Annotated in this window: 44 protein-coding genes, 2 tRNA genes and 2 pseudogenes; 27 read left to right on the forward strand and 21 right to left on the reverse strand. The window is 36.2% G+C overall.

Features of this window, described 5'->3' with window-relative positions:
• Positions 1–483 precede the first annotated feature (483 nt).
• Positions 484–1,401: a serine aminopeptidase domain-containing protein gene (locus ACMFKV_RS05840; protein WP_413154722.1), complete on the reverse strand. Its 918-nt coding sequence runs from the start codon at positions 1,399–1,401 to the stop codon at positions 484–486.
• 271 nt (positions 1,402–1,672) lie between these two features.
• On the opposite strand from ACMFKV_RS05840, the gene ACMFKV_RS05845 reads away from it, so the two are divergent.
• Positions 1,673–2,170, forward strand: coding sequence for an Hsp20 family protein (locus tag ACMFKV_RS05845; RefSeq protein WP_413154723.1), 498 nt, complete (start codon positions 1,673–1,675; stop codon positions 2,168–2,170).
• 241 nt (positions 2,171–2,411) lie between these two features.
• Here the strand turns inward: ACMFKV_RS05845 and ACMFKV_RS05850 are convergent.
• A tRNA-Pro gene (locus tag ACMFKV_RS05850) sits at positions 2,412–2,488 on the reverse strand.
• A gap of 658 nt (positions 2,489–3,146) precedes the next feature.
• On the opposite strand from ACMFKV_RS05850, the gene ACMFKV_RS05855 reads away from it, so the two are divergent.
• Positions 3,147–3,524, forward strand: a complete 378-nt coding sequence (locus ACMFKV_RS05855) for an iron-sulfur cluster assembly accessory protein (protein ID WP_336288442.1) — start codon at positions 3,147–3,149, stop codon at positions 3,522–3,524.
• A gap of 76 nt (positions 3,525–3,600) precedes the next feature.
• Here the strand turns inward: ACMFKV_RS05855 and mazG are convergent.
• The 8 genes and pseudogenes from mazG to ACMFKV_RS05895 all read right to left on the reverse strand — a co-directional run bounded on the left by mazG (position 3,601) and on the right by ACMFKV_RS05895 (position 17,353).
• A pseudogene (gene mazG / locus ACMFKV_RS05860) lies at positions 3,601–4,423 on the reverse strand (nucleoside triphosphate pyrophosphohydrolase).
• A gap of 38 nt (positions 4,424–4,461) precedes the next feature.
• On the reverse strand, positions 4,462–5,394 hold the full coding sequence (locus tag ACMFKV_RS05865; protein WP_413154724.1) for a lipid A biosynthesis lauroyl acyltransferase: 933 nt from the start codon (positions 5,392–5,394) through the stop codon (positions 4,462–4,464).
• A gap of 3 nt (positions 5,395–5,397) precedes the next feature.
• Entirely contained in the window at positions 5,398–6,426 is a 1,029-nt protein-coding gene (locus ACMFKV_RS05870; protein WP_336288441.1) for a zinc-binding dehydrogenase, read from the reverse strand.
• A 64-nt stretch (positions 6,427–6,490) separates the two neighbouring features.
• Positions 6,491–7,765 (reverse strand): beta-ketoacyl-ACP synthase, encoded by a 1,275-nt coding sequence (locus ACMFKV_RS05875; protein WP_413154725.1) that lies wholly within the window; start codon positions 7,763–7,765, stop codon positions 6,491–6,493.
• Positions 7,766–7,779: 14 nt separating this feature from the next.
• Complete coding sequence (locus tag ACMFKV_RS05880) at positions 7,780–8,955, reverse strand: beta-ketoacyl-ACP synthase (RefSeq protein WP_413154726.1); 1,176 nt, start codon at positions 8,953–8,955, stop codon at positions 7,780–7,782.
• 20 nt (positions 8,956–8,975) lie between these two features.
• The gene (locus ACMFKV_RS05885; RefSeq protein WP_332060905.1) at positions 8,976–9,251 is read right to left on the reverse strand and encodes an acyl carrier protein; all 276 of its coding nucleotides are present in this window, start codon (positions 9,249–9,251) and stop codon (positions 8,976–8,978) included.
• Positions 9,252–9,439: 188 nt separating this feature from the next.
• The gene (locus ACMFKV_RS05890) at positions 9,440–11,773 is read right to left on the reverse strand and encodes an NADP-dependent malic enzyme (protein WP_413154727.1); all 2,334 of its coding nucleotides are present in this window, start codon (positions 11,771–11,773) and stop codon (positions 9,440–9,442) included.
• A gap of 1,017 nt (positions 11,774–12,790) precedes the next feature.
• Positions 12,791–17,353: a hypothetical protein gene (locus tag ACMFKV_RS05895; RefSeq protein WP_413154728.1), complete on the reverse strand. Its 4,563-nt coding sequence runs from the start codon at positions 17,351–17,353 to the stop codon at positions 12,791–12,793.
• A gap of 684 nt (positions 17,354–18,037) precedes the next feature.
• Between ACMFKV_RS05895 and hfq the strand changes: the two genes are divergently transcribed.
• From hfq to ACMFKV_RS05915, 4 genes are all read left to right on the forward strand, one after another.
• Complete coding sequence (gene hfq, locus ACMFKV_RS05900) at positions 18,038–18,277, forward strand: RNA chaperone Hfq (protein ID WP_332060908.1); 240 nt, start codon at positions 18,038–18,040, stop codon at positions 18,275–18,277.
• Positions 18,278–18,386: 109 nt separating this feature from the next.
• The gene (hflX, locus tag ACMFKV_RS05905; protein WP_413154729.1) at positions 18,387–19,676 is read left to right on the forward strand and encodes a GTPase HflX; all 1,290 of its coding nucleotides are present in this window, start codon (positions 18,387–18,389) and stop codon (positions 19,674–19,676) included.
• Between the two features lie 144 nt (positions 19,677–19,820).
• Positions 19,821–21,584, forward strand: a complete 1,764-nt coding sequence (locus tag ACMFKV_RS05910) for a hypothetical protein (RefSeq protein ID WP_413154730.1) — start codon at positions 19,821–19,823, stop codon at positions 21,582–21,584.
• 172 nt (positions 21,585–21,756) lie between these two features.
• Positions 21,757–22,833, forward strand: coding sequence for a COX15/CtaA family protein (locus ACMFKV_RS05915; RefSeq protein ID WP_413154731.1), 1,077 nt, complete (start codon positions 21,757–21,759; stop codon positions 22,831–22,833).
• A 21-nt stretch (positions 22,834–22,854) separates the two neighbouring features.
• Here ACMFKV_RS05915 and argC read toward each other — a convergent pair whose 3' ends face one another.
• Entirely contained in the window at positions 22,855–23,787 is a 933-nt protein-coding gene (argC, locus tag ACMFKV_RS05920) for an N-acetyl-gamma-glutamyl-phosphate reductase (protein WP_413154732.1), read from the reverse strand.
• Between the two features lie 252 nt (positions 23,788–24,039).
• On the opposite strand from argC, the gene glyA reads away from it, so the two are divergent.
• The 6 genes from glyA (at position 24,040) to nusB (ending at position 28,588) form a co-directional block, all read left to right on the forward strand.
• On the forward strand, positions 24,040–25,344 hold the full coding sequence (gene glyA / locus ACMFKV_RS05925; RefSeq protein ID WP_336288432.1) for a serine hydroxymethyltransferase: 1,305 nt from the start codon (positions 24,040–24,042) through the stop codon (positions 25,342–25,344).
• Between the two features lie 21 nt (positions 25,345–25,365).
• Positions 25,366–25,848, forward strand: coding sequence for a transcriptional regulator NrdR (gene nrdR, locus ACMFKV_RS05930; RefSeq protein WP_336288431.1), 483 nt, complete (start codon positions 25,366–25,368; stop codon positions 25,846–25,848).
• Positions 25,841–26,968, forward strand: a complete 1,128-nt coding sequence (gene ribD / locus ACMFKV_RS05935; RefSeq protein WP_336288430.1) for a bifunctional diaminohydroxyphosphoribosylaminopyrimidine deaminase/5-amino-6-(5-phosphoribosylamino)uracil reductase RibD — start codon at positions 25,841–25,843, stop codon at positions 26,966–26,968. Before nrdR ends, ribD begins: the two co-directional genes overlap by 8 nt.
• On the forward strand, positions 26,950–27,567 hold the full coding sequence (locus tag ACMFKV_RS05940) for a riboflavin synthase (RefSeq protein ID WP_413154733.1): 618 nt from the start codon (positions 26,950–26,952) through the stop codon (positions 27,565–27,567). The genes ribD and ACMFKV_RS05940 overlap by 19 nt, the downstream gene beginning before the upstream one ends.
• Positions 27,568–27,650: 83 nt before the next feature.
• Positions 27,651–28,109 carry a 6,7-dimethyl-8-ribityllumazine synthase gene (locus ACMFKV_RS05945; protein ID WP_336288428.1) on the forward strand — a complete coding sequence of 153 codons (459 nt, stop codon included), beginning with the start codon at positions 27,651–27,653 and terminating at the stop codon, positions 28,107–28,109.
• Between the two features lie 2 nt (positions 28,110–28,111).
• A complete protein-coding gene (gene nusB / locus ACMFKV_RS05950; RefSeq protein ID WP_413154734.1) occupies positions 28,112–28,588 on the forward strand; it encodes a transcription antitermination factor NusB in 477 nt (158 codons plus the stop codon).
• Between the two features lie 51 nt (positions 28,589–28,639).
• On the opposite strand, the gene ACMFKV_RS05955 is transcribed toward nusB, so the two are convergent.
• Positions 28,640–29,119, reverse strand: a complete 480-nt coding sequence (locus ACMFKV_RS05955; RefSeq protein ID WP_336288426.1) for an outer membrane protein assembly factor BamE — start codon at positions 29,117–29,119, stop codon at positions 28,640–28,642.
• 226 nt (positions 29,120–29,345) lie between these two features.
• Here ACMFKV_RS05955 and ACMFKV_RS05960 point away from each other — a divergent pair, with 226 nt between their 5' ends.
• From ACMFKV_RS05960 to ACMFKV_RS05980, 5 genes are all read left to right on the forward strand, one after another.
• Positions 29,346–29,903, forward strand: coding sequence for a YceD family protein (locus ACMFKV_RS05960; protein WP_336288425.1), 558 nt, complete (start codon positions 29,346–29,348; stop codon positions 29,901–29,903).
• Positions 29,904–30,040: 137 nt separating this feature from the next.
• Entirely contained in the window at positions 30,041–31,111 is a 1,071-nt protein-coding gene (gene plsX, locus ACMFKV_RS05965) for a phosphate acyltransferase PlsX (RefSeq protein ID WP_336288424.1), read from the forward strand.
• Positions 31,112–31,160: 49 nt separating this feature from the next.
• Positions 31,161–32,135, forward strand: coding sequence for a beta-ketoacyl-ACP synthase III (locus ACMFKV_RS05970; protein WP_336288423.1), 975 nt, complete (start codon positions 31,161–31,163; stop codon positions 32,133–32,135).
• Between the two features lie 76 nt (positions 32,136–32,211).
• Complete coding sequence (locus ACMFKV_RS05975; protein WP_336288422.1) at positions 32,212–32,535, forward strand: integration host factor subunit alpha; 324 nt, start codon at positions 32,212–32,214, stop codon at positions 32,533–32,535.
• A gap of 160 nt (positions 32,536–32,695) precedes the next feature.
• Positions 32,696–33,199, forward strand: coding sequence for a MerR family transcriptional regulator (locus ACMFKV_RS05980; protein ID WP_336288421.1), 504 nt, complete (start codon positions 32,696–32,698; stop codon positions 33,197–33,199).
• A gap of 45 nt (positions 33,200–33,244) precedes the next feature.
• Here the strand turns inward: ACMFKV_RS05980 and thrS are convergent, their stop codons facing one another.
• The 3 genes from thrS to ACMFKV_RS05995 all read right to left on the reverse strand — a co-directional run bounded on the left by thrS (position 33,245) and on the right by ACMFKV_RS05995 (position 36,120).
• Positions 33,245–35,221: a threonine--tRNA ligase gene (thrS, locus tag ACMFKV_RS05985; protein WP_413154735.1), complete on the reverse strand. Its 1,977-nt coding sequence runs from the start codon at positions 35,219–35,221 to the stop codon at positions 33,245–33,247.
• Positions 35,222–35,340: 119 nt separating this feature from the next.
• Positions 35,341–35,691, reverse strand: a complete 351-nt coding sequence (yidD, locus tag ACMFKV_RS05990) for a membrane protein insertion efficiency factor YidD (RefSeq protein ID WP_336288419.1) — start codon at positions 35,689–35,691, stop codon at positions 35,341–35,343.
• On the reverse strand, positions 35,692–36,120 hold the full coding sequence (locus tag ACMFKV_RS05995; RefSeq protein WP_336288418.1) for an iron-sulfur cluster assembly scaffold protein: 429 nt from the start codon (positions 36,118–36,120) through the stop codon (positions 35,692–35,694).
• A 125-nt stretch (positions 36,121–36,245) separates the two neighbouring features.
• Here ACMFKV_RS05995 and folE point away from each other — a divergent pair, with 125 nt between their 5' ends.
• The 5 genes from folE to ACMFKV_RS06020 all read left to right on the forward strand — a co-directional run bounded on the left by folE (position 36,246) and on the right by ACMFKV_RS06020 (position 39,892).
• Entirely contained in the window at positions 36,246–36,863 is a 618-nt protein-coding gene (gene folE, locus ACMFKV_RS06000; RefSeq protein WP_336288417.1) for a GTP cyclohydrolase I FolE, read from the forward strand.
• Positions 36,864–36,975: 112 nt separating this feature from the next.
• A tRNA-Leu gene (locus ACMFKV_RS06005) sits at positions 36,976–37,060 on the forward strand.
• Positions 37,061–37,259: 199 nt separating this feature from the next.
• Positions 37,260–38,432 (forward strand): alpha/beta hydrolase, encoded by a 1,173-nt coding sequence (locus tag ACMFKV_RS06010; RefSeq protein WP_413154736.1) that lies wholly within the window; start codon positions 37,260–37,262, stop codon positions 38,430–38,432.
• A gap of 131 nt (positions 38,433–38,563) precedes the next feature.
• Positions 38,564–39,052, forward strand: a complete 489-nt coding sequence (locus tag ACMFKV_RS06015; protein ID WP_336288415.1) for a hypothetical protein — start codon at positions 38,564–38,566, stop codon at positions 39,050–39,052.
• Positions 39,053–39,526: 474 nt separating this feature from the next.
• Positions 39,527–39,892: a response regulator gene (locus tag ACMFKV_RS06020; RefSeq protein WP_336288414.1), complete on the forward strand. Its 366-nt coding sequence runs from the start codon at positions 39,527–39,529 to the stop codon at positions 39,890–39,892.
• A 132-nt stretch (positions 39,893–40,024) separates the two neighbouring features.
• Here the strand turns inward: ACMFKV_RS06020 and rpsI are convergent, their stop codons facing one another.
• Together rpsI and rplM are read right to left on the reverse strand one after the other, a co-directional pair.
• Positions 40,025–40,510: a 30S ribosomal protein S9 gene (rpsI, locus tag ACMFKV_RS06025; RefSeq protein ID WP_413154737.1), complete on the reverse strand. Its 486-nt coding sequence runs from the start codon at positions 40,508–40,510 to the stop codon at positions 40,025–40,027.
• 2 nt (positions 40,511–40,512) lie between these two features.
• Complete coding sequence (gene rplM / locus ACMFKV_RS06030) at positions 40,513–40,977, reverse strand: 50S ribosomal protein L13 (RefSeq protein ID WP_336288412.1); 465 nt, start codon at positions 40,975–40,977, stop codon at positions 40,513–40,515.
• A gap of 293 nt (positions 40,978–41,270) precedes the next feature.
• Here rplM and recJ point away from each other — a divergent pair, with 293 nt between their 5' ends.
• Positions 41,271–43,055: a single-stranded-DNA-specific exonuclease RecJ gene (gene recJ, locus ACMFKV_RS06035; protein WP_413154739.1), complete on the forward strand. Its 1,785-nt coding sequence runs from the start codon at positions 41,271–41,273 to the stop codon at positions 43,053–43,055.
• 18 nt (positions 43,056–43,073) lie between these two features.
• Here the strand turns inward: recJ and parE are convergent, their stop codons facing one another.
• The 4 genes from parE to ACMFKV_RS06055 all read right to left on the reverse strand — a co-directional run bounded on the left by parE (position 43,074) and on the right by ACMFKV_RS06055 (position 47,596).
• Entirely contained in the window at positions 43,074–45,131 is a 2,058-nt protein-coding gene (gene parE, locus ACMFKV_RS06040; RefSeq protein WP_413154740.1) for a DNA topoisomerase IV subunit B, read from the reverse strand.
• Positions 45,132–45,214: 83 nt separating this feature from the next.
• Positions 45,215–45,952 (reverse strand): lipoyl(octanoyl) transferase LipB, encoded by a 738-nt coding sequence (gene lipB / locus ACMFKV_RS06045; protein WP_336288409.1) that lies wholly within the window; start codon positions 45,950–45,952, stop codon positions 45,215–45,217.
• Between the two features lie 148 nt (positions 45,953–46,100).
• Complete coding sequence (locus ACMFKV_RS06050) at positions 46,101–46,952, reverse strand: TPM domain-containing protein (RefSeq protein ID WP_413154741.1); 852 nt, start codon at positions 46,950–46,952, stop codon at positions 46,101–46,103.
• Positions 46,952–47,596, reverse strand: a complete 645-nt coding sequence (locus tag ACMFKV_RS06055; protein ID WP_336288407.1) for a LemA family protein — start codon at positions 47,594–47,596, stop codon at positions 46,952–46,954. The genes ACMFKV_RS06050 and ACMFKV_RS06055 overlap by 1 nt, the downstream gene beginning before the upstream one ends.
• A 440-nt stretch (positions 47,597–48,036) precedes the next feature.
• Between ACMFKV_RS06055 and ACMFKV_RS06060 the strand changes: the two genes are divergently transcribed.
• The 4 genes and pseudogenes from ACMFKV_RS06060 to ACMFKV_RS06075 form a co-directional block, all read left to right on the forward strand.
• Positions 48,037–48,501, forward strand: a complete 465-nt coding sequence (locus tag ACMFKV_RS06060; RefSeq protein ID WP_413154742.1) for a hypothetical protein — start codon at positions 48,037–48,039, stop codon at positions 48,499–48,501.
• Positions 48,498–48,929: a phage tail protein gene (locus ACMFKV_RS06065; protein WP_413154743.1), complete on the forward strand. Its 432-nt coding sequence runs from the start codon at positions 48,498–48,500 to the stop codon at positions 48,927–48,929. The genes ACMFKV_RS06060 and ACMFKV_RS06065 overlap by 4 nt, the downstream gene beginning before the upstream one ends.
• Positions 48,926–49,180 carry a tail protein X gene (locus ACMFKV_RS06070; protein ID WP_413154744.1) on the forward strand — a complete coding sequence of 85 codons (255 nt, stop codon included), beginning with the start codon at positions 48,926–48,928 and terminating at the stop codon, positions 49,178–49,180. Before ACMFKV_RS06065 ends, ACMFKV_RS06070 begins: the two co-directional genes overlap by 4 nt.
• A pseudogene (locus ACMFKV_RS06075) lies at positions 49,171–49,426 on the forward strand (late control protein); the annotation flags it as partial. The gene ACMFKV_RS06070 and the pseudogene ACMFKV_RS06075, both read left to right, overlap by 10 nt.

Here is a 49,426-nt window from a genome sequence, read left to right on the forward strand (position 1 = left end):
GGTATTAATTTGCTTTTTTTGAAAAATTGTATAGCAGGATGAAATTTTACAGCTCTCTGTTTTTTTGTGTGCTTTTATAAGTGCGCACTGTAAGCACAGTGAATTTGTTTCAGAAATGTTTTATTTTTCTTAAATAAATAATAATTATCATTTTTTACAATATAATTTTTTTATTAATAATAAAATATAGTTTTAAACTTTAGATAAATTTTAAATATTATTTGTAATTTATTTTTAATGACAATTTATAATATTAATTTTTACAGTATTTAAGTAATATTATATTATAAATAACAAGCTTTTCTAATTTAAAAGTAATTTATTCTTAAATTTTTGATAACGTGGAACAAATTTTATCGAAAATAAAATTTACGTACATAAAAGTTGCTATAAAAAAATGATTATATGTGTATTTTTATTGGTCAGTGAGATAATTTAAAGTTTTTTATAATTATAATTAAATTACAAATTTTTTAAAAGATGTTACGTGATAGACATGTCATTAAGAATAAAGGCATCAAATGCAGCTTCAAATTGTTTTCTGTAATCTTCTTTGTGCATAATTGTATCGAGTTCTGCGCCCGTAATTGTAATACTCTCTGTTAGATGTGTACGTTGACATAGTTGCCGCACCTCAATGTTGTCTGCAATGTTGTTTTGATTGGCAAGAATAAATAATGTTGGGATTTTTAAATATCCACTAAGTATATTTTTTTTCATGACATCAATTGCATTGAGTACTGATGCCATCCATCGGGATGTGGGAGGAGGGATGGAAAGAGCTGAAGGTAAAGCTGTGTTATTCTTGCACTCAAATTGCATATTTTTTTGTTTTAATTTTTTCCTACCTCTAGCTGGTAAAAATCCAAGACCTATATCGGAAAGAAGTTGTGTTAATTTATGCTGAAAGCCATTTGTTTTATTGCCGAATGGAGCAAAAGGAGGAGAAACGCAGAGCATTTTATTAAATTGATGATTGATGATATCCAGTCCGCTAAGTGCTATCAAACCACCCGTACCGTAAGTGAGCATATAGTAAGGTGGTGGGCAATCAGGATAAACGACATTTTTAAGAAATTCATTTAAATCATTAATATCATTATTTATATCAAAATTATGATGTCGATTCTGTTTTATTGTATTAGATTGTAATTTTTCTCGACCAAACCAATCAAATATTGCCGTATAAAAACCGCGTTTAGATATTTTATCCATTATTAAAAAATATTCTTCTATAGCATTTGTGTAGTTTTCAAGAATAACGACTGTTCCTTTGTTTTTTTTCATTTCAGGATGTATTGTCGCAAAACGAATTTCACGATCAGTAGCTATTTTAAGATAACTATTACGAATATTGGGAAGAGGTGAACCGTAATTTGTAGGATAAAGAGGTGTTTTCAATTGGTGTCCTTTTTATAGTGTATTGAGGTAATTTAGTGCAAGGTGAGGTAAAGAAAGAAGTTTCATTAAGATCATGATAATAAAGAGTTAAAAAATGGTTATATTGCTTTTGTTTGTTTTTACGAATTAAAACGCAAAAAAGTTGAAATAGAAAAGAGTGATTACTAAATAAACGGTGTGGTCGCCATGATGGGACCACTGGTTCACGAGCGAGTTTGCCGTTCGGAAACTGTGTGAATCAATTATAGTCGCTCTAAAGGAGGGCATTATTATGCGTCAAGTAGATTTTTCACCATTTTATCGTTCAACAGTAGGTTTTGATCACCTTTTAAACTGGTTTGATTCGAGAACACAACCAGATGATGTTTCTTCTTATCCGCCTTATAATATTGAACGTTTGACCGAAGATTCTTATAGGATTTCTATGGCGGTTGCTGGTTTTTCGCAAAATGAAATCGATATCGAAATGCATTGTAACCAACTGACTATTAAGGGTGAGAGAACATCCGAAAATAATGATGAAGAACGAGAATTTCTTTACCGAGGCATTGCCTCGCGTGCTTTTGAGCGCCGTTTTCATTTGGCCGATCACGTAAAGGTTATTGGGGCAGAACTTGGCGATGGTCTTCTTCATATTCAGCTTAAAAGGGAAATGCCAGCTGAGCTTAAACCACGAAAAATAGCTGTGCAAGTATCGCCATCTTCTGTAAAAAATGGCAATAATCAAAATATATATAAAACAAATTTAGAAGCTGAAAAAATTAAATAATTATAGATTTTTTAGAAAGTGAAATAGCGCGAGACAAAGGTCTCGCGTTTTTTATAATTTTATCAAGAAGGAAGATTATTGAAATAAAAGCTATCTATATCGATTTTATAATAATGATATTATTATCTTTTTTCATTACACACTAAATAGACTTTCGAAATTTTATGTGAGCATAGTGAAATAATATTTAAGTCAAAAAATTGCACATTTTCCATTTTTTGATATATCATTTAAAGTAAAATGGTCGGAGCGGCGGGATTTGAACCCACGACCCCTTGACCCCCAGTCAAGTGCGCTACCAAGCTGCGCTACGCTCCGAGCTGTACAAAACGACTAAACGACTGCTTCTTGAAAGGCAAGAGAAAAATAAACAGGCTAAAATCTAAAATGCTCTTTCTATTTTTGGAAAGCTTATAAAAATAAAAAAACTTTATATTTTAATATTTTTTTGATAATTTGAGATAAGCAACTAAAATTTTAAGATTTTGATTATATTTGATTTTATAAATATTATACATATACATTTAATTATTTTATGCAAATTGTGAAGAAATAAAGGGAGGGTGCTCTTCTAGATGAGTTTATTTTTTTTGTCACCTTAATAATAGTTAAATAATATCTTTTTAATGCTTTTGTTTGTTATTTTATTACAAGAAATTTTTCAAAAGGATCAATGATTTGACTCATGTCGTAACGAATATGTAACATTGAATGATCTTTTCTTTCTTTAAAATTCTGTAGAAGAAGTGTGAAGAAGTGTTTTGCATTATCACAGATACCACAAAAATAGTAAAAATAGATATCTGGATAAATATACCATCATCAATAAAACTTGTGGTATATGCGTTTTTTATCTTATAAAAAGGATTCAACGTATTTCAATTTATGCCTTGTTGTTCTGCTTTTAATATACCAGATAATAAATATTGTACAGAAAACCATTTAAAATGCTGATTTAGTAAGAAAAGAGTAAGAAATGAGCCGTTTTTCGGTAATAAATTTGACAGAAGCCGCGGTAGATCGTGTTAAAGCTATTATGGACACAAAAGGCGCGTGTGGCATTCTTATTGGTATCAAAAAAGGTGGCTGCGCGGGGATGGAGTATACAATTGCTCTTGTAATGGAAGAAATTCTGGATGCAGATGTTGTTGAAATTAACGGCGCTCGTGTTTTTATAGCACGCGATGCAGTATTATTTTTATTAGGAACGCAGGTGGATTATGAAGTGACAACACTTCGTTCTGGTTTTGTATTCAAAAATCCTAATCAACTTTCAGCATGTGGGTGTGGTGAATCGGTAGAACTTCGTCCTGCTTCGCAAAATCAGTTAAATGAAATATATGAAACTCATTGACCTTAGTGAAATTGCATTTAGTTAACTGAGTATCTTCTTAATCTTTTGAAATGAATGATTCTCTTAATGTTTTTTCTTATTTTTTATTTTTAACCTTATCCCAAAGGATCTTTATTTTATTTAAGGACGCATCAGATAGTATTGTTAGATTGTGTAGATAGCCTTTTTTCAATATAGGTAAAACGATTTTGAGATTTTGTATTTGCCTGTTTTAATGCTTTTTGTGAATCAATGTTCAGGTGGTGTGCGAGATTAAGTAAGGAAAAATAAAGATCGCAGAATTTTGCTTCTATATCTGATGTTTTGTCCTCTTTGATTGCATCTTTGAATTGATGGAGTTCTTTTTCAAGTTTTACAAAAACTTTATAACTTTCATGCCAATCAAAATTCGCTTTTGCAGCTGCTTTTTGTAAAGCGGTTGCTTCTTGATCTGTGGGTTGGATCTGTTTGGCTTTTGCAAAAATGTTTTTTGCAGAATCAGTCGCTAAGCTTGCTTCTTCGTTTCTTGTTTTTTGCTCAGTCTTTTCTATTTCCTTGATACGTTCCCATTCACCTTCCACAAAACCACGTTTTTTTTGCTCTGGGGTTCCAAAAACGTGAGGATGGCGACGAATCATTTTTGCAGTAATTGCGTAAACAACATCTCCAAAGGAAAAACTTCCTTCTTCTTCTGCAAGCGTAGCGTGGTAAACCACTTGCAAAAGAAGATCACCAAGTTCATCGCAAAGATCCATTCGGTTTCTTCGCTTAATGGCATCGATGACTTCGTAAGTTTCTTCAAGAGTATAGGGTATGATGGATTCAAATGTTTGCTTTATATTCCAAACACAGCCATTATTACGATTTCTTAATGCTGCAACAATGGCAATAAGATCATTTATATTTTTTGATGCTAACACTTATACCTCTTTTGTAAATAGAAAATGATGTGGATATATTAGCTATCCCAACGTCTGTGTAGCCACATCCATTGACTAGGATATTCACGTACCCAACTTTCAACAATATCATTTAATTTTTGCGTAGAAGCAGCTATATCAATCTCATTTTTTTCATCAAGCGGAAGTGTTATACGTTCGTATAACTCTAAACGGTGCCGTCCTTTAGGAAGACGGATACAGCGCGCTGGATAAATATCACAATTATATTGTCGAGCAAGTTTTATAATTAAGGGATTGGTTTTTAGTGGTCTGTTAAAAAATGTTCCTAAAATACCTCGGCGAAATTTTTGATCAACAAGCATGCCAACATTTTCACCTTTTGCTAACTTTGCTGCTAATGCCCAAGCTGCACCAGCCTTGGATGGGATAAGGTGCCCCATAGAAGTTTGTCGAGCTTTAAGAACTCGTTTTGCAATATAGGGATTATTGGGTGGTCTAAATAAAACCGTAACATTAAGATCAAAACTTTGTGCGCATATAGGAAGAAGTTCAAAATTGCCAGTATGAGCTGTGAAAAAAATATGCGGTTTTTTTTCATTTTTTAATCGTTGGAATATTTCTGCACCAGTAACTTCAATAAGACCTGGTTGATCAGCATAAGGATCAAAATCAAAAATCTTATCAAGAAAAACATATTCAGCTAAGAACTGTCCTATGTTTTCCCACATTTCTATTGCAATTGCATGGAGTTCTTGCTCTGTTTTTTCTGGATAAGCAGCTCTAAGATTAGTAAGCGCGATTTGGTGACGACGTGTAAGGGGACCAAATGTTTTTGCTAACCAAGAAAAAAAAGAAAACCCAATGTTTGCAGGGAAATATTTTAGGATAAATAAAGAACCAATTAGAAGATGTCCCCACAACCAATAAAATGAATTTTTAGCTATAATTTTAATACGATACATAAAATTTTTAATAAAAAAATTTATCATGATTTAATTAATTTCGAGAATAATTTTACCAAAAACATCACGACTTTCCATTCGTTTTAATGCTGTATCAATTTCATCAAATTTAACAATTGTATCAATGACAGGATGCACAATTTTTTGTGCCATTTTTTGCATAACGTTTTGCATATTTTCCATACGACAGCCAAATGAACCGAATATCTTAAGTTGCTGCTGGAATAGCTGCATTAAATTCATAGATGCTGAAACACCAGAAGTAGAACCACAAGTTACTAAGCGCGCTCCTCGTTTCATACACAAAATAGAACCGTTCCATGTATCTGCACCTACATGTTCAAAAACAACGTCAACACCTTTTTTTTGGGTTAATTTGCGGACAACACCTTCAAAACGATCTTTTTTGTAATTAATTACATGATCTGCTCCAAGAGATTGTGCTTTTGCAATTTTTTCGTCTGAGCCTACAGTGGTAATAACTGTACATTGCATGTGTTTTGCAAGTTGAATGGCTGCTGAGCCAATACCAGAACCGCCTGCTTGTATGAGGATTGTTTCTCCCATTTTTAATTTTGCATTATCAAAAAGCATATGCTCTACAGTGCCAAAAGTAATGGGAGCAATAGCTGCTTGTAGTTCATTACATTCTGGAGGAGCTGGAACCAATAGACGCGCTGGTAAATTAACAAATTCACATGCAAAGCCATCTAAATGAAAACCGTAGACACCCTTTACATGATTGCAAAGATTGTCACGTCCTTCATGACAAGCTTGGCATAATCCGCAGGTTTTTGCACCATAAATTGAAACAATCTGTCCAAGTTTTAAATTATCAACACCACTTCCTAATTGAGCAATTTCACCGGAAGCTTCTGCACCAATTATGAGCGGCATTTTTCTTTTAGCAAAGGCCATACCACGCCATCCCCATACATCAATATGATTAAGAGCAACAGCTTTTATACGCACTGTTACTTCATGAGGACTAGGTGGTGGAGGGGGAGCAATATCGGTAATTTCAAGTTGGCGCTCATCGAGTAGTTGCAGTGCACGCATTATCATTCCCCTTAAATATATATGCTGTCAAATTAGATGTTACGAAGTTTGATTATTAAAAAGATTACCTTTTGTATGCCGTGATAACAAGACTAGTATTTTGACCGCCAAATCCAAATGAATTTGACAAAACTGCATTGACACAGGCTTTGCGGCTATGGTTGGGAACAACATCTAAAGGGATAGAAGGATCAGGATGATCGTAATTAATTGTAGGAGGAATTATTCCCGATTGAATGGTTAAAAGCGAAAAGACGGCTTCTATGGCACCTGCGGCGGTTAGTGTGTGCCCAATCATTGATTTATTTGAAGAGACTGGAATACGTTCTAAAATGTCGCCGAAGACTGTTGATAATGCGAGGTATTCCATTTTTTCATTTTCAGGCGTTGAGGTTCCGTGTGCGTTAATATAATCAATTTCACTGGCAGTTATTTGGGCATCATTTAAGGCTTTGCGCACTGATTCAATTGCTGGTGATGCATCAGGCTTTGAACGTGTACGATGAAAATCATCTGCTGTTTCTCCGCAACCAGCTAAAATTCCTAAAATTGTTGCGTTACGGCTTAATGCGCTTTCAAGGGATTCAAGGACAAGAGCACCTGATCCTTCTGCCATGACAAAACCATCTCGGTCACGGCTAAATGGTTTTGCTGCTTTTTCTGCAGGATCATTTTGAGTTGAAAGAGCTGATAATAACGAAAAGCGGATAAGGGATTCTGCTGAAACGGAGCCGTCTGTAGCAATTGTGAGCGCACGATTTGTCTCTTCTCGTCGAATAGATTCAATACCTAACTGAATTGCTGTTGCGCCAGATGCACAAGCAGTTGAAAGGGTAACAGGAAGTCCCTTTGTTTTAAATTGTTTTTGAAGTTTCTCTGCAATAGCGCCAAATTGTGTGGTTTCAAAAAGTGCCTCATGGTGTTTATGACTACAAACTTCAAGAAGGTTTTCATAAGAAGGTTTATTATTGCACATTCCTTCTTGAGCAAGAGCAAAGCGTGCTTCCCACTCAAGCTCTACAGGAGGAGCTGCTAAAAACAGTGATCCATTAAAATTGGTTTTATCAAGAGCAGCTTGTTCTAAAGCTTCCTTTGCTGCTAGATTAGCAAGTTTTTCAGAGAGCGCTGAAGCACCAAGTGTACTTTCTTTAAGAAAGTCAATTGTTCCAGCAATACGTGTATTTAAACCCTCAACAGGAAAGCGTGTTATTGTATGGATTCCACTTATACCGCTTGTTAATTTTTGCCAATTTTCACGTTTTCCTTGCCCCAGTGAGGTTACAATTCCTGCTCCAGTTATTGCTACAAGTGGACGTCCAAGATGATCGTTATATTTCACGGTAAAAGTTCCCCTTAAGTAGCAGTTAAACGCACCATACCCTCAGCTCTTTTTATACCAATGGTAGTAACAAATGCTTCACGCACTTCTTTAGAAAAAGGCTTTTCATGAGTGCTTAATGCTGGAAAGCTATGTTTTTTTTCAACAGCAATAGCAGAAAGTGCGAGTGCTAAAGGAAACTGCGCCTCCCGCATATAACCAAATAATGTTGTAATACCACGGTAAAATATACCAGCATCATCAAGAGCGCTTTGTTCTGCTTCTGTTACGCTATGAAAACCTGAGGCAGCTGAAATGGTTAAAGAAGATTGAGCCTTTATTGCATCCAGCATTATTGCAATTGATTTTTTAAGTGGCATTTTTGTTCTATCTGTTTGATCCGTGATGATTTGGTTAACTTCAGCATAAACACGTGCATTACGTTTTCTTGCATGTTCTTCACTTTCAAGCACTAAAAATATTCCACCAGAACCAGTTATGACACCACCACCAAGACAGTTTTTACGATCCCATACTGGCGTCCATCCATTGCGTGTTAAGAGACCTCCAAGTTCATGTGCCAATAACATATCATAGCTTTGTGCATTATAGGAACTTCCTACCAATGCATGTGTACTCTGCCCTGATCGAATACGAGCTGCAGCAACTTGAATAGCAGAAAGTCCACTGCCTTCTTCTCCCATGAAAGTACGAGAAGATCCTGTTACTTTATGAACAATGGAAATATTGCCAGCCAAAAGATTTGAAAGTTGTGCTAAAAATAAAGTAGGGCGCAGTTCAGTCGAAAGAGCAGAGTTTAGCATGGAAGCATTATCAGTGGCTGTGCGTGCATGGGAGAGAATTTGCGTATCAACAACAATATCACGTTCTCCGCCACCTGCTGCAACAATCATATCCATTGTCGATGTTAGCTGTTCATTATTTTTTATACCAGCATCGTCAAGAGCAAGGCCTGCTGCGTAGACACCAAGACGTTGCCAAGTTCCCATTTGTCTCAGATCGCTTCGTTTTGGAATTTGTAAACTCCAGTCAACTTCAGGTAATTTATGGACAGTGTAGGGAGAAAAAGTTGTATCATCAAGGTTTGGGATGACCGTAGGATCATTTAAAATGTCCCAATGACAATCAACCCCTTCGCCCAAAGAGGTTATGAGTCCTATTCCAGTGATAAATACAGCTTGATTACGCATGATAAAAGAAACTAAACAGCTTATTTTAAAGCAACGAGTTCATCAATTTTTGTGCAAAGGTTTTTAAGAACAAAATATTCTTCAGTTGCAACTGCTCCTTCATTGATCTCTTGTGTCCACTGTTCTAATGGAATTTTAATCCCAAAGGCTTTATCAATAGCAAAAACAATATCAAGAAAATCAAGACTATCGATCCCTAAATCATTAATTGTATGGCTTTCAGATGTGATCATGTTGCGATCAATTTCACTAATTTCTGCGATAATATCAGCAACTTTATCGAACGTAGAGGACAATGTATGATTCCTTATTATGAAGTTAAAATAAATTTAGAATACATCTAATTCTATTCTTCTAGCCTTTTTTTTCTTTAAAAAAAAGACTTAATCTAGAATATAGCTACCTTTCGATATGGTAAAAGCGTTCATTGTATATGAAATACCTCATTTCAAAATTTAAAAAATTTTGAAATTTTATTGTTATTTCACTTACTTTCATTTGCTTTATTACTGAATCTTTTTCTATTCGCAGCAAGTACTGCAAGAGCTGTCATATTAACCACTCCCCGCGAGGTTACTGAAGGTGTTAATATATGTACAGGATGTGCAGCTCCAATTAAGATAGGACCGACATGAAGCGCATTAGTTAGACTTTTAATAAGATTGAGTGCAATATTAGCTGCATCAAGTGTTGGAAAAACAAGCAAATTGGCTTCTCCTTTAAGACGCGAAGCAGGAAAAACACGATTACGAAAAATCTCAGAAAGCGCAGCATCTCCGTGCATTTCTCCATCGGCGTCTAAATTTGGATATAATTTGGCAAGAATTTCGGTAGCGCGACGCATTTTACATGCACTTTCTGTATTTTTTGAGCCAAAATTTGAATGTGATAATAATGCTGCTTTTGGTGTTATGCCAAATGCTTCAATTTCTTGAGCTGCCAGTATTGTCATTTCTGCTATTTCTTCTGCAGAAGGATTTTCATTGACGTAAGTATCTGTTAAAAAAAGAGTACGATGTGAAGAGATAAGCAAACTAACAGAAGAAAAATGACTAACATTTGGATCAAGTCCAATAATTTGTTCAACCAATTCAAGATTTTGCTCAAAACGTCCTTCTAAACCGCAGATCATTGCATCAGCTTCTCCACGCATTACTGCAAGAGCAGCAATAGCTGTTGTTGATGTTCTCACGGTTGTTTTTGCAACTTCGGGCGAAACACCACGTCTTCCTGCATAATGAAGAAATAAATTAACATAATCACGAAAACGCGGATCATTTTCTGGATTTGTAAGTTCGAAATCTACGTTAGGGCGAATTTTTAAACCGAAGCGTTTTAATCTTTTCTCTACAACATGTGGGCGACCAATGAGAAGAGGAATTGCAGTTTGTTCTTCAAGAACAACTTGTGCTGCACGAAGTACGCGTTCATCTTCACCGTCGGCATAGATTACACGTTTACGTTTTGCTGTTTTTGCTGCTGCAAAAACGGGTTTCATCGTTAAGCCAGAACGGAATACAAATCGATTAAGAATGTCATGATAAGCTTCCATATTTTCAATCGGCCGAATTGCAACGCCAGTTTCCATTGCAGCTTTAGCAACCGCAGGGGCGATGCGTAGTATCAAGCGTGGATCAAAGGGAGAAGGGATAAGATAGTCTGCTCCAAAATTGGAGGGAGTTTTTGAATATGCACGTGCTGCAATATCTGAAGATTCTTCACGAGCAAGGGCTGAGATAGCATAAACTGCTGCTATTTTCATTTCTTCATTGATAGCAGTAGCGCCTACATCTAATGCGCCACGGAAGATATAGGGAAAACAAAGAACATTATTAACTTGATTAGGGTAATCAGAACGCCCTGTACAGATCATAGCATCTGGTCGCACAGAGCGTGCTTCTTCGGGCATAATTTCTGGTATTGGATTAGCCAGCGCTAAAATTAATGGATTGGGAGCCATTTTTTTGAGATATTCAGGCTTTAAAACACCACCTGCTGAAACACCTAAAAAAATATCTGCATTATCAATAATTTCGGATAAAGTCCGCGCATCAGTTTTTTGTGCATATTTGACTTTCCAGCGATCCATAAGTACTTTGCGTCCTTCATAGACGACCCCCTCTAAGTCACTAAGCCAAATATTTTCAATTTTTGCGCCAAGGCTCACTAAAAGATTAATACAAGCCAGAGCTGCAGCACCTGCGCCTGAAGCAACTATTTTTGCGTTTTCAATTTTTTTCCCAGCAAGATTTAATGCATTTAATACTGCTGCAGAAACAATAATCGCAGTTCCATGTTGATCATCATGAAAAACTGGAATGTTCATTTTAGCACGAAGTTTTTCTTCAATTTCGAAACATTCAGGAGCTTTAATGTCTTCAAGATTAATGCCACCAAATGTAGGCTCTAAAGCAGATATAGTTTCCACTACATGTTCAATATTTTGTGCATCAATTTCAATATCAAAAACATCGATATTCGCAAATTTTTTAAATAAAACAGCTTTTCCTTCCATGACTGGCTTTGAAGCAAGTGGACCAATATTCCCCAATCCAAGGACAGCCGTTCCATTGGATATAACAGCAACTAAATTAGAACGGGAAGTATATTGAGCAGCAAGAGTGGGATCTTCATGAATTGCAATACATGGTGCTGCAACACCTGGGGAGTAAGCAAGAGCTAAATCACGTTGGTTATCGAGAGGTGTTGTTGCTTGAATTTCTAATTTTCCAGGTTTGGGATATTTGTGATAAAAGAGTGCTGCATTGTCACGTTCAGTTTTTTGTGAACCGAAGTTATTACTTTGTTTTGTAGACATTTTTGCGATATCCAAGTTAATATACGTTTATAGACTGTACTTCCATTGACGATGAGCTCTCATCTACCCATAGGTTTTGACTTTTCTGAATACAAATATACAGAGTCAAAAGAAAATTTTTTTAGATCACTAAATCAGTTTTATGTTTCTTTTCGTTTGCGTTAATTAGCAGTTTCATCAACATTGGCACTTATTTTTTTCCTTCACATAAACTAGCAGAAGTCACTTCAAAAGTTAGTAAAACATTACTGACGATCACCTTATCAAGCCGTTATTTTTTTGCAATGCTCACAAAGCAGGATATGAAAAGAACTAAAAAGAGTTGATTATTCATTAAACCTAATTTTGACAAGTATATACTTTATTTAAATTTTCATTAAATGAATATAGTTTACAAAATAACGTTTATTGCTTTCTAAATATTCGTATACTTTTTAAAAAAGGCTGGCAAGTTGATAGTAAAAGTATTGTTGTTTATTATTGAATAAAAGTAAAGACAGCGTCTTTATGGTTAGGGTTGTATTAAATTTAAATATGCTTGCAAAATAAAATTAGACACTAATGAAGTGGGTAGGGCAGGTATGTAGGTCAATTTAATAAATATTTCCGCAAATAAAAATTTAACTGAAATTGTTGTTGAGCATTTTATATATGGAGGATATCTTTATAAATATTTCATATATAAAAAAGTGGGCGAGATGAGTGAGAGCAGGCAGAGAAGGGATTATGTGTATTAAATATAAACTGAATTTGACAGTGTAATACTTTTTGTCATCAACATCCCAAACCTAACAAATTTAAACGATAATATCTTCTCAATAATCAAGATGATCTAGCTTTTTAGCATTTGAGTGACCATTTTAAATATGGTGATTATTAGAATATCATAAAAAGCCTAATATGCATCTCCACATAACTTTTAATGTACTATGCTATAATTTTATCTCATAAATAATTATAAATACTATAAAAAAAGGAAAAAGTGAAAAAAGACACCTTTTTCCACTTTTCATTCTCTTATTGAATGCGTCCGCTTGCATGGGCAAGCATAGTATAGACTTTCCCAGTATCTGATATGAGATATTTTCGAACTGAGCGAGAATCACCAGAACTTCGAGATATATTGCGTAACAGTTTTTCAAAATCTACAATATATTGATTAACTGAGCGTCTAAAATCTATATCATTCATGTATTTTTTCTTAATCATTTGAAATATCGTTTTCCCATTCAAAGTATAAAGATGTTCTGTTACGATATTAGTTTGTCCACGTCGATAATGATCCCATAACTCAACAATAGCATTGTGATTGATAGCTTGCACTATACCTGTCGCTAATGAATGAAGAGAGCCATTCGTAAGACGAGACTTTGTTTGTACTGGTGCTAAAGCAGGATCATCAGTCGTTTTTTCATATAATGCTTCTTCACGAGAAACTCTTTCTAAGAGGTTTGATACCCATTTATTCTGTCTTTTTTTGTTTTGATCTTGTTGAAAGACAGGTTTAGGTGGTACTATTTTCTTTATGATGTCAGAGGAGACATTATCACCCTTATTAGGCATTGACGATGTAAGATTTGCAGATGTTAGTTGATCTTTCACATTGTTTTGATCACTTTTTTGTATAACATTTGTCAAATCTTTTAATGCGGTGATTTGTTCATTCAAAGCATAGCGAATTGTTTGCGTTGTTTCTTTTGTTTTTTCTGGCAGATTTTGAACGCTTTCATTAATATCGTCACTAATTTTTGAAATTTCTGAGCGGATTTCATCTGCTGAGCGGCGTATATTTTCTGCTGCACCTGAAAAACGTGTTGAAGCTTCATTAATAAGCTGATTAAGCGATTGTTGGAATGAATGCGTGGAATTACGCGCATTTTCATCGGTGCGTTCAAATGCTACACTAAGAACATTTTCATAATGTTTAATTAATCGGTTGATTTCATCAGACTTTGACACAAGAGCATTACTTAACGCAGAGAGAGCATTGTGTTTTTCCTCAAGCGTTATGCTGAGTGCATTTTCGGATTGCTCAAGAACGTGAATGGTATCAGAAAGTGTCTTAGCATGTTTTCCAAAATCATTTGTTATATGGCTAATTTTATCAAATGTATTTTGTGAGAGGCCTTGCAAAATATCCACATTGTTATTGAGTGCTTGACCTGAAGCTGACAAATGCTCCGCTACTTTGTTAGTTTTGTGGAAGAAACTATTTGCAGTTTCATTAAACCGACCATCAATATTTTGAACTGCTGATATCAAAACATTACTATTCTCATGAATATTATAAATCGATTGATTCAATTGTTCAAGAATGGATGCAACGTTACTGATAAGATCCTCTTTCATAGCCGTTACGGTTTGAATGGTTTCAGAATTGGTTTTTGTTAAAGTGTTCACTAAAGATTCACTTTGTGCGTAAATTCTTTGTTCGGCATCTTGTGTTGAAAGAGAAAGTTGTTCACTGACATGCTGTGTTAAATGACCAATTGATTCAGTTGTGTTCTGTGCAGCTTGATTTAAGTAATTTGTCAATTCTGTTAGCGTCCCAACATGCTTGGAAATTTGAGTAGCTGTCTGATTTTCTGCTTCTTCCAAACAATTACTTACATTAGAAAGTTGATCTCCTAGTTTACTTTGAAGATTTTGCATAGAATGATGAAGAACATTGCAGCGCTCGTTGAGTACTTGTTCAATTGTTATTGCTGAAGTATGAATTGTTTCATTCAGCAATATTTGTGCATTATGACTTGCTGTTGTAAATGCCTCTACAGTGTGAGCTGTCTGCTCAGACAAAACAGAAAGAACTTTTTCACTGGTATCATGAATTGTTTGTTTAACGTTTGATACAATACGATTGCCAGATTCTGAAAGAATATTTTCTGCTTTTACGGCAACATTCGCAACAGATGAAATTATTTGTTCACCCGTAGAAGAAAGAACATCGGAGGCTTTTACAATTTTATCATGTAAGCTGCCTGTGACTGTATTAACAGAATCTTCTAATGTTACACGTATATTATTGACGTTTGTTTCCAGAGCTTTTTGAATTGCTTGGCTTTGTTCGTTGTTAAAGGTAATAGATTTTTGTAATGTATCAGAGCGTTCTTCAAGGGCAGAGGTTTGTATCTCGATAGTTTCACATACTCGACCAAGCTTTTCAGACAACGTTTCTTCGAGTGTAGCCGCGCATTCAAAAATTTTACGTGCACGAATTTCTAAATTTTCGTCAAACGATCCCATGTGTAGTTGAAGAGATTCAAAGAATGTACCGTTGGATTGAGCAAGAGTATTCTTTAAAAATTCAGTATGCCCCTCAAGACTTTTAAGATGCCCTTGAACGGTTTCAGTAATACTTTTGTTATTGGTAATAATTGCATTTTCAACAAAGTTCATCTGTTGCTTTAATGCAGCATCAACATGGATATCACTCTTTTCAATAAGGTTATGGATCGTTTCCATACGTTGTTCGAGTGTACGTGCTTGATCTGCAAGAACTTGGTTAAGAGAGAAACTGTTAATAGCCAAAGAATCACGCAGTGCATCAGCACGTATATCAATATTTCTAGCTTGTGCTTCTAACGCATCTTTAGTTGTATTACAGCTTTGTGTAATAACTTCTTGTAGCTTTTCTGTGCATTGCACTACATTTGTAACGTGCTTTTCAGCATGCTGATCAACGAGTTGAGCATTATCACTCAAAACTTTTTCAATATTTAAAGTATTTTGAGCCAAGACATCAATATGATTTTTAAATGTATCAGCGATTTGATCTTTTCCTTTATCAAGCATATTTGCCATCATATCGCGTTGATCAGAAAGTTGTAATTTTAGATCTTGAGAGCGTTCTTGTACGATATCAATGATTGCATTATCGACATTTTTAATTTCTTCTTTCAGCATTTCTTTGCTTTTTTGGACTGCAGAAAGAATATTGTCGTGTCCAATTGTGAATACATCGGCGATATCAGCCGTTTTTTCTTTGAGATTTGTATTAATGCGCAAAGTATGAGCTTCCAAGAAGTCACCAAGCTTTTCAGCATTACTTTCTAAGACTTGGCTGCGAGCAATGAAAGATTCGATTATGGAATCGCCATGTTTTTTAAGAGAAAGATCAACGGTTGCTAAACGATTTTCAAAAGCCTCAATTGCTTCTGAAGTTACGTTATCAAATTTAGAAGAGAGTTTATGCGATTGCTCATCGAGTTGCATAATTTTTTTATCAAAACTCTGCAAAGATTGATTATTGCGATCAATAATAGTTGCGTCCAATGTTTTAAATTTTTCGTCCACACTGTGTAGAGTCTGTTCTGTTGCAGCTTGTATATGCGTTGCAATTTTGGCTATATGAATTTCAGCTTTAGCAGCTGCTTCATTAAAGGTTTTCTCTATCTGCTTTTCATTGTTATCAAAACGTTCTGAGAAACCATCAAAGTTTTTTCCTAATTCATTGAAAAAATTTATATTTTTTTGCTGAATCTGTGTTGTGGTTTCATTAAACTTTTCAAAAAGCTGATTTGTCACACCATCACCTGTATGGGAAAGTTTTGCGACAAGGTCTTCTCCCTGTTTTTGTAAAGTCTGAGAGAGGGTTTGCGCAAGCTTTTCAACATTGGTTACAATTTTAGATGTAACCAAACCAAATTCATCACTTAGTTTTTCTTGTGTTCCTTTAATTGTTGATTGTACGCGGTCGGCATGATTTAGAATAGCTACGCGTTCATTGCTCAATTCTTTGATTAATGTATGAATGCGCGATTCATTTTCAGCGTAGGCTTGTTCCAAGTTATGAACTTCACCTTGTATAATTGCTTCAAGTTCAACAGCACGTCCAAGGGTGCGTTCAATTCCTTCGTTCATTGCTGCGACTTCTTCACGAATAGTTTGTCCTATAGCAACTGCTTGTTTTTCAGATATATGTTGCGGTTCACTAAGGCGTTGAGCAGCACTTGTCATAAGAACAGCAATATTACGCAATTCATTTGAACGTTTTGTTAATTGAGCAAATCCCCATGACATAAGGATAGGAATTACTGTTCCCGCTGCTACAGCTAGTCCAGTTGGAGATGTCAAAAAGGTGGTGATATCGGATAAAGAGTTGAACCCAGCAGGTGCTAGCTTATGGGCGATAAAAGCACCTCCTGCTGTCCATAGAGCGCTAAGCGCTGTTGTGCTCCAATAAATCCGAGAAACAGATTTTTGTTTTAGTAATTCAAAATTTAAAGAGTTTGTTATATCATCATTATCAGGGTGAAGTTGCGTAGACAATAACGTATTATGTACAGTACCACCTGAAAGTTCATGCGCAGATTTGTTTGCAAAAAGTTGCTCAACAACTGATTCATCAATAACGGCATTATCATGAGCTTCCGAGATAAGAACTGAAGTATCATTTTTAGTAAAAGCTTCTTGTTCCGCCATTGTGATTTTTTGTATCAAATCATCTACATTAACGACATTTTCAGAATCATTTGACAGTATTGTTTCAACCACCGTGTCATTAAAGTCACAATCCATAGCTTTTGTTAAAGCTTCTTCAACCTCAACTTCAAATGCTTGTAATTTGGTTCTGCGTGCCATACTCGCCTCGTACTCTACACATGGAAAGAGGATGATACGTTTTCCTCCCGATATTCCTGTATATTAGCCGTTAATTATTTAGAAAGGAATATGTTCAAGGCAAAATTTTGAAAACTTATCAATATAAAGTTAACGCAACTCTTGTTTTTCATTTAAAATTAGTAAAAAAACCATTAAAAACAATGCAGTGAAGGATTATTCTTAAAATAAAATACTGTTTACAATTTTAGCTTATAGATGACATTATAAACCGATATATTCAAATACAAGGATAATTTTATGGAAATTATAGCTATGCAAAATATTTAAAAAGTTTTGCAAGGTGGAGTGGCACATAAGCTTTGGATATCTTTCCTTTATAATTTTTGAATGAGAAAAATTGGTTATTTTTCCTTTTTTTATGCATATAACTTTGCTTGAATCAAAGATATATCATATATATCAATGTTTTGAGCATAAAATAAAAATCCAGATTTTAATAATAGTTTTGTGAAAAGAAAACTGTCATGTTTATTTGATGGGGCCCCACTAACTGTGGTGTCCATTTCTTTAAAATAGTGGCTTTTTTTAAATATTAAGCAATATTTTGCTAAATTTTAATGCTATTACGTTGACAATTGGATATTTTTCAGTCGATATGTGCGCACGAATATTTTATGCAGTTCGAAAAAAGGTGTAAAAATAATGGCAGAACGATCACAACACCTGCAAGATGTATTTTTAAATACGCTTCGCAAGCAAAAAATTTCTCTCACAATTTTTCTTGTGAATGGTGTTAAATTAACAGGGATTGTGACGTCATTTGATAATTTTTGTGTCCTTTTGCGCCGTGATGGGCATGTACAATTAGTTTATAAGCATGCCATCTCTACGATTATGCCTGGACAATCTATACAAATGTTTGAAGGTGAAAACTCCGAATAGATAAACTCTCCTTACTGCAAATTTCCTATCTCGTTTAAAATGCTATGTCAATTAAAATCATAGATAGAAATGAGAGAGATTTGGAGAATTTTTATAGGTTGTATAACAAGTGCGTGCTGTTGTTTTGGTACCTATTTGTCATGAAAGCAAAAGTGATAAGATTTCACGTGAATGTTCATTGTCTTCTCGGGTCAAAGAGGCGTTAGGATTAGCACGTGCTATAAGGTTAGATGTTGTTCATTATGAAACGGTTAATATCACTACGCAGCGTCCTGCGACTTTGTTTGGGACGGGTAAGGTAGATGCGCTTGCCCATTACATAAGTGAATATGATATTGAGCTTGCAATTGTAGATTGCTTTTTAACACCTGTACAGCAACGTAATTTAGAAAAGTTATGGAACTGCAAAGTTATTGATAGAACGGCTTTGATCCTTGAAATTTTTGGAGATCGTGCGCGAACAAAGGAAGGGGTTTTACAAGTTGAGTTAGCGCATTTATCTTATCAAAAAAGCCGCCTTGTTCGTAGCTGGACACATTTAGAAAGGCAGCGTGGGGGGCGTGGTTTTTTAGGCGGTCCTGGTGAAACTCAGATTGAAGCGGATAAGCGTATTTTACAAGATAAAATTGTTCGTATTCGTCGCGAATTGACAACAGTTGTTAAAACACGTGCTCTTCATCGAGCTAAAAGGAAAAAAAATTCTTACCCTGTTGTTGCTTTGGTAGGGTATACCAATACAGGAAAATCTACTCTTTTTAACTGTTTAAGTGGTGCAGATGTTTTGACAAAGGATATGTTGTTTGCAACGCTTGATCCAACTTTGCGCAAAGTTATTCTTCCTCATGGAAAAACTATTCTTTTATCTGACACTGTGGGTTTTGTTTCTAATTTACCAACGCATTTGATTGCAGCCTTTAGAGCAACTCTTGAAGAAGTTGTTGAGGCTGATCTCATTCTTCATGTAAGAGATATGTCTGATCTTGATCATCGTGCTCATGCCCAAGATGTTTTAGAAGTGCTTTCAAGTCTTGGTGTTGATATTGATAACACAGAGCATATTATGGAAGTTTGGAATAAAATCGATGTGTTGGATGAGCGCGCGTTGAATGTTTTGCAAACAAGCGCAAAAACATTGTCAAATCCTGCTATAATGGTATCAGCACTTACGGGTGAGGGAGTGGGGCAGTTATTAACGGAAATTGAAAAACGAATTTTTGGAGAAGTGCAAAGCATTGAATGTACTTTAAAACCTCATGAAATGCCGCTTATTAATTGGTTTTATGAAAATTCTAGTGAAATAATTCAGGAAGGACATGATGATGGTTCTGTGACCATTAGAGCAGTGCTAACCTTTGAAGCAAAAAATCGATTAAATCATATCAAGCAAAATATGAATTAAAGCTCTTTTTAAGATGTAGTTGGAATATTTTTCTTAATTCTTACATTTTGCTTATCTCATAATAATATAAATTTAAGTTAAGAGGATAGTTACTACTTTATCTTAATAAAAAAATATGAAATTACTTTATTGGTTAAAATAAAAATGAATTTTAAGTGCGATAAAAAACTGTTGGTGCGCATCGTACCGCGAAGCATTTTGATCGTTTTGCTGTTAGCAATGCTATGTGTATTTTTGATTTTTTTGTATTATGTTGCTCAACCACGGGGCTATCGAGCAAGCTTAACATTTTCATTATCCGATTCTGCGGGAAAGCCGTTGGCAATAGATCAGCAAAACGATATCATTGCGCTTTTATTGTTGCAGCCTGTAATTTTAAATGATTCAAATTCACAAAACTTTTTTCTTGAGGGTTTTGATAAGAAAAATTTTCGTGAGAATATCCGTTTATTCCGCAATGGCAATCTAATCAACTTTGCTTTTGAAGCTGAAACGATAGAAGCTGCTCAACAGGGGTTAAAAACTTGGTTTTCTATATTTTCAAAAGCAATTCTCAAACAGAATCAAAAATTATTATTCATAGAGCCACAAGTTGATCAACAATATGATAATGCTGCACTATTAAATATAGTGCAAGAACTTCGCTCATCTGTTGACTCTTTCATTCATCAGGACGCAAAAAAAACTGAACTTAATGATCTTTATATGCAGTTAACAGGAGCAACTTTAAAGCGTATTCATTTAACAAGTTTGAATTCAGCGATTAAGATGATGCGCGAAAATGGGCAATCTTTATTGTCTTTATCCTTTATCGCAAGCAATTCAGCAATTGCTGTACTAGAATCTAAGCGTAACCTTTTAGAAACCCAAAAAGCACATATGGTTGCACAATTGGGTTGGACACATCCTCAAATTAAAGCAATAATTGCGGAATCAGAGGCACTTTCTCATCAATTGGAAAATAAAATTTTACAGATTACCGATCAAATTCATGTAGATGAGGTTATTGCAAGGGATTTTGAAAAACAGCTAAGAGAAAAAATTAGCTTTTTTATAAGAGATCAATCTCAATCTTTGAGTCAAATATTTAATGAGCTAGAAGATAAAATAAGAGCGATTGTAGATGCGCAAAACAAAGTGATAAGCAAGTCTTCTTCATTGCAGAATATAAAGATTCAGATAGTTGTTCCAGCAACGCTCATGCCAATTTCTTTTATCACTCTTTACGGAAAAAATATTATTGTTAGTATATTTACAAGCTTAGTCATTCTCTTAGGAGGGTTATTGTTGTTTCAGCAATATTTTCAAACAAAAAAAAATCAACCAGAGGAAAACGGTTTTGAAAGTGGTAAAGGAACTTTGGTATCTAAGGGAATAAAAGGTCTTGAAACGTTTATTACAATCGAAAGATTATCAAGTTTTTTAAAATGGCGAACCTCAACAGTGGTTTCAATAATTGGACCAGAATCTGCGCGGACGGCAGCAAAATTGTCTCTTCATCTCACAAAAGAGCAAAAAACAATTCTATTAGTGGATATTTCTGGTCAAGAAATAGAGAAGGTGATTGGTCCACACCGAGGGTTGAGCGATATTTTAATGGGGAATGCGCAGCTGCAGGATGTTGTTTATCGTGATTATGATACAGGGGTTGATATTCTTCCTCAAGGGTTAAAAAATATTGCCTATGTACAAGATTTTTCGGACAGTATTCCTAATATATTACAAGAATTTAAAAAAGACTATGATTTTGTCATTTTAGAAATAGCAAATGAGCCTAAATATGGATTTAAGCAGTTTGCGGAGTTAACAGATTATTACATTTGTAGTGTTGCTCTTAGTGAGCAAAATTGGATGATGCAAATGGTCAAGAGCTTTCCAAAAACTATTTATCATATAGTTACATCGTAAATGTTGCTAATTACATTGTAAATGTTGCAAAATAAAAATGCTAATTGCATGTTATAGCTGATATGCTTTGTTTTTTGCTGAAATTGCAGTACTTAATAAAGTCGTTAAGATTTAATTTCAAAGTTTAAAAAATGTTTGTGCATGGAGATAGACAGGCGTGGGGTGATTGAAGATGGCAATAGAGAGATTGGATGATGTTATTTTAGTCCCATTGCAAAAAAAGTATCGGAAACAAATCCGAGTGTGGCTTGATTCTATTTTATTGCTGTGCTTAGCAATTGTTTTAGTGGGAGGAGCTACTCGCCTGACGGGATCAGGGTTATCGATAACCGAATGGAAACCAATTCATGGCATGATTCCACCCATTGGTATGGAGCAATGGCAGGAAGAATTTTCAAAGTATCAGCAGATAGCGCAATATAAACTCCTTAATCGCGATATGACATTAAGTGCATTTAAAGTCATTTTTTGGTGGGAGTGGGGTCATCGCGTTCTTGGGCGTCTTGTTGGTCTTGTAGCATTGTTTGGTTTAATTTGGTTTTGGGCAAACAAGCGTGTTGAAAAAAATATTTTGCTTCCAATTAGTATTGTGCCAGTTCTTATCGCTATTCAAGGTGCGATTGGTTGGTGGATGGTGGCTTCAGGCGTTGGTCAAAGCAATTTGACAAGCGTGAGCCAATATCGTTTAGCATTTCATCTTATAACAGCATGTTTTGTTATTATTTTTGTTACTTATTTGTCTCGAGGACTTATAGAATATTCAGAAAAGCCAACAAATAAAGTGATTCAACATTTTGCTGGTTGGCTTGTTGCTCTTATTTTAGTCGAGATTTATTTGGGTGCTTTAGTTGCGGGATTGCATGCAGGTAAAGTTTATAATACGTGGCCACTTATGGATGATCAAATCATTCCCGATGGATTACTGAATCATAATCCTATTTGGCTCAATTTTTTTGAAAATCCGTTAACTGTTCAATTTATTCACCGTTTTTTTGCTTATTTTTTATTCATTGTAGCTATTATTCACGCTTTATATGTACAAAAGAATGTTCCACATTCAACGCATTCTCGTCGTGCATTTTTGATATGTATTATGATAGTTATTCAGGCACTTTTGGGGATTATTACATTGTTAAATGAAGTTCCAATAAGTTTGGGGCTCATTCATCAAAGTGTTGCATTAGTGATATTATGTTTTTCAGTTGCACATTGGCGCGCAACAAAAGGAGCATATCCTGTCAGTACATAAAAATCTGCTGTCAGTGCAATATTATCCTAAAAGCATTAAGTCGAGATTTTGAACAGCAGCTGCAGATGCACCTTTCCCTAAATTATCTAGTATGGCGCATAGATTAAAAATACCTTCATTTTCGTCGCCAAAAACAAATAGTTTCATGCTATCTTTATGTGCTAGGCATTCTGGACTGAGTTTGGTGAGGGTCTCGGTTTCTTTTTGTGATGCAATCGATATGACATTTTGTCCATCGTAATGATTTGCAAGAATTTCGCGCAGATCAGAGCAATTCGCTGATTTTGTAAATAAGTTACGATGTAATGGAAGGTTTACAATCATTCCTTGAGGGAAATGACCCACACTTGGTACAAAAATGGGTGTTTGATTAATTTGTCCATAAATTTTAATTTCTGGCACATGTTTATGTTTTAGGTTGAGAGCATAGATAAAATAATTTTCCCGAATATGATTTTGTTGAGATTGATTTTCCATTTGTGCAATCAATTGTTTACCACCGCCAGTGTAACCAGATATTGCATTAATTGATATTGGATAGCAAGCATCTAGAAGACCAGCTTCGCGAAGTGGTCGAATCAAGCTAATTGCACCAGTAGGATAACATCCAGGGTTTGTTACGTAGCGTGCTGATTGGATGCGTTTTTTTTGTCCTGCAGTCATTTCAGGAAAACCGTAAATCCAATCTGGTGCAACGCGGTAAGCTGTTGAGCTATCAATAATTCTAATTTTTTTGTTATTTTTGAGCTGATGAACTGTTTCGCGTGCAACATCGTCTGGAAGACATAAAATAGCAATATCGGTTTGATTAAGATAATCTTTTCGAATATTGATATTATGCCGATCTGTGTGGGGAAGGGAAAGTAACTCTAAATCTGGACGTTTTTCTAATCGCTTGTGTATTTGTAATCCAGTTGTTCCATGTTCACCATCAATAAAAACTTTTGTTGTCATTTATATCTGCCTTGCACTAATCTTGTTTTACCATATTCAGCATATCACACCATAAATGAGCTTAAATCATTGGAATATTTTAGGGATATAAGTCGTTTTATCTATAAAAAATAGTGTAATAAGAGCATGTTATAATAAAATTAATATCAATTTTGCACTTTTTAAAAATAAAAGTAATTTAAAATATTTTGTCTGTGCAATTTGCTGTGTTATCGTTTATTGCTTTGTTTTTTTAATGTTAGGATATGTTTTATGACCAAGCCAGAAAATAGCACGCAAGAGTGCTTTTTTAATAATCACTTACAAACTGTTGATGCAGCAATCTTTGATGCCATTAGAGGAGAATTTGAGCGTCAAAAACATGAAATTGAGCTTATTGCATCAGAAAATATTGTTTCAAGAGCAGTTTTAGAAGCACAAGGGTCGGTTTTAACTAATAAATATGCAGAGGGATATCCAGGAAATCGTTATTATGGGGGATGTCATTTTGCTGATCAAATTGAAGGACTAGCAATTGAGCGAGCTAAGAAGTTATTTGGTGCTTCTTTTGCGAATGTTCAACCTAATTCAGGTAGCCAAATGAATCAGGCTGTACTTTTGGCTTTGCTTCAACCTAGGGACACATTAATGGGGCTGAGCTTGAATGCTGGTGGTCACCTCACGCATGGATCTCACGTCAATATGTCAGGGAAATGGTTTAATGTTGTTTCTTATGGTGTGCGTCAAGAAGATCAGCTCCTTGATATGGAGGAAGTTGAGCGTCTTGCAAAAGAGCATAAGCCAAAGCTTATTTTTGCAGGTGGGACAGCTTATTCGCGTATATGGGACTGGAAACGATTTCGTGAAATTGCCGATGAGATCGGAGCATATTTAGTGGTCGATATGGCTCATATTGCAGGTTTAGTTGCTGCTGGTGCTCATCCTTCTCCTGTTCCATATGCACATGTTGTTACTTCAACAACACATAAATCACTGCGCGGTCCTCGTGGCGGTATGATATTGACAAATGATGAAGAGTTAGCCAAAAAAGTTAATATGGCAGTTTTCCCAGGTCTTCAAGGTGGTCCTCTCATGCATGTGATTGCTGGCAAGGCAGTGGCGCTAGGAGAAGCTTTGCAGCCTGCCTTCAAAGATTATATTGCTAATGTGGTTGCTAATGCTAAGACTTTGGCAAAAAGATTGCAGAGCAATGGTTTTAATATTGTTACTGGCGGTACAGATAATCACTTATTGTTGGTTGATTTGCGTTCTAAAGACTTAAAAGGAAGATTCGCGGAATTGGCTTTGGGACGTGCTGGCATTATCTGTAACAAAAATAGCATACCTTTTGATACAGAAAAACCATTTGTAACCTCAGGTATTCGTTTAGGGACACCAGCGGCAACAACGCGTGGTTTTGCAGAAAATGAGTTTATCCAAGTTGCTGATTTAATTACAGAAGTCCTTGAAGGTCTTAGGGTAGCAAAAAGTGATGAGGATAATAGTGTAGTCGAAATGGCTGTTAAGAAAAAAGTAAAAGACATGACGAGTAACTTCCCTCTTTACTCTGATTTTTGAACTTGTTAAGAGTGTAAAAAAATGCGTTGTCCTTACTGTCAATCTGAGGATACACAAGTTAGAGATTCGCGCCCTACTGAGGAGGGTGCGGTCATTCGACGGCGGCGTGTATGCTCTATTTGTGGTGGGCGTTTTACAACTTTTGAACGTGTTCAATTGCGTAACTTCTTAGTTTCTAAAAAAAATGGTCAATGTGAACCTTTTGATCGTGATAAATTGATGCGATCAGTTGATGTGGCTGTGCGTAAACGCAATATTGATCCTGACCATGTTGAGCAAGCAATTTCTGGCATTGTCCGTCAGCTTGAGAGCTCAGGAGAGCCTGAGATTGCTTCAGAAAGAATTGGGCATCTTGTGATGGAAGCGTTGAAGAGTATCGATGATATTGCTTATATTCGTTTTGCCTCTGTTTATCGAGATTTTCGTAATGCGAGCGATTTTCATGATATTATAGACGAGTTGTCAAAGGATATAACGGATACAGAATCTTGTTTCAATGAATAACAAAGCGCAAGATGAACGATATATGGCTGCAGCTATCCGTTTGGCAGAACGCCATATCGGTCTTACTGGTGCAAATCCCTCTGTTGGCGCATTAATCACGCGCAACGATGATAATGCAGGAATATCCATTGTTGGTTATGGCGTAACTGCTATTCATGGAAGACCTCATGCTGAAGTGCAAGCCCTACACATGGCAGGTTCCTTAGCTCACGGTGCGACGGCTTACGTTACTTTAGAACCTTGTTCGCATTATGGTAAGACTGCGCCGTGTGTCAATGCACTTATTAAATCGGGTATTTCGCGGGTTGTTATTGCTCTTACTGATTTAGATAAGCGGGTTGATGGTCGTGGTATTGCTCTTTTGCGTACGGCTGGTATTGAGGTTGTGGAAGGCGTTTTGGCTGAAGAAGCTTTTGAAGCATTGTGTACTCATTTGTGCATAAGGAAGCTACAGCGATGTGCCGTCACTTTAAAAATGGCAATTTCTGCAGATAATGGTGTGGGGAAAAAAGGGCAGGGTGGAATAAAAATTAGTGGAATGATTTCCCACACACATACCCATATTTTACGGGCTCAAAATGACGCTATTATTGTTGGTGTTGGCACTATATTAGCGGACAATCCACAGCTAAATTGCCGCTTGCCAGGACTGGGAAAACGTTCGCCTATACGTATTATTTTAGATATAGATTTACGTATTCCCCTTGACGCAAAGGTTGTTCAAACGGCAACAAAAATTCCTACATGGGTTATTTGTGATACAGATCTTTCAAAGGAAAGCAAAAAAATAGCACTTAAACAATGTGGTGTGTCTGTATATTCAGTAGAGTCTAGCAATGGTTGTATGCAGCCTTTTTCTATTTTACAATTACTTTATCAACTTGGGGTCAATAATGCTTTACTTGAGGGAGGAGTAAAGACAGGAGAAATGTTTTTAGATGCTGGTTGTGTGGATCATTTAATATGCTTTTATGCACCTATTATTTTAGGCGAAAGCCGTGTTGAAGCTCCTCATTTTGGGAAATATTTTTCAGAATTTCGTGAAGTTGAGACAAGAATGTTTGGCAATGACCGTTTTTGTAAGTGGAGACGTAAGACATTATGTTCACAGGGATTGTAACGGATATCGGTTGTGTTGAAGATGTTAAACCTTTAAAAAAAGGGGTGCGTTTAAATATTTCTACACACTACAACATGGAAAGTTTAGAAATTGGAGCATCAATTGCGTGTTCAGGGATTTGTTTGACAATCGTTGAGAAAGCTGCAAACCCAACAGGTAATACTTGGTTTGCAGTGGAGGCGTGGGAAGAGACATTGCGCTTGACTAATCTTGCGCAATGGACAAAAGGGACTTTTGTTAATTTGGAACGTTCGCTACGATTTGGTGATGAAATGGGCGGGCATTTGGTTTCTGGTCACATTGATGGTTTGGCTGAAATTATTAATCAGAAAAATGAAGGTGATGCAGTTCGTTTTTTCATAAAAGCTCCAACACGATTGATGTCCTTTATTACAGGAAAAGGCTCTATTGCGCTTAATGGAACGTCTCTCACCGTTAATTGTATTGAGAATAACATTTTTGATGTTCTTATTATTCGTCATACACTTGAAGTAACGACTTGGGGACAAGCTAAAGTTGGCGATCAAGTCAATTTAGAAATTGATCAATTTGCTCGTTATGCTGCCCAACTTTCTGGCTTTAAAATGCAAGCTGAATAAGCTAGAAATTGATTATGTTTTTTTGATTGTATGTTTTAAATACACCAAGTTTATTGGTTTATTTTTTTTGATGAGAGTTCATAATGATAAAAGAAATGCATAAAAAGGCGCGTATATTGATTGTTGAAGCGCGTTTTTATAGTAAAATCTCCGATGCACTTCTTGCAGGTGCAGTGGCCACTTTACAAAAAGCTGAATCAAGTTACGATATTGTAACAGTTCCAGGAGCATTAGAAATACCAGCTGCAATAGCTTTTGTCGAAAAAAATAGTAAGGTGTCTTATGATGGTTATGTAGCACTTGGTTGTATTATTCGGGGTGAAACATATCATTTTGAAATTGTTGCTGATAATTCTTGTCGAGCATTGATGGATTTAACTGTCCATAAAAATTTAGCTATTGGAAATGGTATTTTGACTGTTGAAGATGAAAAACAAGCGTGGGTGCGTGCAAAACAGGATGAAAAAAATAAAGGTGGTTTTGCTGCTGAAGCTGCTTTATGTATGATTGCTCTGAAAAAGGGACTTGGAGATAATCATTAAATATGGCTGATATAGAAGGCAGAAATTTTCCGCGTTTAGCTAATAAACGTGGAGCAGCAAGACTCGCTGCAGTACAAGCACTTTATCAAATGGATATGGTTGGGACTGGTGTTATGGAAACGGCAGCTGAGTATGAGGCTTATCGTTTAGGAAAAGATATCGATGGAGATCAGTACCTTGATGCTGATTTTCAATGGTTTTTGGCTATAATAGCTGGTGTTGTGCAAGATCAAAAGCAGCTTGATCCTATGCTTCACCAACAGCTTTCTGCGGAATGGTCACTCTCACGCCTTGATTCTATATTGCGAGCGATTTTACGTGCAGGTCTATGGGAACTGATTAACCGTGAAGATGTTCCTGTTGCTGTTGTTGTGAGTGAATATGTTGATATAGCAAAAGCATTTTTTGAAGGCGATGAACCAAAGCTCGTCAATGCAGTTCTTGATAATATAGCGAAAGAAGTTCGCCTTCAAAAATAATAGATGTAACTAACCATAATATCATCAGGATTGTATGTAGAGCATTAAAATTTAGTTTTGAATTGGAAAATTCGCAGAGCCTTTAATCATTTGAAGCAAGAAAGATTGTTCTTTTGTTGCTGTTGGTGTTACTTGCGCGATAAAGTCAAATATTTGACCATCTTGTAGACCATAATTTGCTATTTTGGTAACCTGATTATTTCTATTGAAGTAGATAGCCAAAACTTTGCGATCAATGATTTTTGATTTCATAAATTGCATACTACGGTAGCGAGTTTGTGAAATATAATAGAAGACGTCATTATCATACTTCGTTTTTAGTGAAGGAGTTCCTAGAGTTAAAATAACTTGCTCCTGACTTGAGCCAACAGAAATAGAATCAAGAGCACTTTTATCAAGAATATAGCCCTCTCTATATATCTGACTTGAACCTGAAGAATCAACTAAACGACAACCAGAAATTGCTGCCATACTTATTATCAACAGACTAATCAATAATTTACACTTGATCACATCCACTATGTGGGGCATCTGAAACAATGATCTCTCCATTTTACAATTAGATATATGACAAAAAAGGAATTTCAAGTTTTTTCTCATTTTGGCTTAATCTGCCGTAGCTTACACCGAGCTTCCCTGTTATAAAGCAAATTATGCCATATAGAGTTTCTTTAGAAAAGAAAAAAATGATAAAATGTAACTTTGCCAAATAAAAACACAATATACTACACCTCATTTATATATTTAGGAGTTGCCAATGAATGTTCAAAATGTTTCTCAAATGACATTTGCTTTGGCTTATCCAATATCCGTACGTTCATTACCTGCTAAGGGTATAAGGGTTCATATTTGTGCAAATCAACGAGAGTGTATAAATTTAGCTAAGAATCATGATTTAGCTGAAGTAAAATCTTGTGAGGGAGAATTTCATATTCTTCCGTCGAAAAAACGTGGAGTACGCGTAAAAGGAATATTGCGAGCACATATAATACAATCATGTGTTATCACATTAGAACCGCTAGAAAATACTCTTAATGAAAAAATAGAGGTTGTTTTTGTTCCTGAAAACTCAAATTTAACGAAGCCAGAAATATCAGAAGATACAGGTGAATTGTTTTTAGATGCGGAGGGGTTAGATGTGCCAGAAGTCTTTTATGATGATAAAATTGATATAGGTGCAGTCATGGAAGAATTTTTTGAGTTGTCAATTGATCATTACCCACGCAAAAAAGGTATAAACATGAGTGTTATTGAAAGTTCAGATGAAATCGAGAAAAAAATATCACCATTTTCTATTTTGAAAGATTGGAAGTGATTATAAATACATAAAAAATTATTTATTGTATACATTTTCTGCGAAGCGATCTACATGATACGCTTCGTGATTTTTCGGTAGCAAAAAATTGCAATAAATTTAAAAAGCATAAATTTAAAAATGTAGGATATGCAAGAGTGATTAAAATTTCCGTGGATGTAATGGGCGGTGATCATGGTCCAGAAGTAACTATTGCGGGAGCAGCAATTGCACAAAAATATTTGCCCAATGTTTATTTTTTATTTTATGGGATAGATGAGGTTGTTAAGCCAGTTTTAAAAAAATATCCTTGTCTGGCTTCTGTATCAAAATTTTATGCTACAGAAAGTTATACGCGTATGGATGAAAAGCCAAGCCAAGCACTTCGTATCGGACGTGGTAAATCATCCATGTGGTATGCGATTGAATCTGTAAAAAACGGTGAAGCTGATGCTTGCATTTCTGCTGGTAATACGGGTGCACTCATGGCAATGTCTTATTTTTGTTTAAAAATGATGGCAGAAGCTGAACGTCCTGGGATTGCTGGTATTTGGCCAACACTTCGCAGTGAGAGTATCGTTTTGGATATTGGTGCAACGATTGGTGCATCTGCTAGTCAGTTGGTTGATTTGGCAGTGATGGGGGCAGGTATGTTTCGCGCCTTGTACCACACTGAGAGACCAAGTGTTGGGCTTTTAAATGTTGGTGTTGAGGAAGTCAAAGGTCTTTATGCAATTAAAAAGGCTGGAACGATATTGCGTGACGTCCAATTAGAAGGACTAGAGTATAAAGGGTTTGTTGAAGGAAGTGATATTGGAAAAGGAATAGTAGATGTTGTTGTAACGGAAGGGTTTTCTGGTAATATTGCTTTAAAAACAGCAGAAGGAACTGCACGACAGATAGGAGAGCTCTTGAATGCTGCTATGCGCAGTTCTTTTTTTTCATATCTTGGTTACTTTTTTTCGCGGGGTGCGTTTCGTACATTGAAGCGCAAAATGGATCCTGACAGAGTTAATGGTGGAGTGCTTTTAGGTTTGAACGGTGTTGTAATAAAGAGTCATGGCAGTGCAAATGCTGGTGGTTTTGCTTCTGCTATTCGTGTTGGCTATGAAATGGTTAATAATGGACTTTTGAAAAAAATAACTGATGATTTACGGCGATTTCACGAAAATAAAGAGAAACTTTTGGATAAAGAAGATAAGGTAATATTGAAGGGGGAGGCGGTATGATTGATATTTATAATGCAAATGAAAAAAATCAAGAAAAGGTTAGGGGCGAATGATTCGATCAGTTGTGTGTGGTGTGGGAAGTGCCTTGCCCAAAAAGAGCTTATCGAATGATGAGATTGCAAAGCTTGTTGAAACATCTGATGCGTGGATCATTCAGCGTACAGGAATACGTCAACGTTATATTGCAAATGAGAATGAAACAACTGTTTCTTTAGGAGTAAAAGCTGCACAAGCTGCACTTATCAATGCTGGCTTAACGGTAAAAGATATTGATTGTATTATTTTGGCAACGTCAACGCCAAACCACACATTTCCTGCTTCTGCCGTTGAAATTCAGCATGCTTTGGGAATGAATCATGGATTTGCTTTTGATATTCAAGCTGTTTGCTCTGGTTTTATTTTTGCTTTAACAACGGGAGATGCTTATTTACGTGGCGGAGTAGCAAAAAGGATTTTGGTTATTGGATCTGAAACGTTTTCTCGAATTTTAGATTGGAAAGATCGCACAACGTGTGTTTTGTTTGGTGATGGTGCAGGTGCTGCTGTTTTAGAAGCACAGAAAGTTGAAGGCAATTTTGCTTCTGACTGTGGTATATTGTCTACCAAATTACGCTCTGATGGTACATATAGGGATAAGCTATACGTTGATGGTGGTCCTTCAACAACGCAAACAACGGGCTATTTACGCATGGAGGGACGAGAGGTTTTTAAATATGCAGTTGGCATGATAACCGATGTGGTTGATGAGTGTTTTACAGCTGCAGGTATGAACCCTTCACAATTAGATTGGTTTGTACCTCATCAGGCTAATAAACGTATTATTGAAGCATCAGCTAAAAAGCTGGGAATTGCTAATGATAAAGTTGTAATCACCATTGATCAACATGGTAATACATCAGCAGCATCGGTTCCATTGGCTTTAACGACAGCTATTCATGATGGAAGAATTAAAAAAGGAGATCTCGTTATGTTGGAAGCTATGGGGGGTGGGTTTACATGGGGAGCAGTTCTTATTCGCTGGTAGGTTATAGCTGCTTGACCATATTTGAATAAAACGTATAAATCACTTTATAACTTTTAATTTTGGATAGGTGTTTATAATGACAAGTAAAACAGTAACGCGTGCAGATTTGGCGAGCGTGATTTGTAAAAAAGTGGGCTTGTCACATAGTGAATCAGCAGCTTTGGTTGAATTAATTTTAGATGAAATTTGTAATTCACTTATAAAAGGTGAAGCAGTTAAATTATCTTCTTTTGCAACTTTTCAAGTTCGTAGTAAAAATGAACGAATTGGGCGCAATCCGAAAACTGGTGTAGAAGCACCTATACCACCACGGCGAGTGGTGACATTCAAGGCTGCAAATGTACTGAAACAAAGAATTTTAGATTCACATCGTGCAAAACAGAAAAATAACGTCACATAAGTAAGCACCGTTACTATTATATTATTTATTAAAGAAACTTATATAGGATAAATATTTGAATTTCATTTAAATAGATTCAATTTTTGTCAGTTTTTTGAACAATTGAAACTTAGTTAGTTGCTATAAAATTATTTGTATAGTTTAGAGAAGGTGTTGCAAAATGGATAAGAGCTCTGATGCTTTTCGCACAATTAGCGAAGTCGCTGAGTTGTTGGGGCTTCCACAGCATGTGTTAAGATTTTGGGAAACACGTTTTACACAGATTAAACCAATGAAGCGCGGAGGCGGAAGGCGTTATTATCGTCCAGCTGACGTGGATTTGCTTAACGGTATTAAACAGCTATTGTATGATCAGGGTTATACTATAAAAGGCGTGCAACGTCTTTTAAAAGAGAATGGCATCGCTTTTATTATTGCCTTTGGTAATGGTGATATCGATGCCATGAATATTGTAATGGAAAAAAAACATGCAGGAAAAACGTCTGAAACTATCCGCAATAAACCTAAAAAATCTTCTTTTGGGCTTTTAAGTTTTATGAGGAATGATGCAGAAGAGTCTGTTGGTGCTGTTAACGCTTACAAAGACAAAACGGATAAAGCATTGTTACAAGAGACGTTATTTGAACTGATTGAATGTAAACGTGTGCTTGACAGAGCACGATAATAATAGCATTCTTATTTTATAGCTTTTTTTACCTTTTGATATACTTTAAGCATTTATTAAACGATGCAAATCTGGGGGTGTGGCTTCATTTGAAAGTTGTTTAATAGCTTCCTCTATAGATAAAAAGGTCTGATCCGTGCTTCCTAAGCGACGCATACTTACGCTATTGTTTTCAGCTTCACGTTTTCCGCATACTAAAATTACAGGAACTTTTTGTAAAGAATGTTCACGTATTTTGTAATTAATTTTTTCATTACGAAGATCTGATGTTACTGAGAGTCCAACGGCTTTAAGCTTTGCCGTTATTTTTTTTGCATATTCATTTGCTTCGGATGTAATTGCTGCTACAACAACTTGCTCGGGCGCAAGCCAAAGTGGCATATGCCCAGCAAAATTTTCTATTAATATACCAAGAAAACGTTCCATTGATCCAAAAATGGCACGGTGGATCATAACAGGTTGGCGTTTTTCGGAATTTTTGTCAATATAAAACGCACCAAAGCGTTCAGGAAGATTAAAGTCTACTTGTGTTGTTCCACATTGCCATTCGCGACCGATAGCGTCCTTCAATGTATATTCAAATTTTGGTCCATAAAATGCACCCTCGCCTGGAAGAACACTTGTTTTGATTTGTCCTGAAAATTTTGCTTCAATATCTTTGAGAACAGATGCCATGATATTTTCTGCATGATCCCATAATGCGTCAGATCCAACACGTTTTTCTGGACGTGTCGAAAATTTAAGGCTGATTTCTTTAAAACCGAAATCAGCATAAGCCGATAAGATCAAATCATTGATCTTAAGACATTCATCGGCTAATTGCTCATCTGTGCAAAAAACATGTGCATCATCTTGTGTAAAGCTACGCACACGCATCAGACCATGTAAAGAACCTGAAGGTTCGTAGCGATGAACAAGACCAAATTCAGCAAGCCTAATAGGCAAATCACGATAAGATTTTAAACCATGTTTAAAAATTTGTACATGTCCAGGGCAATTCATGGGTTTGAGAGCGTAGATATATTCATCATCCCAATCATCAGCTGCTGGAATTGCTTTGAACATGTTTTCTTTGTACCATCCCCAATGACCAGATAATTCCCAAAGTGATCTATCGAGAACTTGCGGTGCATTTACTTCAGCATATTGATGATCATCAAGGCGTCTACGCATATAGTTGATCAGATTTTGGAACATTTTCCAGCCTTTTTTGTGCCAAAAAATCATTCCTGGTCCTTCTTCTTGGAAATGAAATAAGTCCATTTCACGCCCCAAACGACGATGATCACGTTTTTCAGCCTCTTCTAGAGTATGCAAATAGGCTTTTAGATCATTTTCGTTAGCAAACGCCGTTCCATAAATTCTCGTTAACATTGGATTATTGGCATCACCACGCCAATAAGCACCTGCAACTTTCATTAGTTTGAAAGCATTACCAATTTGTCCAGTAGATTGCATGTGTGGACCGCGGCAAAGATCAAACCAATCACCTTGATAATAGACTTTTAAATCTTGATTGTCAGGGATACTATCGATCAGCTCAACCTTATAAAGTTCATTCTTTTCAGAAAAAATTTTTCTAGCTTTTTCACGAGACCAAATTTCTTTTCTGAAAAATTTATTGCGTTGGATAATTTCACGCATTTTTTTCTCAATGAGGGAAAGATCATCCAATGTAAAAGGTTGCTGACGTGCAAAGTCATAATAAAAGCCATTTTCAATAACAGGGCCAATTGTAACTTGTGTTTCAGGAAAAAGCTCTTGTACTGCTTCGGCTAAGACATGTGCGCAGTCATGGCGTATTAATTCAAGGGCGCGTGGATCTTCGCGAATAATGATTTCAACCTCACCAGATTGTCCTAATGGATCTGATAAGTCTCGGATGATTCCGTCAAGGCTATAGGCGACTGCTTTTTTTGCAAGCGATTTAGAAATGGATGTTGCTAATTCTAAACCCGTCATTTCGGTGGGGTAATCACGTTTTGAACCATCGGGAAAAGAAAGAGAAACGGAACAAGACATAAAACACCCCTTTAATCCAACTCTACAAACATATTGTGGAGAGTTTCATAAAAAATTCGTGATATCAGTTAAGAACAACAGGCTTGTTTTTTATCAATACACATATAAAAAGAAAAGAACTATTTGTTATGTTTGGCAGAAATTTTCCAATAATGCCAAGGTTTATAAAAACAGCAAGAATTTTCAAGAGAGGTAGGTACTGGATCGAAGCCATGTGTCCCAAATGGACCACAACGTATGATACGAAAAAGTCCCATCCATGCACCTGCCCAAAGTCCGTGGCGTGCAATTGCTTCATAAATATATTCTGAACAAGTTGGTGCATGGCGACACTGGTTTCCTATCAAACTGGAAAGTGTTACTTGATAGAAACGTATGAGTAAAATACCCAATAACCGCCCAGGTGTTTTTCGCCATACTCCTGTATAATTTCTAGTTTGCTTTGTTTTTTGAGAATATGGCTTAAGCATTTATTTTTCTTCAATTTGTTTAATACAATCTATAACGGCATCAAAAACGAGCATTGTTGATGTATGGCGTGCTTTATAGTTTTTAATAGGCTGTAAGCAGGAAAATGCTTCAAATGGTGCTAGAGGAGGCGGACCATCTTTTGTGAGCATGTGATAAATAACCTCACGTAACATTTTAAGATTTTGTGTTGTTTGTCCGATAATATGATATGCTAAAAGTGAAGCTGAAGCTTGTCCTAGCACACATGCGTGCACATCATGAGCGAAATCTGTAACGATAGAATTTTTTACTTTGAGATCTACAATAATAGTTGAGCCGCAGAGGCGAGCGTGTTTTTTTGATGTTGCATTCGGATCATTAAGACGCCCAACTTTGCTGATACGTGCAGCATATTCAAGTATTTTATCATTGTAAATATTGTCAATCATGAGCAATGACCTAAAAATTCGAAAGCCGTGATTGTTTAAGCTTTTAATTCGATTATATAGAAATTATACAGAATGAAATGGACATATAGCAAATGTTTTGTATGTGGTAAGCTTGGAGTTTTAAAATGCATGATGTTAAAGGAGGTACTACAAACCCATTTTTATCTGAGGAAAAACGTCCTGATTTTGAAGAAGTGGAAGCAGCGGTTCGTACATTGCTGCTATGGGTGGGAGAAAATCCGAATCGAGAAGGACTTATAGATACTCCCAAGCGCGTAGCTAAAGCATATCGCGAGCTTTTTACTGGTTATAGTGAATCGGTAGAAGAAGTTTTGAGCACGACTTTTGAAGAGGTATCAGGGTATAATGAATCAGTGATAGTGAAAGATATTGCTTTTTATTCACATTGCGAACATCACATGATTCCAATTGTTGGTAAAGCTCATATAGCTTATCTTCCTGATAAAAAGGTTGTTGGTCTTTCAAAACTTGTACGTGTTGTGGATATTTTTTCTCGTCGTTTGCAGACACAAGAAACTATGACAGCTCAAATAGCCGATGCTTTAGCGGTATATCTAAAACCTCGCGGTGTTGCAGTATTGATTGAAGCTGAACACATGTGTATGACTATGAGGGGAATACAAAGGCAGGGTGCTACAACGATTACAACAAGTTTTCATGGCTATTATGAAAAAGATCAAGTTGCTCAAGCTAATTTTATGATGATGATTCGTGGGTTATAGTAAGACTTATACTTTGATCAATTAAAATAAATTATGGGAAAGCGAAAATTGGCTTGTGCCTTGCTTTGTGATTTGTTAAAAAGCTGAAAATCAAGTTTTTGACTTACCACGTGTGGTCGTGGCGGAATTGGTAGACGCGCAGCGTTGAGGTCGCTGTGGGGCAACCCGTGGAAGTTCGAGTCTTCTCGACCGCACCATTTGTGCTTCCTTTGGCTGGTACGGATGTAGATTAAGAGGGTGTGCGCGCATTATAACGGATTTTTTCCAGTATTATTCGTTCAGTGCCCTCTTGATAAAAGTTTCATTTTAGGTTCTTAGGTTTGCCTTTTTGTACCTGTAAAATGCAATGGTGACTCTTTTCAACATAATTTAGGTGATGTTGCCGTGAGAAGTGCAATGTTTTTAAGATATTTAATATTCTTTATTTGTATTGCTTTATTGACTGCATGCAGTAGATCACGTGCGGTACTGTGGCATGGTATTCATGCAACGCCATCTATGGTGGCTGTGCAAAGAGAAGTTGAAGGTGAACCTGTTCCTCCGAAAGCTATCATTCCAGTATATGTTGCAACAAGTCGCATGATGCAAAATAGTTATTCTCAGCCTTACGGGGCAGAGCGATCAAATAAAGTCCACTATAATCGCGTTGATGTGGGAATCCCCCAACAACATGTGAAAGGTGTTGTTGAAACAAACGCATACAAACCTACTCATGATAAGTATTTTGCAGCAGTGGCATTACAAAAATATGATAACAAAGAGCAGTTTAAGCAACAATTAAATACGGCTTTAGCGAAAAAACCAAAAGGGAAAAGAGAAATTTTCCTTTTTATTCATGGTTATAATAATAATTTTGCAGATGGTACATTTCGCACAGCTCAGTTTACTTATGATTATTCTTTGAATGTTGTTGCTGTACACTATTCATGGCCTTCTGCTGGATCAGTTCCCCTTTATATTTATGATCGTGATAGTGCTAATTTTGCACGTGATGGATTGATAGAGCTCTTGACACTCATCAGTGAGACGAATGCTGATCAAATATCAGTTATTGCGCATTCTATGGGAAATTTTGCTACTATGGAAGCGTTTAGAACTTTAGCATTACAAAAAAAATATAAGCCAATTCGTCGTATTACAAGTTTTTTAATGGCTGCACCAGACATTGATCTTGATGTATTTGAGCGTCAACTTAATGATATTAAAGAATTACCTAAGCCAACAGCTATTTTGGTATCCCGTGCTGATAAAGCTCTTGCTGTTTCGGGACGTCTTACGGGTGGACATCCTCGTGTAGGAGATGGCTCAGATATTGATATATTACGTAAAAATGGTATAGCTGTCTTTGATTTTTCTAATGTTGATGGTGGGGCACATAGTGTATTTGCGTCTTCGCCAACATTGATGGCTCTTTCTCGAGAAGGTTCTTTGGCTTCAACAATTATGCAGGGTACGGAATTATCTCCAAGTCAAGCGATTCTTGCTGATAGTAGTAGTGTTTTAGAGAAAACTACGCACCTTATCTTTTATACGCCTATGCGCCTTTTATCTCCATTTGCTCAACCTTAAAATACAAAAAAGCAAGGTTACTCATCAAAAATATATTGAAGTCGATATTTTTAGCACTTTCTTTAGAATAGTTTTGTAAAGTCAAGAAAAATAGTGGGATGAATGTAAAAAGCCAGTCATTAGGTGAGTTGATGGTTGCACAAAAACGCTATGCAGATATGCCCACATTGGTTGATTATTTGCCTTATTCCGCAGTTAAATTGTTAAATATCCATGCTATGCTTTTGAAGGTACAAAAAGCAAATATAGGAGGAAAAAAAAATTTATTGCAGCAAATTGATTCTACTAAAAAACAACTGGATGAGATAAGCTATGCTCTTATTTTAGAGTATCGTAAACGTCAAGAAAATGAGCACTTCTTAAAACAGGTTTTGGTATCAATTTCTGATCAACTTTTTTCGCTTAATAATGATTTTAAAGAAACGGGTCGTCTTTTTTTTCAAGAGATGAGAATACTCCAATCTCAAATGCGGTGTTTTTACGAAGGTCAAGAGCGACAACATTTGTTGAATGATCAAAAATTTTCTCATTCTTCATCAAAGATTGATGAAACAATTAAACGGTTGCAAAAAGCACGAGAAAAGCTTGTCATCGAAAATCCGCATCTTTTTGAAAAATAATATTTAAAATTAACACTATAAACAAAATATTTTCAGCTTAATAAAAAATGGAAAAATCAAAAATTAATAACTTATTTTAACAGTTTAAATAGTTATTTTAAACCAACAGTAACTTATTACGTATTAGCAAAAACTTATTTATAGTCGATTTTATTCATCTTCAACAATCGATATGTGAGTTAACTTGTGTCTGTTTTGCAATGAAACGGTATGAAAATCGATTCGAACATCCATAAATTAGTTAATATGCTAGTTAAAAAAACGTGCAATAATATAATTTTTATGAATGTTTCAGATTCCATTTTATAAATTGGAAAGTGTTCCAATTAGTTTTTTATAATAGAAAAAATGCTTTTATCGCAAATTATTCAGTTTCTTCATAGTTTACAATTTTTTTTATCATTTTATTTTAACTAAGGGATAATGTATTCAAGCTTATAGCTATTCTTTAATATGAAGGGTGGAGTTATATTGATGTCAAAAAAAGTCATGATCGTCGAGGATAATGAGCTTAACATGAAATTATTCCGTGATCTTGTGGAAGCAAGTGGTTATTCAACCGTTGAAACGCGTAACGGTCTTCTTGCGTTAAATTTAGCTCGTTCATCCATGCCTTCTCTCATCCTTATGGATATTCAGTTGCCTGAGGTTTCAGGAATCGACATCATTAAGCAGTTAAAAGAGGATAAAGAACTGAAGTCTATTCCTATTGTAGCAGTAACAGCTTTTGCCATGAAAGGGGATGAAGAACGAATTCGTGCAAGTGGGTGTGAGGAATATATGTCAAAACCTATCTCTGTTCCTCATTTTATTAAAATGATAAAGCGATTTTTAGAATAAATGATTACCAAATTTTTGACGAAATGCTCATGAAAAAAGATGCTGAAAATACAATTTTAATGAAAGATTAGGTTATATTTCAAAAAAAAGCTCCGTTGGAAACGGAGCTTTTTATGCTGCATAAAATAGCGGCTAACGTTTGGAGAATTGGAAAGAACGGCGTGCTTTTGCTTTTCCGTATTTTTTACGTTCAACAACACGGCTATCACGTGTAAGAAATCCGCCTTTTTTTAAAACTGAACGAAGCTCCGGTTCATAATAGGTTAATGCTTTAGAAATACCATGGCGTACTGCACCTGCTTGCCCTGAAAGACCACCTCCTGCGACAGTTGCAATGATATCAAATTGGCTATCTCTGTTGGCTGCAATGATTGGCTGACGAAGAATCATTCTTAGAACAGGACGAGCAAAATACTTGTCAAATTCTTTATTGTTGATGATAATTTTTCCAGAACCTGGTTTGATCCATACGCGAGCGACAGCATTTTTACGTTTTCCTGTTGCATAAGCACGCCCCTGTGAATCAAGCTTTTGCACATGAACAGGAGCGACATTTTCATTAACTTCTGCAATAGTTGCTATTGCACTAAGCTCAGAAAGAGAATTAATTTCAGCCATAATTAAGCAATCCTTTTGTTTTTGCGGTTTAGAGCACCAACGTCAAGAGCTTCGGGCTGTTGTGCTGTATGTGGGTGTTGGCTCCCAGCATAAACACGTAGATTCTTTAATTGACGACGACCAAGTGGTCCACGAGGAATCATACGCTCTACAGCTTTTTCAACAACGCGTTCAGGAAAACGACCTTCAAGAATTTGACGAGCTGTACGCTCTTTAATTCCACCAATATAGCCAGTATGCCAATAATATTTTTTATCTGTATATTTTTTGCCAGTAAGAGCTATTTTGTTTGCATTGATTACAATAACATTGTCACCATCATCGACATGTGGAGTAAATGTAGCTTTATGTTTGCCACGCAAGCGGTTAGCAACGAATGTAGCAAGACGACCTAAAACAAGGTTTTCTGCGTCAATAATAACCCATTTTTTCACCACTTCAGTTGGCTTTTGTGAAAAAGTTGCCATAGAAGTATCCTTTATTGAAACCCATTAACATAAGGGTATTTTTTATTTTTTGCGTTGAAAATTATATCATAGAAAAATGTTTAACGCACATTATTTACTCTGATATAATGTCTTTCGATTTGCGTCAAGAAAAAATAAAAACTTATAAAACAGTACTTTATGATAGAGGTATTATAATACCTTACATTATAATAATTTATTCATATTTTTAAGAGAGAATAGATGTTACAATAGTGTGATTTATATTTGACTCTTGATTGTATTTTATCCTCTTTCATTATAAGACATATAAAATGCAACGTTCTCGTTATTTTCTCAATGTTGAATCTTCTGCTTGCGGTCAGGCTTGGATAGATGCTCTTGATATTCAAGGGGCTAATAATGCTCGTGCTATTTCTCAAAAGTTTGGTTTTCCAGATCAATTAGCTCGAGTTCTTTCAGCAAGGGGTGTCGATGAATCTGAGGCTGTTGCTTTTATTAATCCGACATTGCGTACTTTAATGCCTGATCCAGAAAGCTTTACGGATATGCAATGTGCAGCAGAGCGCATAGTTACAGCTATTATGAATCAAGAAAAGGTTGTTGTTTTTGGTGATTATGATGTTGATGGCGCTTGTTCATCGGCACTCATAGCGCGTTTTCTGCGTTGTTTTGGCATAGAAGTAAAAATTTATATTCCTGATCGTATTGTTGAAGGGTATGGCCCGAATGAACAAGCAATGACAATGTTGGTACAAAAAGGCGCTCATTTAATTATTACCGTTGATTGTGGTGCGAATAGTCCAGATGCGGTAAAGGCAGCGAGGCTTGCAGGTGCTGATGTTGTGGTTTTAGATCATCATCAAATGACAGAGGTTCATCAAGAAGCTGTTGCTCTTGTCAATCCTAATCGCCCTGATGACTTTTCTGGACAGGGGCATCTATGTGCTGCTGGCGTTGTGTTTGTGACGTTAGCGTGGGTTAATCATTTATTACGGAAAAAAAAATATGAAGGGGAGCTTCCTGATCTTTTAAGTATGCTTGATCTTGTTGCATTAGCTACCATATGTGATGTAGTTCCATTACAAGGTGTTAATCGTGCTTTTGTGGTTAAGGGACTTCAGGTTGCTCGTTCTATGCATAATCCTGGGATAGCAGCTTTAACAAAGGTTTCACGTGTAGGTGAGCCGCTTAATAGTTTTCATTTAGGTTTTTTGTTAGGTCCTAGAATTAATGCTGGGGGTCGTATCGGAGACCAAGCTTTGGGAGCGCGTTTGCTTAGTTGTGATGATAAGGATGAATCCGATAAAATAGCTAAACAATTGGATCAGCTTAATCAAGAGCGCCAAGAAATGGAAGGAGATCAATTAGCTCAAGCAGAAGCTTACATTGATTCTCTTTATCAAGATAGAGAAGCACCTTCATCGCTTGTACTTGTTCACCAAGAATGGCATCCAGGAATTGTTGGTATTCTTGCATCCCGCTTAAAAGAACGTTTTTTTTGTCCTGTTTTTGCAATTGCTTTAAAAGCAGATGGAAGCGGGACAGGATCGGGGCGATCAATTAGTGGAATAGATTTAGGAGCGCTTGTTCGTGAAGCAGTTACATTGAATTTATTAGAAAAAGGCGGGGGGCATAGTATGGCAGCTGGGGTTACGATTCAGTCGACAAAAATAGAACTTTTTCGAAAATGGCTAGAAGAAAAAGTTTCTTTAATGGTTTCCCAGTTACGTGCTGAAAAGTTTCTTAGTATAGATGGTTGCCTTTCTGCTTTTGGTGCCAATAAAGCGCTTTTTGATATGATCGAAAAAGCAGGACCATTTGGTTCGGGAAATAATACACCTACTTTTGCTTTTCCCTCTCATCGGTTAATTAATTTGCATGAGTTTGGAAAAGGGCATCTTCGTCTTGTTATATCTAATATCGACGGTAAAAAACTGCAAGGAGTAGCTTTTCGTGCGGCAGGAACATCACTTGGTTATTTTCTTTCCAAAAATATTGGTGAAATGATCCATTTAGCTGGGAATCTTAATTTAAATTATTGGAATGGAACGATCAATCCGCAGCTACGCGTTGTTGACGCTGCTGCAGTAGTTTAAAAAGAAAATTTCTGAAAATTAGATGTCGAGATTAGAAGCGAAAGTGGAATTTTCTTGTATAAACCGAAATCGTGCTTCTGGTTTCGTTCCCATTAAATTTTCTACAGTGTTTTTAGTTTCTTGCATTTCAACTGTATCAATAGTAACGCGTAAAAGTACACGTTTTTGAGGATGCATAGTCGTTTCTTTAAGCTGTTCGGCGCGCATCTCGCCAAGGCCTTTGAAACGTCCAATTTCTACCTTCGTTTTTCCAGTAAATTCGGTCTTTAGCAATTCATCTTTATGGGCATCATCACGTGCATAAGCGATCTTTCCCCCTTGCGATATTTTATACAAGGGGGGCACAGCAAGATATAGATGTCCTTGATGAATGAGATCAGGCATTTCTTGAAAAAAGAAGGTAATTAAAAGTGAGGCAATATGGGCACCATCAACATCCGCATCTGTCATAATGATAACGCGCTCATATCTGAGATCTTCTTCACGGTATTTAAAGCGTGTGCCACATCCAAGAGCTAGGATAAGGTCAGAAATTGTTTGGCTTGAGTTCATTTTTTCGCGTGCAGCACTGGCTACATTTAAAATTTTCCCACGAAGAGGTAAAATTGCTTGATTTGCTCTGTTTCGTGCTTGTTTAGCAGAACCACCAGCAGAGTCACCTTCAACAATAAATAATTCTGCACCAGCAGCGGAATTTTGACTACAATCTGCCAGTTTTCCAGGCAAACGCAATTTTCGTACAGCAGTTTTTCGATTTACTTCTCTCTCGTGGCGTCGTTTAATACGTTCCTCAGCGCGTTCAACAACCCACTCAAGAAGTTTTGTTGCTTCTTGTGGAGAGTTTGCCAGCCAATGATCGAAAGGATCACGTATTGCATTTTCAACGATACGTTGTGCTTCGACTGTAGCTAATCGATCTTTGGTCTGTCCAACAAATTCAGGCTCTTTGATAAAAACTGAAAGTATTGCAGCGGTTGAAATCATAACATCATCAGAGGTAATGATAGCAGCGCGTTTATTGCCTATTAATTCGGCATAGGATTTTAATCCACGTAAAAGAGCTTGTCGCAACCCTATTTCGTGTGTTCCACCTTCTCTGGTGGGAATAGTATTGCAGTAAGATTGCACACAAGAATCACCACCATGCCAAGCAACAGCCCATTCAACTGAACCATGACCATTACATTGTTTTATTTTTCCAGAAAAAACTTCCGAGGTTACTCGATATTCACTTTTCAGTGATGATAGTAAATAATCTTTAAGTCCATCTGGAAAGTAAAAAACAGCTTTTTCAGGAATATTGTTTGTGCCTTCAAGTATGAAAGGGTCACAATTCCAGCGAATTTTTACCCCGCCAAAAAGATAGGCTTTGGAGCGTGCCATTTTATAAATTTTTTCTGGATCAAAAGATGCTTTTTCACCAAAAATTTCACTATCAGGATGAAAACGAACTCGTGTGCCACGACGGTTATAAACGTCACCCAGATCTTCTAATTTAGATTGAGGAATTCCGCGTGAAAATCGTTGCCGATAAAGCTTGCGTTCTCGTGCTACTTCAACTTCCATATCATCGGAAAGAGCATTGACAACAGAAATTCCCACGCCATGTAGTCCTCCAGCAGTTTGATAAGCTTTTCCATCAAATTTTCCGCCTGAATGAAGTTGTGTCATAATGACTTCAAGAGTAGATTTTTCAGGCATCTGAGGGTGATTTTCTATAGGAATACCGCGCCCATTATCTGTAACGGTTAAATAACCGTTTTTATCTAATGATACATCAATTAAGTCCGCATAACCAGCAACAGCTTCATCCATTGCATTGTCAATAATTTCAGCAAATAAATGGTGAAGTGCTTTACTATCTGTTCCGCCGATATACATTCCAGGACGTAAACGCACGGGCTCCAAACCTTCAAGTATCCGAATGGAGTGGGCATTATAGTTATCTTCTTGCGCACTCTCTTTAGAAGCTATAGTTTCTGAGTTCATTGGAGTTGGCAGATTTTTTTCTTTTGCTTTTACTCGAGATTGAGCATTATTTAAAATACTAAAAAGATCCTTGTTATTATCGCTCATTGCGTTTGACTATCTACCTAATTAAAATAAACTTATAACCAAAATAAATTTTATGCTTGTTTTTTATTTAAAAATCAATGCACTTAGGAAACATCAATTGTTGGTCCAAAAATTTGTTCAAATGCTTGTTTCAAAGCAATATCAATATCACGCATTGTTACAGAAAAACCTAAATCAAGAAAACTGGTTACACCGTGATTTGTGATACCACAAGGAACAATTCCTGAATAATGTTCTAAATGAGGATCAACATTTATGGAAACTCCATGGAAGCTTATCCATTTGCGTACACGTATACCAATAGCAGCAATTTTATCCTCAGGAGAAAAGCCACTTTGTGTTGATGAACAATCAGGTCGCTTAACCCATACACCAACCCGATCTTCACGGCGTTCACCTTTAATATTAAATTGCGCAAGCGTTTGTATGATCCATTCCTCTAATGCACTAATAAAAGCGCGAATATCTTGTTTTCGGCGTTTAAGATCAAGCATAACATAAGCAATACGTTGCCCTGGTCCATGATATGTAAATTCACCACCACGACCTGCGTCATAAACAGGAAGCATATTAGGTGCTAAAAGGTCTTTTTTTTTTGCACTGGTACCAGCAGTATAAAGGGAAGGATGTTCAAGGAGCCAAACTTGTTCACGGGCGGTATTTGCAAAAATATTTTTTACACGCTCTTGCATATAATGCAGCGCTTCAGGATATTCGATCAAACCACTACTTATTTTCCATTCAACTGGTGAATGATCATGAATTGTTTTAAAATGATGTGGTAAATGGTCGCGATCAATATGTTTCAATGCAAATTTCATCCGCAATATTTATGTTGGTGTTATAATTTTATGTTATAGTTTAAAAATAACTGCAAAGTAAGATATGCGATGATTTATTAAAATTAAGATAATGAAGCAATGCGGTATGCTTTAAAAAAGTTTCTGTATCCAAAAATACAAGCTAGTTTTACCATCTTCCTGTTGCACCGCCACCGCCTGATGATCCACCACCACCTTTGAATCTTCCTCTATTTTGGTATCTTCCGAATCCTCGATCAGAATGTCTACCACTAGTATTTAAGTGAAAAAACCAAGGTGTAAAAATGATACCCATCCACAGATATTTTTGTGGTCCTACTTTTTTACCAAAAATCATTGCAAGAATGGGCAGACCAATCATTATAAAAAAGATTAAAAATATGATTGCATTGGCTATCATTTTTTCTTTTTCAGCTTTTTTACGTTGCACTTCAACTATTTTAGCTTGAGTTTTGATTCGAAAAGCAAAATCAGAATCACTTTCTGTAATGACGCTGATAATTGCATTAACTGCTTCGACAATTCCTTCTCGGTAGTTTCCTTTTCGAAAATTGGGAAGAATAAAGTTATTAATGATGACTGCAGAAATAGCGTCCGTTAATTCTCCTTCCAAACCATAACCTACTTCAATACGTACTTCACGTTCATTTGGTGCAATGAGCAGTAATACACCGTTATTAATCTGTTTTTGACCTAATTTCCATGTACGAAAAAGGGAGTTACTATAAGTTTCTATATCGTTTCCTAAAAGAGTAGGGAGAGTTACAATAACAATTTGATCTCCTGATTTTTCTTCCAGTGTGGCTAATTTTTTTGTTAAATTTTCCGTTGTTTCGTTATCGAGTATATGCGCCACATCGTTAATATAGCCAGTTAAAGGAGGAAATTTGTTTTGCGAATAAGAAATTCCTCCAAATACAATGAGCAAGCACAGAACGCTCATAAATGTCCATAAGCATAAAAAAGCACAGCGGTGCGTAAAATATCTAAGTAGTTTCATTAATTAAAATTAATCTTCGGTGCTTGTTGATTATCGGTATCAATTGTGAATGTTGGCATAGGTTTAGCATCGTAAAACCATAATTTTGCCCAAATCATTGTTGGCATTGTTTTTAGTGCAGTATTGTATGCACGTACGGATTCGATATAATCACGACGAGCGACAGAAATACGGTTTTCAGTTCCTTCTAATTGTGATTGAAGAGCAAGAAAATTTTGATTTGCCTTGAGGTCAGGATAATTTTCAACAATAGCCATAAGGCGCGAAAGTGCACTTGATAAGTTTGCTTGATTACTGAGATATTGTTGCATCATTTGCGGATTTTCCAACATATCTGCATTAATGTTGACCTGTGTTGCTTTTGCACGCGCTTCAATAACATTAGTAAAAACGGCTTGCTCGTGGGACGCATAGCCTTTGACAGTTTCGACAAGATTAGGAATAAGGTCTGCACGGCGTTGATATTGGTTCAGTACTTCACTCCATGCAGCATGCGCTTTTTCTTCAGTTGTTGGTATCGTATTAAATCCGCAGCCACTTAAAGATGGTATTAAAGATACAAAAAAAATAGCGCTTAGGAAGCGTTTTAATATTTTGATCATAGGATAAGTAAGTATAATTGGCGTAGTTAATACATTTATCATAAAGATATCTCCCAAGCGATTTTATGTATTATATAGGATATATTTTTTATATGAAAAGTATTTTGTGTTTTATATATAGCTATTTTATAAAACAGTTTATGTTTGTATAAATTTTATAATGTTTATTGTTGTTGGTAAATTATTACATATAACAAATCATAACATTATAATACTGACTTATATTATGATCATAGTAAATTATTCTATTTTAATTGTTTTAAAATCGCTTATTTTACAAGATTTTTATCCGTATATATATTTTTTAGTTGTTTTTTTATTTTTTAAGATCGTACTTAAAAAAAAGTTTAAAATGATCTTAAAGAAACATAACAGGTAAAAAATTAAAAACTTTTCTGATCATTGGCAAAAGTTCAAACAAGGGCTTGATATTGTTCTCCAGTGGTTTCAAGATTTATGGGAAGGTTTTAAACAAAGTTTGAGTGGCTTTTTGGGATTGGCTCAGCAATTTTTTCACACAGGAAAAACTTTCTGAAAGCGCTAAAGCAGAAATGGAGCAGGTAGGGGAAGATTTAGCTGATTGGATTGTGGATGGTTTTAGTAGCGCTATCACGCAATTGACCGATTTTTTTAAATCCTTGCCCAGTCGCATCAAGTCATGGATTGGGACGATTGATTTCACAGATTTATTTCATTGGCCCAGTTTGCCAAGCTGGCTTGGTGGAAAAACATCCATTCAACCTATCCCACAGTTTTCTGGCGCAAATCACGGACAATTTTCTCAAACAGAGCCAAGAGATAACGATAAGAGCCGTTCAGCTGTTTATCATAATCAAAATGTGACGGTGCATGTTAATGGTGCACGTGATCCTGCTGTGACAGGGCGTGCGGTCAGTGCAGCTCTTCAGCGTGCCCAAGCTAATGCGCTGCATGGAGGGACGGAATGAGTGATCCCCTAATGATGCTAGGACCGCATCAATTTTATGTAGATTGGCTTAACTTCCAATCGTTTGAGGAGGAATTTTCTGCTTCATGGGTTTCGATGGAGCGTTTTGGTGGGGCACCTAGTTTGCAATTTACAGGCTATGGTAGTGATCCTAAAACCATTCATGGTGTGTTGTTTCCAGAAGAATTTGGTGACCGTGAAGCAATTGATGCCATTACCAGAACCATTCGCGCAGCCAAACCCATCCAGATGATTCGTTGGATCAGTGATTGTACTTATAGCGCTCTTATCCATGGACCAGTGGTCATAACCAATATCAGTAAAGATCATGACTATATTAGCCGCTCTGGGCAATCACAGCGTATTCGCTATTCCCTCAGTCTCTTACCCTTTTTTGATGGGGGCAAACCTCAGGGGCAATATCAATGAAGATTCCTGAAAAACATCTGCTTGTGGAACTAGAGGATATGAGCCTTGATCTGATTTGCTATGAGCATGCAGTTTCTGTTTTAGGGGATCGTGCTCAAGTGGGAGCTTTAGAAGGGTATTTAGAAGCCACCTTATCAGCGAATCTAGGGATTGCCCAATATGGTCATTTTTTGCCGCGAGGTTTGCGTGTTCTCCTGCCTGAATTTACAACGCTTGAGAAGAAAAGCACGGTGAGGCGCTTATGGGATTAAGGTATACACGCCCTTTTATTGTGGTGAAAGTGGGTGATAAACCTGTTCATGAGGTTTTTTACCAGCGTCTTTTATCTGCCACCATCGTTGATCATGCAGGGAATGAATGTGATACATTCGAGGCAGAATTTGATGATAGTGGCAATGATTTAGAGATTCCCCAAAGTAAAAGCGATCTACAGGTTAGCTTTGGTTATGAGGACAGCATCAGTGCTTCGATGGGATGTTTTATTGTCGAATCGGTTG

The organism is Bartonella propinqua (assembly GCF_047263965.1).
Classification (GTDB): domain Bacteria; phylum Pseudomonadota; class Alphaproteobacteria; order Rhizobiales; family Rhizobiaceae; genus Bartonella.

Bases quoted from the DNA above. Each gene is read 5' to 3' on its own strand.
- ACMFKV_RS05845 (WP_413154723.1), top strand. From the start codon at position 1,673: ATGCGTCAAGTAGATTTTTCACCATTTTATCGTTCAACAGTAGGTTTT.
- ACMFKV_RS05995 (WP_336288418.1), bottom strand. From the start codon at position 36,120: ATGATTGACAATATTTACAATGATAAAATACTTGAATATGCTGCACGT.
- ACMFKV_RS05895 (WP_413154728.1), bottom strand. From the start codon at position 17,353: ATGGCACGCAGAACCAAATTACAAGCATTTGAAGTTGAGGTTGAAGAA.
- ACMFKV_RS06065 (WP_413154743.1), top strand. From the start codon at position 48,498: ATGAGTGATCCCCTAATGATGCTAGGACCGCATCAATTTTATGTAGAT.
- recJ (WP_413154739.1), top strand. From the start codon at position 41,271: ATGCAACGTTCTCGTTATTTTCTCAATGTTGAATCTTCTGCTTGCGGT.
- nusB (WP_413154734.1), top strand. From the start codon at position 28,112: ATGGCTGATATAGAAGGCAGAAATTTTCCGCGTTTAGCTAATAAACGT.
- ACMFKV_RS05870 (WP_336288441.1), bottom strand. From the start codon at position 6,426: ATGCGTGCACTGCAACTACTCGATGAGCGCCAACTTGAAATTACCGAT.
- ACMFKV_RS05970 (WP_336288423.1), top strand. From the start codon at position 31,161: ATGATTCGATCAGTTGTGTGTGGTGTGGGAAGTGCCTTGCCCAAAAAG.
- ACMFKV_RS05975 (WP_336288422.1), top strand. From the start codon at position 32,212: ATGACAAGTAAAACAGTAACGCGTGCAGATTTGGCGAGCGTGATTTGT.
- glyA (WP_336288432.1), top strand. From the start codon at position 24,040: ATGACCAAGCCAGAAAATAGCACGCAAGAGTGCTTTTTTAATAATCAC.
- ribD (WP_336288430.1), top strand. From the start codon at position 25,841: ATGAATAACAAAGCGCAAGATGAACGATATATGGCTGCAGCTATCCGT.
- ACMFKV_RS05940 (WP_413154733.1), top strand. From the start codon at position 26,950: ATGTTCACAGGGATTGTAACGGATATCGGTTGTGTTGAAGATGTTAAA.
- ACMFKV_RS05945 (WP_336288428.1), top strand. From the start codon at position 27,651: ATGATAAAAGAAATGCATAAAAAGGCGCGTATATTGATTGTTGAAGCG.
- ACMFKV_RS05980 (WP_336288421.1), top strand. From the start codon at position 32,696: ATGGATAAGAGCTCTGATGCTTTTCGCACAATTAGCGAAGTCGCTGAG.
- ACMFKV_RS05960 (WP_336288425.1), top strand. From the start codon at position 29,346: ATGAATGTTCAAAATGTTTCTCAAATGACATTTGCTTTGGCTTATCCA.
- rplM (WP_336288412.1), bottom strand. From the start codon at position 40,977: ATGGCAACTTTTTCACAAAAGCCAACTGAAGTGGTGAAAAAATGGGTT.
- ACMFKV_RS05955 (WP_336288426.1), bottom strand. From the start codon at position 29,119: ATGCCCCACATAGTGGATGTGATCAAGTGTAAATTATTGATTAGTCTG.
- lipB (WP_336288409.1), bottom strand. From the start codon at position 45,952: ATGAAATTTGCATTGAAACATATTGATCGCGACCATTTACCACATCAT.
- ACMFKV_RS06010 (WP_413154736.1), top strand. From the start codon at position 37,260: ATGTTTTTAAGATATTTAATATTCTTTATTTGTATTGCTTTATTGACT.
- ACMFKV_RS05855 (WP_336288442.1), top strand. From the start codon at position 3,147: ATGAGCCGTTTTTCGGTAATAAATTTGACAGAAGCCGCGGTAGATCGT.
- ACMFKV_RS06020 (WP_336288414.1), top strand. From the start codon at position 39,527: ATGTCAAAAAAAGTCATGATCGTCGAGGATAATGAGCTTAACATGAAA.
- yidD (WP_336288419.1), bottom strand. From the start codon at position 35,691: ATGCTTAAGCCATATTCTCAAAAAACAAAGCAAACTAGAAATTATACA.
- hfq (WP_332060908.1), top strand. From the start codon at position 18,038: ATGGCAGAACGATCACAACACCTGCAAGATGTATTTTTAAATACGCTT.
- ACMFKV_RS05910 (WP_413154730.1), top strand. From the start codon at position 19,821: ATGAATTTTAAGTGCGATAAAAAACTGTTGGTGCGCATCGTACCGCGA.
- nrdR (WP_336288431.1), top strand. From the start codon at position 25,366: ATGCGTTGTCCTTACTGTCAATCTGAGGATACACAAGTTAGAGATTCG.
- ACMFKV_RS06015 (WP_336288415.1), top strand. From the start codon at position 38,564: ATGGTTGCACAAAAACGCTATGCAGATATGCCCACATTGGTTGATTAT.
- ACMFKV_RS06050 (WP_413154741.1), bottom strand. From the start codon at position 46,952: ATGAAACTACTTAGATATTTTACGCACCGCTGTGCTTTTTTATGCTTA.
- folE (WP_336288417.1), top strand. From the start codon at position 36,246: ATGCATGATGTTAAAGGAGGTACTACAAACCCATTTTTATCTGAGGAA.
- thrS (WP_413154735.1), bottom strand. From the start codon at position 35,221: ATGTCTTGTTCCGTTTCTCTTTCTTTTCCCGATGGTTCAAAACGTGAT.
- ACMFKV_RS05880 (WP_413154726.1), bottom strand. From the start codon at position 8,955: ATGCGTAATCAAGCTGTATTTATCACTGGAATAGGACTCATAACCTCT.
- ACMFKV_RS05890 (WP_413154727.1), bottom strand. From the start codon at position 11,773: ATGTCTACAAAACAAAGTAATAACTTCGGTTCACAAAAAACTGAACGT.
- ACMFKV_RS05915 (WP_413154731.1), top strand. From the start codon at position 21,757: ATGGCAATAGAGAGATTGGATGATGTTATTTTAGTCCCATTGCAAAAA.
- argC (WP_413154732.1), bottom strand. From the start codon at position 23,787: ATGACAACAAAAGTTTTTATTGATGGTGAACATGGAACAACTGGATTA.
- rpsI (WP_413154737.1), bottom strand. From the start codon at position 40,510: ATGGCTGAAATTAATTCTCTTTCTGAGCTTAGTGCAATAGCAACTATT.
- parE (WP_413154740.1), bottom strand. From the start codon at position 45,131: ATGAGCGATAATAACAAGGATCTTTTTAGTATTTTAAATAATGCTCAA.
- ACMFKV_RS05865 (WP_413154724.1), bottom strand. From the start codon at position 5,394: ATGATAAATTTTTTTATTAAAAATTTTATGTATCGTATTAAAATTATA.
- ACMFKV_RS06055 (WP_336288407.1), bottom strand. From the start codon at position 47,596: ATGATAAATGTATTAACTACGCCAATTATACTTACTTATCCTATGATC.
- ACMFKV_RS06070 (WP_413154744.1), top strand. From the start codon at position 48,926: ATGAAGATTCCTGAAAAACATCTGCTTGTGGAACTAGAGGATATGAGC.